This window comes from Flavobacterium sp. GW823-FHT06G12, assembly GCF_058794775.1.
This window is the reverse complement of sequence record NZ_JBXAHE010000002.1, coordinates 617418-675088: the sequence shown is the minus strand read 5'-3', so window position 1 is coordinate 675088 and position 57671 is coordinate 617418. Positions and strand designations below refer to the sequence as shown.

Sequence of the window (57671 nt, the reverse complement as noted above, 5' to 3'; positions counted from 1 at the left end):
TGATTATTCAGGGCTTTGTTCTTTTTGCATATTTAATAAATACGCCATATTAGCAATTACGTGATCATGTTTCTTGACAAACGAATTTTCTTCGTTCCAAACATAACCTGCTAAAACCGCACATATTTTTTCTTTTACTTCTGGATTTTCAGGTTGGTGGAAAAATAAAGTCTGTAAATTTCCCGTATACCATTCCTGAACATAAGTCGTAAAAACAGCAATTCCACGTTTCATGTATTGCGTGAATTCCACTTCCCAATCAACAGGAATTCCTTGCGATTCCTTTAAATATAATTTTGCTGCCAGCATTCCAGATTCGGTTGCAAAAGCAACTCCCGAAGAGAAAACTGGATCTAAGAATTCTGAACTGTTTCCTGTCAAAGCAAAACCATCGCCATACATTCTTTTTACCGCTCTTGAGTAATTTTCTAATTTAACAGGCTCAAATAAAAACTCTGTTCCAGCAAATCTTTTAATATAATAATCCGATTTCTGAATGGCGTTTCTCAAAGCCTCTGCATTGTCTTTATTTTCAGATAGAGAATTGATAAAATCCGTCGGACCAACAACTCCTAAACTTGTATTTCCGTTAGAAAACGGAATCACCCATAGCCAAACTTCGGTTTCCAGAATATCAAAAGAAATTTGAGTTCCCTCTACTCCTTCTTCTCTATTAATATCTTTAACATGCGTAAAAATCGAAGAATGTGGATCTAGTTTTGAAGGCGTATCCAAATCTAAAAGTCTCGGCAAAACGCGTCCGTATCCGCTCGAGTCAATGATAAATTTAGCGTGAATTTCTTTTAGGTTTCCGTCTTTGTCTTTTACGATAGTTTTTGATTTTTTTCCTTCAAAAGAAACTTCCAAAACTTCAGTTTCAAATTCTAAATCAATTCCTTTTCTTATGACTTCTTGAGCCATTGCATTATCAAAATCAGCTCTTGGAACTTGCCAAGTCCAATCCCAGCCTTCGCCAAATTTTACACTAAAATCAAAATTGCAGATTTCTTCTCCTCTGATAAAACGAGCTCCTAATTTCTTTTCAAAGTTCATTGCATCTAGAGCTTCAAACAATTCTGCTTCAGCAAAATGATCCATTACACGCGGAATAAGGCTTTCGCCTACTACAAGTCTTGGAAACTTTGTTTTTTCTACAACTTTAACCTTTACATTGTTTTTATAAAGATAAGATGCCGAAACACATCCAGATGGTCCTGCACCAATCACTAAAACATCAACAAACTCCTTTGTCATATTAGAATTATTATCATTAATTAACCTACATTTGCCATCATCAAAATAACTACATTTATTTTGATAAATAAAATTAAATTAGCACAACCAAAATTGATTTGATGAATACAATAAATGAATATTTAAGTTTAGCAGAATTTGAAGCCATAATATTCGGAAAAAGCAAAGTTGCTATTAGCGATGTGGTTTTAAATCGAGTAAACGAAAGCTTTAATTTCTTAAAAGAATTCTCAGGAAATAAAGTAATATATGGTGTAAATACAGGGTTTGGTCCAATGGCTCAATATAGAATTAAAGAGTCTGATCAAATTCAATTGCAATATAATTTAATTAGAAGTCACTCTTCTGGAACAGGAAAACCTTTAAATGCAGAGTGCGCAAAAGCAGCAATTTTAGCTCGATTAAATACACTTTCTTTAGGAAATTCAGGAGTTCATTCTTCTGTTATTCATTTAATGGCAGAATTAATCAACAGAGATATTACGCCTTTAATTTTTGAACACGGTGGTGTTGGTGCCAGCGGTGACTTAGTACAATTATCACACTTAGCTTTAGTCTTAATTGGCGAAGGTGAAGTTTTTTATAAAGGAGATAGACGCGCAACTGCAGAAGTTTTCGAAATCGAAGGTTTAAAACCGATTCAGGTAGAAATTAGAGAAGGTTTGGCATTAATCAATGGAACTTCTGTAATGACAGGAATTGGAGTTGTAAATGTTCATTATGCAAAAAAATTATTAGACTGGTCGTTAAAAGCTTCTTGTGCAATTAACGAATTGGTTCAAGCTTACGATGATCATTTCTCAGAAGAATTAAACCAAACCAAACGTCATAAAGGACAGCAAGAAGTTGCTGAAAGAATGAGACAAAATCTTTCTGACAGTACTTTGATCCGTAAAAGAGAAGATCATTTATATTCTGGCGAAAACACCGAAGAAATTTTCAAAGAAAAAGTTCAGGAATATTATTCATTAAGATGTGTTCCTCAAATTCTGGGGCCAGTTTTAGAGACTATTAATAATGTAGCTTCTATTTTGGAAGACGAATTTAACTCGGCAAACGACAATCCAATTATAGACGTAAAAAACAAACACGTTTACCACGGCGGAAATTTCCACGGAGATTATATTTCGCTAGAAATGGATAAACTGAAAATCGTTATTACAAAATTAACAATGCTGGCAGAACGTCAATTGAATTATTTATTGAATTCAAAAATCAACGAAATTCTTCCTCCATTTGTAAACTTAGGAACATTAGGTTTTAATTTCGGAATGCAGGGCGTTCAGTTCGTTGCGACTTCAACAACTGCAGAAAACCAAATGTTGTCTAACCCAATGTACGTGCACAGTATTCCAAACAACAATGACAATCAAGACATTGTAAGTATGGGAACCAATGCAGCGGTTATTACATCAAAAGTGATTGAAAACTCATTTGAAGTTTTAGCAATCGAATTAATCACAATTGTTCAGGCAATTGATTATTTGAAACAAAAAGATCAAATTTCGTCTACAACTAAAAAATGGTACGACGATATCAGAAATATAATTCCAGAATTTAAGGAAGATCAAGTAATGTATCCTTTTGTTCAAAAAGTAAAAGATTATCTGATCAACAGTTAAAAATCTTTATTTTACAGTATTAATATTGAATCTTAAAATCATGAAAAAGTCACTTGTTTTTTTATTGCTAAGCTGCATTCAATTTGTTAATAGTCAAGAATTAGCATTAGTTAAGAAAAATTCTAAAATTGGATATCTGTCTAAAGACGGATCTTTTAAAATCGAACCTCAATATAAGTCTGCTAAAAGTTTTTCTGAAGGATTAGCTGCTGTAGAAAATGGCGGAAAATGGGGATTTATCGACTCAAAAGGGAGCTGGGTAATTCCAGCCGATTTTAAAGATGCTAAAGATTTTAACAGCGGAATTGCAGTTGTACAAAAAGACAAAGACTGGGTTTACATTAATACAAAGGGAGAAATCCAAAAAGGACCAACTACTGACAAAGTATTTGATTTTAATGACGGCGTTGCTTTCTTCAGACAAAATAATAAAGTGGGGTTAATCAACAACAAAATGGGTGTTGTTTTAGAACCAAAATACGATCAGATCAAACCTTTTGAAAATGGTTACGCTAGAGTGGAACTGAACAAAAACTGGGGAATTATTGATACTAACGGAAAAGAGTTGGTCGAGCCAGTGTATGCCGAAGTTGGAAATTATTTTAAAGGAACAACTTGGGCAAGAAAAGACAAAACTTTCGGTCTTGTAAGCGGCGGAAAATTTATTCCTGTTGACGGAGCTGAAAAAATCTGGGATTTTGAAACTCAAGATTTGACTTTCGCTAAAAAGAACGGAAAAATCGGTTACATCGATTTAAAAGGAAATTGGGCAATTCTTCCTATTTATGATAAAGGAAAAGCATTCTCAAAAAATCTAGCTCCTGTTCTTGTTGGAAAAAAATGGGGATTCATTAATCCAGAAGGAAAATTTGTTATTGAACCAACTTACAATGATGCAGAAGTTTTCAGCACAAACGGTTTAGCTCCAGTAAAAGAAAGTAACTGGGGATTCATAAATGAATCTGGAAAACTGGTAATTCCAACTCAATATGGTATCACAACAAATGCCATTATTGCGATGTTTACACAACAAGATAAAGGATTTATTGGCGGTGTTGCCCGAGTAAAAAACGAAGGAAAATGGGGATTTCTTAAACCTGACGGAACAGTTTTGGCTAACCAATGGTTTGAAAATGCAGAACTGTTTTCTAAAAGTGCAGAAAAACCTCAGCCTGCAGCTGCTCCTGTAGAGAAACCAAAAGAAGAAACTAAACCGGCAACAAAAAAGCCAACAGCAAAACCAGCACCGAAAAAAAAGAAATAATATTTATCTCCAAATAAATTAGAAATTTGCATCAATGAAACCGCTTTTATAAAAGTGGTTTCATTGATGACGAATAAAAATAAACCCTACATAAATGAAGTGTGTATTAGTAACAGGCGGTTCGAGAGGAATTGGAAGTGCGATTTGTAAAAAACTAGCCGTAGAATCCGATTATCATATTCTGATTAATTATCATTCGAATAAAACAGCTGCCGAAGAAACATTACAAGAAGTACAAAAATTAGGCGCAACAGGCGAAATCTTAGGTTTTGATGTTTCTAATTTTGAAAACGTACAAAATGTTTTAACTGCTTGGCAGGAAGCAAATCCTGAAAAATTGGTTGAGGCAATTGTAAACAATGCCGGAATCACAAAAGACGGTCTTTTTATGTGGATGACACCAGAAGACTGGAATGGCGTTATGAATACAAGCGTAAACGGTTTCTTTAATGTTACACAATTTTTTATTCAAAAAATGTTACGCAATAAATATGGCCGAATCGTAAATATGGTTTCCGTTTCTGGAGTAAAAGGTACTGCAGGACAAACCAATTATTCGGCTGCAAAAGGTGCAATTGTAGCGGCGACTAAAGCTTTGGCTCAGGAAGTTGCCAAAAGAAACATTACTGTAAATGCTGTCGCTCCAGGTTTCATTAGAACCGATATGACAAGTCAACTGGACGAAAAAGAATTACTAAAACTTATTCCGGTTAACCGTTTTGGAGAAGCCGAAGAAGTAGCAGATTTGGTAAGCTTTTTGATTTCTAAAAAAGCAAGCTATATTACAGGAGAAATTATCAACATAAATGGCGGAATATATTCTTAAAGAATACTATGTTTGCGAGATTATTTTAAGATTTTTATACATAGAAAATTGCTCGCAAAGACACCGAGTCTCAAAGTTTAAGCAAAAAGACTTTAAAAAAACTTAGTGCCTTAGTGCCTTTGCGGCAAGATTAAAAAATTACACTTTAAGGATAAAAAATTACTTTTGAAAGACGATGAATAGACGAGTTGTAATTACTGGAATGGGAATTTATTCTTGTATCGGAACTTCTTTAGACGAAGTAAAAAATTCGTTATACGAAGGAAAATCTGGTATTCAGTTTGATTCTGAACGTAAAGAATTTGGTTTCCAGTCGGCCTTAACAGGGATGGTTCCGAAAGCCGATCTTAAAAATTTATTGACGCGAAGACAACGTATGAGCATCGGTGAAGAAACCGAGTATGCTTATATGGCTACTATAGAAGCATTAAAAAATGCCAACATTGATGATGCCTTTTTTGACGAACACGAAGTTGGCATTATGTACGGAAACGACAGCGTTTCTAAAGCCATCATTGACGCAACAGACATTGTACGCGAGAAAAAAGACACTGCCTTAATTGGTTCTGGTGCTATTTTTAAGTCGATGAATTCTACGGTAACGATGAATCTTTCGACGATTTTTAAACTTCGCGGAATCAATCTTACGGTAAGTGCGGCTTGTGCCAGCGGTTCTCACTCAATTGGCTTGGCTTATTTTTTAATCAAAAGCGGTTTTCAAGATATTGTCATTACTGGCGGAGCACAGGAAATCAACAAATATGCGATGAGCAGTTTTGATGGATTAGGTGTTTTTTCTAACCGAGAAGGCGATCCAACAAAAGCTTCAAGACCTTTTGATATGGGTCGCGACGGATTAATTCCGAGTGGTGGTGGCGCAACTTTAATTTTGGAAAGTTACGAATCTGCAATTGCTCGCGGTGCCAATATCATTGCAGAAATTGGCGGTTACGGATTTTCTTCAAACGGAGGGCACATTTCAACTCCAAACGTTGAAGGACCTGCAACAGCTATGAAACGTGCACTTGATGATGCCAAATTAAAAGCTTCAGATATTGAATATATAAATGCTCATGCAACCTCAACACCTGTTGGAGATGCTAATGAAGCCAAAGCTATTTTTGAAGTTTTTGGAGAAAAAAATCCTCCAGTAAGTTCTACAAAATCCATGACAGGCCACGAATGCTGGATGGCGGGAGCAAGCGAAATCATTTATTCTATCTTAATGATGCAGCACGATTTTATCGCGCCAAACATCAATTTGGAAAACCCAGATGAAGATGCGTCAAAATTAAATTTAGTTAAAACTACGTTAAACAAAAAATTTGACATATTTTTGTCCAATTCTTTCGGTTTCGGAGGAACCAACTCTGCGTTGGTGGTTAAAAAGTTTAAATTGAACAATGAATAAAGAAGAGATTATAGCAAAAATTAATGGTTTTTTAGTTGATGAATTTGAAGTTGATAATGACGACATTGAACCAAATGCTAATTTAAAAGATACACTTGGGTTAGACAGTCTGGATTATGTTGACTTAGTCGTTTCAATAGAGGCAAACTTTGGTGTAAAACTAGTTGAAGCAGATTTTGTTGGAATTTCTGATTTTCAAAGTTTTTATGACTTAATCGAAACTAAAATAACAGCCAAATCAGCTTAAATGAGTCAATGGGATGGTAAATCCAAAGGAACTGTTTTAGGTTATAAAATATTCGTTTTTTTAATTCAAAAAGCGGGTGTGAAAGCTGCTTATGTCTTACTTTATTTTGTTGCTTCTTATTATTTTTTATTTCTAAGAAAAAGCAACAAAGCCATTTTCTATTATTTTAAAGAAAGACTTCAATACTCCTATTTCAAATCCAAAAAAATGGTTTTCAAAAGCTATTATACTTTTGGACAGACCATTATTGATAAAGTTTCTATTTCGGCAGGAATGCGAAACAAATTTACCTATGAATTTGATGGAATAGAAACACTAAAAAAATTACTTGCCGAGAAAAAAGGCGGTGTTTTAATTAGCGCTCATGTTGGTAATTTTGAAATTGCAGAACATTTTCTAGGAGACATTGACCTTAATTTCCAAATTAATCTTGTTACAACAGATTTAGAACATTCTGCTATTAAGAATTATCTAGAAAGTGTTTCTCAAAAACCAACCGTAAAATTTATCATCATTAAAGAAGATCTCTCTCATATTTTTGAGATCAATGCCGCTTTGGCCAATAATGAATTAATCTGCTTTACTGGCGACCGTTATTTTGAAGGAACAAAATCACTTTCTGAAAACCTTTTGGGCAAAGAAGCCAATTTTCCTGCGGGTCCGTTTTTAATTGCTTCAAGATTAAAAGTCCCAGTAGTTTTTGTTTACGTAATGAAAGAACCAAACCTTCATTATCATTTGTACGCAAGAGAAGCCGAAGTAAAACATCGTGACGAAAAAGCGCTTTTGAAAGAATATGTAAAAAGCGTAGAAAGCATTTTGAATCGTTACCCTTTACAATGGTTCAATTATTTTGATTTTTGGAACCAGTTAGAAAACAAAAATTCATTGCCAAAATAACACCGAATAAACTCTTTTAACTTCATTTTTTTTGAATAAATCAAAAATTTAGGAATTCTAGGCCATTCGTAGGAATAAGAAAATTCGTTTAAATAAATTTACTTATTTTTGCTGACCACCAAAGCCAAAAAACCTAAATGAAAAATGTTCTCGTAATTTATTATACCCAATCTGGACAGTTGGAATCTATTGCAAAAAATATTGCAAAACCATTCCTAAATTCAGACGAAATAAACCTTACATTTCACGAAATACAATTAGAAAAACCGTTTCCGTTTCCATGGAACAAAGAATCATTTTTTGATGCCTTTCCAGAATCTTTTTTACAGATTCCAACCGCATTAAAACCTGTTCCTGAGGAAATTTTAAATACAAAATTTGACTTGGTATTATTTCATTATCAAGTTTGGTATTTATCACCTTCTATTCCGATCAATTCATTTTTGAAAAGTGATGATGCCAAGAAAATTTTGAACAATACACCTGTTATTACCATTAGCGGTTCCAGAAACATGTGGATTATGGCTCAGGAAAAAATCAAAGTTTTGCTGCGAAAAGCAAATGGCAAATTGGTTGGAAATGTAGCTTTGGTAGATCGTGTTGGAAATCTAATCAGCGTTATTACAATTGTAGAATGGATGTTTTCTGGGGTTAAGAAAAAATATTTAGGTATTTTTCCGCTTCCTGGAGTTTCAGAAAAAGATATTCAAGAATCAAGTCAGTTTGGAGAAATCATGCTTGATTCTTTACAGCAAAATAATTTAGCCCAATTACAGCCAAAATTGGTCGATGCTGGGGCTGTAAAAATAAGTTCATATCTGGTAACGGTTGACAAAACGGCCAATAAAATTTTTAATAAATGGTCAAATATCATTTATAAAAATCAAAAAAACCGAAAACAGCTGCTTAAAGTATTTAATGTTTATTTATTCCTTGCGATATGGTTAATCTCACCAATAGTGTATATATTGCACCTTATTACCTATCCGCTTAAGTTAAAATCTATAAAAAAGGAAACTCAATATTATCAGGGAGTTTAGAAGACGAAATTTAAATTATGTTTGAAGTATATATTACAAAAGCTGCAAAATATTTGCCAAACGAAGCCGTTTCAAATGACGAAATGGAAGCCTACTTAGGCCTTATCAATGATACTGCTTCTAAAGCAAGACGCATTATTTTGCGCAATAATAAAATTACAAGCCGATATTACGCTGTTGACAAAGAAGGAAAAAGCACTCACAGCAATGCCGAATTAACCAAAAATGCCATTTTACCGTTATTCGATGAAAATTTTACGCCTCAAGATGTAGAAGTACTTTCATGCGGGACCTCAACTCCTGACATATTTCTGCCTTCGCATGCTGCGATGGTTCATGGTCTACTAAAAAATAAATCGGTAGAATTAAACTCTTCGACAGGAGTTTGCTGCGCCGGAATGAACTCTCTTAAATTTGGTTTTCTTTCTATAAAATCTGGAAATTCAAAAAACGCAATCTGCACAGGATCAGAAAAAGTTTCTACTTGGCTGAATGCTCAAAAATACAATCACGAGGCCGATAATTTAAAAAGCCTTGAAGAACAGCCAATTATTGCATTCAAAAAAGATTTTCTTCGTTGGATGTTGTCAGATGGTGCTGGTGCTTTCTTATTAGAAAACAAACCAAGAGGACCAATTTCACTAAAAATCGAATGGATGGAAGCTTTTTCGTATGCGTACGAATTAGAAACTTGCATGTATGCGGGAGGTGATAAATTGGAAAATGGAGAAATTAAAGGCTGGAGCGATTATTCTCCAGAACAATGGTTGAATGAATCTGTTTTCTCAATCAAACAAGACGTTAAATTATTAGATGAATTTATCCTGTCAAAAGGTGCCGAAAGCATGAAAGACGCCATGGATAAAAACAATATTAAATCGGAAGATATTACGTATTTCATTCCTCATGTTTCTTCTAACTTTTTTGTTGAAGGATTGAAAAAAGGATTAAATGAAAAAGGTATCGGAATGAGCGATGACAAATGGTTCATGAATCTTTCTCGAGTTGGAAATGTAGGCTCTGCCTCTATTTACTTGGCTCTTGAAGAATTGATGAGTTCAGGAAATTTGAAAAAAGGAGATAAAATTTTATTATCTGTTCCAGAAAGCGGAAGATTCTCTTTCGCGTATGCCTATTTAACTGTTTGTTAATGGAAACAATGCTTTTAGAAAAAGAAATGGTAGAAAATTTACTGCCGCAAAAGTTCCCTTTTGTGATGGTAGACGCTATGCATTCTTATTCTGAAACTTCTTTGGTTTCGGGTTTAGAAATTCAGCGCGAAAATATTTTTGTATCAAACGATATTTTTCTTGAAGCTGGATTAATAGAACATATGGCACAATCTGTGGCATTGCATACAGGATACCAATATTTTTTGAAAAACGAAGTTGCTCCAACAGGCTATATTGGTTCTATTAAAGAAATTGAAATTAAGAAACTTCCAAAACTTAACGATAGTATTCAATCTGAAGTTACAATTCTGCAGGAATTTGCAGGAATCACTCTGGTTGATATTGTTACGACGTTAAATAATGAAGAGATTGCCAGAGGACAAATGAAAACGGTTTTGGCAAAATAAAAGCAATCGATGAAAACTAGTTCTGCTGTTGACATACAAAATTATTTACCACACCGAGCGCCAATGCTTATGGTGGATTTGATTTTGGATATAGATGCCAACTTTGTAGAAACCATATTTTTGATAAAAGAAGACAATATTTTTGTTCAGAACAATGTTTTTAACGAAGCAGGTTTAATCGAAAATACCGCACAGACTTGTTCTGCAATTGTTGGAAAAAAATACTTTTTTGATGACAACGGAATCGAGAATGAAAACGTAAATGTAATTGGATTCATCAGCGCTTTAAAAAGTGTAAAAATTCATGCATTGCCAAAAGTTGGCGATACGATCATAACTAAAGCCGATTTGATTTCAAAATTTGTCGGAGACGATTATACTTTATGCACAATGAGCTGTAAAAGTTTACTCGAAGATCAGATACTCTTAGAATGCGAAATTAATTTGTTTATTCAAAAGACGGTTTCAGTTGGATAATTTTAAAAAAGTCATTTTACATTTAGGAATTCGAATTGGGATTTTATTGTCATTGTTTGGATTATTAGTCTTGTATTGGAGCTTCATTTATGATCCTCACTCACTTTGCGATCAAGACCAACACAGACATACAGATGCAGGTTTAGGAATGTTCGTTTTAGCATTATTCATCACTGTTTTTTTCTATTTTGGATTATTAATAGAAATGTTTTATTTATTCGTGAAGAAAAAACGAATTTTAGCTTTCACAAATCTTGGATTTTTAGTAATTAGTTTATGTATACTTTCAATCTGTATGTTTCTAATAAATTAAATTAGCAAAATGGAAAAAGATCAAGTACCTCAGGATCAAAGTAACTTAACGAAAAACAACGTAAAAGAGCTTTTGTACGCAACTGATGAAAACGGCAATTATACCACAACATTAAGTACGGGCTGGGAACCTAAAACAATAGCGCTTTCAAATTCTATTGATGAAATAAATGAACGAATTGCCGATGCCAAACAACAGGTTTTAAATGGCGAAATAAGTCCGATTGTTTATTTTATGGAAGTCAATAAAATGGATCTTAACATATTATCCAGTTACGTAGGTTTTTGGAAATGGCGCGTAAAAAGACATTTTAAACCTAGTGTTTTTGCCAAACTAAACGATAAAATCCTGAAAAAATATGCTGATACTTTTGGAGTATCAATTGAAGAATTAAAAAACAGCATTACCAAATAAATGGAATTAACTTTCACACATCATCAGTCTGCTCATTGCGAGAATGGAGTAGCGTCAAATCTGCTAAAAAATAGCGGACTAAACATTAGCGAACCGATGGTTTTTGGAATTGGCTCTGGATTGTTTTTTGTATATCTGCCTTTTATAAAAGTGAATCATGCACCAGCAATCAGTTATAGAACTTTGCCTGGACAGATTTTCAATAAAGTGGCCAACCGATTAAATTTAAAAATAAAAAGACAAAAATTTTCTTCTGTAGCAAATGCCAATAAAGCATTAGACGAAAATTTAAAAAACAATATTCCAACAGGATTACAAGTTGGCGTTTACAATTTAAGTTATTTCCCAGACGAATATCGTTTTCATTTCAACGCGCACAATTTAGTCGTTTACGGAAAAACCGAAACCGAGTATTTAGTGAGCGATCCTGTAATGGAAACCGTTACGACTTTAACTTACGAAGACATGAATAAAGTACGTTTTGCCAAAGGAGCTTTTGCACCTCGCGGACAAATGTACTATCCGATTCAGATTCCAAAAGATGTCGATTTAAAAAGCGCCATCATAAAAGGAATCAAAAATACGTGCCGAGATATGCTAGCGCCAATGCCAATTGTTGGTGTTCGCGGCATTAAAATGGTTTCTCGCCAAATTCGTAAATGGCCTGCAAAACATGGCGTTAGAAAAGCCAATCATTACTTGGCGCAAATGGTTCGCATGCAGGAAGAAATTGGAACTGGCGGCGGAGGTTTCCGTTTTATTTATGCGGCATTTTTACAGGAAGCTTCAGTTATTTTGGGTAACGAAGAACTGAAAGTACTTTCTAAAGAAATGACACAAATTGGAGATTCATGGCGTGATTTTGCTGTTGAAGCTTCACGTATTTACAAAAACAGAAGTGCCAAAGAAGATGCCTACAACACTATTGCCGATGAACTTTTGGACATTGCCAATAGAGAAGAAATCTTTTTCAAAAAACTAAAAAAAGCGATCAGCTAAAAACACTATTTTGCAATCTATCATTCAAATAGAATCCCTTTCGAAAAAGTACAAAAATGCAGAAATGTATTCTTTGAACAATGTTTCGCTAAATATAAATGAAGGTCAGATTTTTGGCTTGCTTGGACCAAACGGTGCCGGAAAAACAACCTTAATTTCCATGCTCTGCGGATTGGTAAAACCAACTTCGGGACATTTTACAATTGATGGTTTAGACTATCAGCATCAGGCTTCAAAAATTAAAAAAATCATAGGCGTTGTTCCTCAAGAATATGCTTTGTATCCAACATTGACTGCCAGAGAAAATCTGCTTTATTTTGGAAGCATGTACGGTTTAAAAGGTTCTGATTTAAAAGATAAAGTAATCGAAACGCTAGATCTTTTAGGTTTATTGAAATTTGCCGATAAACAAGTTCAGACTTTCTCGGGCGGAATGAAACGCCGTGTCAACCTGATTGCAGGAATCCTTCATAATCCGAAAATTTTATTTTTGGATGAACCAACTGTTGGTGTCGATGTGCATTCTAAAACTGCCATTATTGATTATTTGAAAGTGTTGAACCAAAACGGAACGACTATTATTTATACTTCTCATCATTTGGCTGAAGCCGAGGATTTCTGTTCTGACATTGCTATTTTAGATCAAGGACAGATTTATGCACAAGCAACTCCGTCGGCATTAATTGAATCTACAAAAGATGCTCGAAATCTCGAAGATGTTTTTATTTCATTAACTGGTAAAGCGTTGAGAGATGATATATAAAATTTGGATGTCGGTAGTAAAAGAATTTCTTTTGCTAAAAAGAGATTTAGGCGGATTGATTATTTTATTTATCATGCCTTTGGTTTTGGTAATTGCCGTAACCTTAATTCAGGACAGCACTTTTAAAGCGGTAACCGATTCTAAACTTCAGATTCTTTTGGTCGATAAAGACCACGGATCCGTTTCTAAAACGGTTTTTGAAAATTTAGAAAAAAGCAAATATTTTACCGTTGTTACCCAAATTGACAATAAACCAATTACCGAAGAAGTTGCCAAAGAAAATGTATACAAAGGAAAATTTCAACTGGCGATTGTAATTCCAGAAAACTTAAGTTCTGATTTGCAAGAAAAAGTAAATCAGAATGTAGAGAAAATTGTCAGCAATTTAGGTTTGACGGACAGTACAACAGCTACCGAACCTCAGCGTGTCATTAAAGAAAAAGAAGTAAAACTGTATTTTGATCCAGCGGTTCAGATGAGTTTCAAAAATGCTGTTATGAGTTCGATCGACAAAATGATTTCACAGATTGAAACCAAATCGATTTACAGCACTTTTCAAAAACAATTAGGCGAAGAAACCATCGATTTTGAACAAAAGAACTTTATTACTTTCAAAGAAATAATTCCGAGAATCAACAACAAAGAAGTTCGTCCAAATTCCGTTCAGCATAACGTTCCGGCTTGGACACTTTTTGCGATATTTTTTATTGTCATTCCATTATCTATCAATATTGTAAAAGAAAAATCGCAAGGAACTTTTGTTCGATTAAGAACCAATCCTGTTTCTAATTTAATTGTTATTATTGGAAAAACCATTACCTACTCGATCATTTGCATGATTCAGTTTTATATGATGGTTGCCGTGGCGGTATTTTTATTTCCATCCATCGGATTGCCTTCTTTAAACATCGAAGGTCATTTCTTGCTGACAAGTGTTGTCGCATTATTTTCAGGTTTTGCAGCCATCGGGTTCGGAATCTTATTAGGAACTGTGGCAAGCACACAAGAACAATCTGCTCCTTTTGGTGCGACAAGTGTGATCATTCTAGCTGCAATTGGCGGTGTTTGGGTTCCTGTTTTTGCAATGCCAAAAATCATGCAATATATCGCAAAATCATCTCCAATGAACTGGGGATTAGAAGCTTTTTACGATGTATTGCTTAGAAACGTTTCTTTCGTCGAAATCATACCAAGAATAAGTTTATTATTTTTGTTTTTCATTATTACCACTTCCATCGCATTATTTTATGATAAAAAGAAAAGAGCAGTTTAAAGAAGCTATAGATCTAACCGTTTCCCACGAAATCAGGATTCGTTTTAACGAAACAGATCCGCTTGGAATTGTTTGGCACGGCAATTATATCACGTATTTCGAAGATGGACGCGAAGCGTTTGGACGTCAGCACGGACTTACGTATCTGGATATTGCCAAAACGGGTTATACAACACCAATTGTAAAATCGACTTGTGAACATAAATTGTCTTTGCGTTACGGAGATGTGGTAACAATTGAAACCACAGTTGTTGACACTCCTGCAGCCAAAATGATTTACCGTTTTAAAATTATTGATGATAAAGGAGAAGTGGCCTGCACAGGCGAAACCACTCAGGTTTTTTTAGATGCAGCAGGAAATTTAATGCTGACCAATCCGCCTTTTTATGAGGAATGGAAACGAAAAGTGGGGTTATTGAAATAGAACACGGATTGCACTAATTTTCACGAATTAAAAATAAAATAATCTGAATCTATTTCCTGCAAGGTTTCCAAAACCTTGTAGGCATCCATAATATCGAATAAAGATGACACAGCAAATCTTATTTGTACTAGTAGTATTAATAGGTGTGTTTTATTATAGAAAACATGGTAATAAAGCGAAGTCCGATATTGAGAAGTTTGAAAAAATAAAGCTGATATGGAATATGAAAAGAAGTTTGATTATTTAAATCGAAATGTTTTCTTTGATCTTGAAAACAAAAATTCAGGATTCGATTCTGAATCTATAAAGTATTTTTTGGAAGAAGATTTTAAAATAGTATTAGATAGAGTTGAGAGTTTAAATCTTGGAATTAGTGGTATCGAACCTTGGTTTGATGAAGAATTTTATGATGTAATTGTTGTAGAAGATTATGGTAATAATCCTTTTGATTCTAATTGGTATAAAAACGCATTCGAAAATTTTAAAAAAGAAAAGAAAAATCTTCTCTATGCAGCTAGTTATGTTGTACCACTTGACTTATTATAGAGAATTGTCATCAACTAACAGCTTAAAATCTGCATAGAATTAAATAAAAAGCTTAAAATAAAACATACCTAATAAGGTTTTAAAAACCTTGCAGGAGAAATCGAAATTTAAAATGTTAAGAGAAATATACATCACAGAAACAAATTGCATCACACCTTTAGGTTTTGATATTGAATCTAATATCAGCGCCATTCTTCGTGGTGATTCTGGAATTCAGCTTCATAACGATGTTTCTTTGATGCCGAATCCGTTTTATGCTTCGATTATTTCTGATAAAAAAATAAACAGTGCATTTTCAAAAATTAGTACTGAGACAAAATATTCTCGTTTAGAGAAAATGATGATTTTGGCTTTGGAGCCGATTATCAAAAAATCAGGAGTTGAGCTAAACTCAAAAACGGCTTTTATACTTTCTACCACAAAAGGAAATGTTACCGCTTTGGCAAATGATTCTGAAGAAAGTTTCAACAACGCATATTTAGATGTTTTAGCCAAAAATATTTCAGATTTCTTCGGATTCCAAACTCAAGCTATTGTAGTTTCAAATGCTTGCGTTTCTGGAATTTTAGCTGTTTCTGTTGCTAAAAGAATGATTCAATCTGAACTTTATGACAACGTATGTGTGGTGGCTGGAGATGAAGTCTCAGAATTTGTTTTGTCTGGTTTTAATGCTTTTCAGGCAATGAGCGAACTGCCTTGCAAACCATATTCTAAAAACAGAACCGGTGTAAGTTTAGGCGAAGCTACAGCAGCGGTTTTAGTTTCGGCGGAAGCCAAAAACGCTAAAATAAAAGTTATCGGAGACAGTTCGATAAACGATGCGAATCATATTTCGGGACCTTCTAGAACAGGTGAAGGTTTGTTTAGAAGTATTCAAAATGCTTTGAAAGAAGCAAAAATTGAAGCGAAAAAATTAGATTATATTTCAGCACACGGAACTGCAACTCCTTACAACGACGAAATGGAAGCGATTGCTCTAACTCGTTTAGATTTACAAAATGTTCCCGTAAATAGTTTAAAAGGATTTTACGGTCATACACTTGGCGCTTCGGGATTATTGGAAACCGTAATTGCAATAGAATCTGCCAATCAAAATAAACTTTTTGAATCGAAAGGTTTTGATGAAATTGGAGTTAGTGAAGCTATCAATGTGATTGAAAAAAACCAAGAAAAGAAAATCGATTATTTTCTGAAAACAGCTTCTGGTTTCGGAGGTTGTAATACGGCTGTGGTTTTTGAAAAGGTAAAATGAGAAATTTAAAAAACTTAAATATTGAGAAAAGTATAGTCAAAAATAAGCTGGTTTATTCTGAAAGCTGGTCTGATATATTTGACACCATACTTCTTTTTATACTTTTTAGTTTTTTATTTATTTGTCCTTTTTTAGTTTACTTCGATCCATATCGAGATTATTCAAAAACGGGAACCGAATACTATCTTCTGTTTTTTATAAGTCTCTTTTCTGCTTATGCAATTTATCGGAAAGCAACTGAAAAGCATCTTACGAAAATTATAAGCAAATATGATGCTGAAAGAAATAGAGCAATTATTAATGAATATTGTAATAAATCAGGATGTAAAAGAGCTATAAATTCAAAAGAATTAATAATTTATAATAAATATCCAGATGCTCTGGGATTTAATTCTGTATATCTGTCAAGCAGAATATTTATTTTAGACAAGAATAACATCTATATGACAGTGATTAAAAAAGGTCGTAGAACAAATTTCCCTGTTCTTTTTTCTCAATTATTTTTAAAGGCAAACATAAAAAAATTATGTTCTTAAAAACAAAATGACTCAAAACAAAACCTACATACAATCCTACATCACTATCCAAAACAACGAAATTGTTTTGAACGGAACTTCTGTATTCAAAATTGAACCAACCGATTTTGCTGATTTCTCCAAACAAGCCTATCGTAATTTTGAAATGCAATATCCAAAGTTTTTCAAAATGGATGCTTTGAGCAAACTGGCTTTTTTAGGATCAGAATTGCTTTTGAGTCCGATAACTTCAACGGAAAAAGAAAATAATATCGCTTTGGTTTTGGCCAATAAATCGTCGAGTTTGGATACCGATGTAAAATATCAGGAATCTATTTCAGACAAAGAAAACTATTATCCAAGTCCGGCGGTCTTTGTTTATACGCTGCCAAATATTTGTTTGGGCGAAATAAGTATCCGTCATCAGCTGAAAAGTGAAAATTCTTTCTTTATATTTGACACCTTTAACACCGAATTTATGTCCAATTATTCGAATATTCTTCTGAATCAGAATAAAGCAGATGTAGTTTTGTGCGGTTGGGTAGAATATTTTAACGACAATTATAAAGCTTTTTTATGTACAATTAGTACAGAAGAAAATGCAAAATATACAAACGAGACTATCAATACATTATACAATAAATAATCATGGAAGCATTAAAAGAAGAATTAAAAAATAAAATCATAACAACTTTAAACCTTGAAGATATTGCAGTAGAAGATATTGCTGATAACGATCCTTTGTTTGGAGATGGTTTAGGTTTAGACTCGATTGATGCACTTGAATTGATCGTGATTTTAGATAAAGATTACGGAATTAAATTAGTAGATCCGAAAGAAGGAAAATCTATTTTCCAGTCTATCGAAACTATGGCTGCTTATATCAGCGCGAACAGAACGAAGTAAGACTTCTTAGACTGACTTAGAATTTTAGACTTCTTAGACAATGCTTTTCAAAAATCTAAAAAGTCTAAAATTCTAAGCCAGTCTAAAAAAATCTAAGAAGTCTAAAATTCTAACAATCTAAGAAGTCCAAAAATGAAAGGTGTTGCAATAACGGGAATGGGAATTATCTCTGCGATTGGTAATTCGGTTGAGGAAAACTACATTTCCTTGATTGAAAACAAAATCGGTGTTTCTCGTATTCAAAATATTTCGACTGTTCATGCAGATGTTATCAAAGTTGGCGAAATCAAAAAAACCAACGAAGATCTTGTTGATGAACTGAAATTAAATGAGGATAATAATTTCTCCAGAACCGCTATGATTGGCACTTTGGCAGCAAAACAAGCTGTTGAAAATGCTGGCATTACCGATATAAATGAATTTAGAACGGGACTTATTTCGGCTACAAGCGTTGGCGGAATGGACATGACGGAAAGACATTATTACGATTATTTCGAAAAACCAGAATTGACCAAGTACATTACTTGCCACGATGGCGGAGATGTTGCCGAAAAAATTGCTGAAGAATTAGGTTTAAAAGGAATGGTAACAACGATAAGTACTGCTTGTTCATCTGCAGCCAATTCGATTATGTTGGGTGCAAGATTGATCAAAACGGGAAAATTAGATCGCGTAATTGTGGGCGGAGCCGATGCTTTGGCAAAATTCACCATCAACGGATTTAAGACTTTGATGATTTTATCTGACGATTACAACAAACCTTTTGACAATACCAGAAAAGGATTAAATCTTGGAGAAGCTGCCGCTTTTTTAGTTTTAGAATCGGATGAAATTGTAGCAAAGCAAAACAAAAATGTATTGGCAAGAGTTTCAGGTTACGGAAATGCCAACGATGCTTTTCATCAAACTGCTTCTTCAGAAAATGGAGACGGCGCTTATTTGGCCATGAAAAAAGCGTTTGAAGTTTCGGGTTTAAAACCTTCTGAAATTGATTACATCAATGTTCATGGGACAGCAACGCCAAATAACGATTTATCTGAGGGAAGAGCTTTGCTTCGAATTTATGAAAATGAAAAAGTTCCAGATTTCAGTTCTACAAAACCTTTTACGGGACATACTTTAGCGGCTGCAGCTGCGATTGAAGCCGTATATAGTGTTTTGGCAATTCAGAATAATGTGGTTTATCCAAATTTGAATTTTGAAGTTCCGATGGAAGAATTTGATTTGAAACCGCAGACAACTTTAAAAAATAAAACTATCGAGCACGTTTTATCCAACTCTTTTGGTTTTGGAGGAAACTGTTCAACCCTTATATTTTCAAAAAGCTAATGACGAAGACATATATAAATGGAGTAGGCTGTATTTCGACTCAAAAAACATTTGATACTGTTTTTTTGGAAGAAGCTGTTGTAAATCATGAAGAAAATGTACTGGCAATTGTTCCGCCAGTATACAAAGAATATATTTCGCCTGCTGCCAGCCGTAGAATGGCAAAAGGTGTAAAAAACGGAATCGTAGCTTCGGCTTTGGCTATGAAAGATGCCAATATTGAAAAAGTTGATGCGATTATCACAGGAACTGGTTTAGGCTGTATTGAAGATTCTGAAAAATTCCTAAAAAGCATTTTAGATAATAACGAAGAGTTTTTAACTCCTACTTCTTTCATTCAGTCTACACACAATACCGTTGGAGCGCAGATTGCACTTTTGCAGCAATGTAAAGGTTATAATTTTACGTATGTTAATGGCGCTGTTTCTTTTGAATCGGCTCTTATTGATGCTAAAATGCAGATTGAAGAGGCTGAAGCCAATTCAATTTTAGTGGGCGGTGTTGACGAAAATGGTGATTATACTACTTCGCTTTTTAAACTCAACGGTCGCATTAAAGCAGACAATTCTGCTCCGTACGATGTTCTAAATTCTTCAACAAGTGGAGCGGTTTATGGCGAAGGTGCTAGTTTTTTTGTTTTAGAAAACGAAAGAAAAGAAAACACTTATGCCGAACTTCTGGATGTTTCTATTATAAATACTTTGGAAGAAAATGAAGTTGAAGCAGCAATTGTTTCATTCTTAAAATCAAATAATTTAGAAATTTCAGATGTTGACGCGCTTGTTTTAGGTTTTGACGGAAATGCAGATTTTGAGAATTATTATAGAAATCTTGCAGAAAATTCGTTTGCTCAAACTCCTGTTTTATATTACAAACATTTGAGCGGTGAATACGATACAGCTTCGGCTTTTGCTTTTTGGATGGCTGCTAAAATTTTGAAAACTCAGGAAATTCCCGAAATCGTAAAAGTAAATGCTATCGAAAAATCAGATTACAAAACGATTTTATTATACAACCAATTAAACGGAAAAAACCATAGTTTTACGCTGCTGTCAAAATGATAACGCACAAAAACATATCGCTGTTTTTTATCTTTTTATTGCTTTTATTGTTTCTTCTGAATCTTTATAATGCAATTCATTTTCTGTGGTTTGTTGTTGTAATTCTTATTTGGATCGGAATAAATGCTTTTGGTTCTGCGCGCATTTCTTCCAATTATCATGTAAAAGCATTTTGCAGTAATCCGTTAGAAACAGAAAAAAAAATCGCGCTTACTTTTGATGATGGCCCAAGCATTTACACTTTAGAAGTTTTAGAACTTTTAAAAAAATACAATGCCAAAGCCACCTTTTTCTGTATTGGTAAAAACATTGAAACGCATCCCGAAATTCTCCAAAAAGTGATTGATGAAGGGCACTTGGTTGGAAATCATTCCTATTCTCATTCTAAATTTTTTGATTTTTATAATGCTAAAAAAATAACCGAAGAACTTCAGAAAACAGACGCGCTTCTGGAAAAATTCACTTCAAAAAAAATCAACTTCTTTCGTCCGCCTTATGGAGTTACAACTCCTTCGATAAGAAGAGCTTTAAAAGTAACAGGACATAAAACAATTGGCTGGAATATTCGTTCGCTTGACGGAGGAACCCAAAATCAGGAATTAATTTTCAATCGGTTAATTAAGCATATATCTCCCGGCGGAATTGTACTTTTGCATGATACAGGCAAGCATTCTGTTTTGGTCTTGGAACAGTTTTTGCAATTTTTACAGCAAAATAATTATGAAGTGATTTCGATCGAAGAACTTTTGAATCTTAAAGCTTATGCAAACTAAAATATATCTCTTTTTATTTTTAATTATCGGCGGTTTCAATCTATCGGCGCAGGAACAAAAAATGACCGATGTCGAAATTGCTTCTTTTAAACAAGATGTAAATGTTGTGGCTAAAAAAATCAAGACTTTGAGTACCGATTTTGTTCAGTACAAGCATTTAGATTTTTTATCGAAAGACATTGAAACTTCAGGAAAAATGGTTTTTAAAGAACCTGCTTTACTTCAATGGCAATATAAAAAACCATACAACTACAGCATCACTTTCAAGAACGGAAAAATCCTGATTAACGACGAAGGAAAGAAAAGTGCTGTTGATATTGGAAACAGTAAAATCTTTGCCAGAATTAATAAATTGATCGTGGGTAGCGTAAGCGGAAATATGTTTGATGATAAAGAATTTACGATTTCGTATTTTAAATTGAAAGGTCAGAATCTGGCTAAATTTGTTCCGAAAGATGCGACGCTTAAAAAATACATTAAACAAATCGAACTGACTTTTGACAAAGAAGAAGCAACAGTTGTTCAGGTAAAATTGTTAGAATCATCTGAAGATTATACCCGAATTGTACTTAAAAATAAAGTGATCAATGCAAAAATCGACGATTCAGTTTTTACTAATTAATTGCTTTCTGGCAATTGTTTTAATTTCTTGTGGCTCGGTCACAAAAAATTATACGCCTAAAAAATTAGACAAAACGTCTTATACGGTTCCGTATTTTTCAGACTCAAAAACCGACTATGTTTATAAAACCAACATCAGTGTTTACGGTAACGAACTGTCTGGAATCTTCATCGCCAAGAAAATAAACGACACCACGCACCGAATAGTTTTTACAACGGAATTCGGAAATAAATTAATGGATTTCGAAATCTCAGATACCGATTTTAAAGTCAATTCTATTGTATCAGAATTAGATCGAAAAATTTTGATCAATACTTTAAAAGAAGATTTCAGATTGCTTTTAAAGAAAGAATATTCGATTCAAGAGCAATTCGAAAATGAATCGGCTGACATATATAAATCGGCAGATGGCAAGCGTGACAATTATATTTTCATCTCCCAAAAAGATCAGAAATTAGAAAAGATCGTTCATGCTTCTCAAACAAAAGAAAAATTTACACTGCTTTTCAGTTCAGAAAACAATATTTTTGCCGAAAAGATTCAGATAATTCATCAGAATATTAAATTGAAAATTGAGCTGAATTATTTCAAATCAGAATAAAAAATTAAACTAATCCTAAACTTAAACCAAACCCAAAATGAGAAAATTTGTTTTAATTGCATTTATTTTATTAATCGGAATGCAAACAGAAGCGCAAGTAAAAGTTAGTCCAGGACTAAGAGGTGGTTTGAATGTATCAACATTAACGAATATTGATGACAATAGTTCTAAAACAGATTTCTATGTTGGTGGATTGGTAAATATTAAATTCAATAAATTTTTCTCGGTTCAGCCAGAGATAAATTATTCAAGACAAGGTGATGAAGGAAGATATTTTGAAAACGGCCGTTATTATTCTGAAAAGTATGAGTTGAATTATATAACACTGGGAGCGGTTGCAAAATTTAACTTTGGAGGTGGAGGTTTTCATCTATTGGCAGGCCCTTCTTTAGATTTAAAAGTTAGTGATAATTATGTAAATACAAATCCCGAAGATTTTGATCTTTCATTTGTTGGAGGTGTTGGTTATACTTTGCCAAATGGTCTAACTTTTGAAGCTCGACTTAAACAAGGATTAATTGATATTTATGGTTATAACGGATATGATTATGACAATAATGGATATTACTATAATGATGTAATCTTAAATCAAGTTTTCCAAATCGGAATTAGTTATACATTTAAAACAAAATAAAAATGAATAAAAAAATATTCTTCTTTATTGCTGTTTTTTTCTTGGTTTTAAATATACAAGCACAAGTAACAGTTAAGCCAGGTTTAAGAGCTGGATTTAGTTTTTCGACGATTTCTGAAATGCACGCCGATTATAAAACTGATTTTTATGCTGGAGGTTTTACTGAAATTAAGATAACCAAAGTTTACGCCCTTCAACCAGAGATTAATTACAGCAGACAAGGTTCTAATAATGTAGCTCGAAATTATTTTGATGAAAATACACAGACCAATAAAGTAGAACATTTAGATCTTGATATAAACTATTTGTCTCTTTCTGTTATGAATAAATTTACTTTACCAGTAGGAATTCAATTTCAAGCAGGACCGACATTAGATATTTTATTGAATGATAATCTTGCCGTTAGAAAAGCACAAAATGATCTTGGTTTGGTTTTAGGAGTTGCTTATGCCCTGCCTTCTGGTTTAACATTTGAAGCACGATTTAAAAAAGGATTGCTTGATATTTTAAGCAGTGATTATTATCAAAATGATTCTAATAACTATTATTTATTTGGCGATTATAACACAAATATTAATTTTCAGTTAGGGGTTTCCTATTCATTTGGAAAATAAAAAATATGATTTTACAAGATTTTTATAAAATACTATCAGAAGAAAAAGTATCTGATTCGAAATATACGATTACAATTTTAGTCAATGAAAAACACGAGGTTTTTAAAGGACATTTCCCTGGAAATCCTATTATGCCTGGTGTTTGTATGATTCAGATTATCAAAGAACTTACAGAATCGATTACCAAAAGTTCATTGATGATCCAGTCTTTAGCAAATGTAAAATTCATGGCGTTAATTAATCCGGAAGTTACTCCACAATTACGCTTGGAATTGGATGTTACCACAACGGAAGACGATTTAGTAAAAGTGAAAAACACGACTTACTTTAACGACACAACTGCTCTTAAATTGAGCACGGTGTACAAAAAAATATAATTATGAAACTGTTACTGACATTACTTTTATGGGTGAATTTTGCTGGAACGCCAGATTTGGCTTCGATCCGAAAAATGTATTCTGATGTAGCAAAATCAGAAAGCAATGCCAAAGAGTTTGTAGCCAAACTTGCAGGTGTTTCAAGCAATGATGATAAAATTTTGGTGGCTTATAAAGCGGCTTCTATTTTATTGGACTCTAAATTTGAAAAAAAATTAAGCCAGAAAATGGATCGTTTCAAAGAAGGTGCAAAATTACTTGAGGCAACAATAAAAAGTGATCCAAGTAATATTGAAATGCGAATGATCCGATTGAGTGTTCAGGAAGATGTTCCTAGCATTACAGGCTACAAGAAAAACATTAAAGAAGATAAAAAATTCATAACGACGTATTATGCTTCGCAAAGCGCATCTTTGAAAGATTATCTTAAAGACTTTGTTTTACAATCTAAGAGTTTCTCAGAAAAAGAGAAGCAATTTGTAAAGTAAGCTCAAAAAACTCCCCATGAAATCACAGCAAGAATTACTCAGTTCGACTAACTTTTGCGTTATTGTGCCCACTTACAATAACCAAAAAACACTTAAAAAAGTACTGGATTCTATTTTAGATTTCACCACAAATATCATTGTTGTTAATGACGGTTCAACCGATTCTACGAGCGAAATTCTAAAATCATATTCGCAACTGACTCAAATTCATCATCCTAAAAATTTAGGAAAAGGACGAGCACTGAGAAATGGATTTAGAAAAGCATTGGAATTGGATTTTGAATATGCCATTACAATCGATTCTGACGGTCAGCATTTTGCCGCAGATATTCCTGTTTTTTTGGAAGCAATTCAAGAAGAGCCAAATGTTCTCTTGATTGGAAGCCGAAATATGACTCAGGAAAATGTTCCTAAGAAAAGTAGTTTTGGAAACAAGTTTTCTAATTTCTGGTTCAAGTTTGAAACTGGAATTAAGCTAGACGACACACAATCTGGATTCAGATTGTATCCGCTTCGATTGCTTCCAAAACGTTTTTATACCAATAAATTTGAGTTTGAAATCGAAGTTATCGTGCGTGCTGCGTGGAAAGGAATTGTGGTAAAAAATATTCCGATTCAGGTTTTATACGATCCTGCCGAAAGAGTTTCGCATTTTCGTCCGTTTCAAGATTTTACCCGAATCAGTATTTTAAATACGGTTTTGGTCACCAATGCTTTGCTGTATATAAAGCCGAGAGATTTTTTTAGAAGAGCAAAAAAAAAAGGTTTTAAAAAATTCTTTTTAGAAGATATTTTAGAAAGCAACGATTCTAATTTTAAAAAATCGGCCGCAATTGCTCTAGGTATTTTTATCGGACTTTCACCTTTTTGGGGATTTCAAACTATATTGCTTTTTACCTTTGCTGCTTTGTTCAGACTCAACAAAGTCATTGCTTATCTTACTTCAAATGTAAGTTTTCCGCCTTTTATTCCGTTTATTATTTATGCTTCACTTCAAGTTGGAAGTATTTTCGTTTCTAGCGATGCGCCACTGGTTTTGGACAGTTCAATTACTCTCGATGATATTCAAAAAAATGCTACGCAATATATCGTAGGAAGTCTTATTTTAGCAACCGTTTCAGCGCTATCAGTTGGTCTTATAAGTTATTTGCTTTTAACGGCTTTTAGTTCTAAAAAACAAATCGAAAATTAAATTAAGTTTGCCACAGATTAAAAGGATTAAAATGATTTTTTTTCGCCACGAATTTCACAAATTTCCGCGAATTAATTTGTGAAATTTGCGACAAACCGACACTGATTAGAATCTTTCTAATCCTTTTAATCTGTGGCAAAAAATAAAACAAATTTATGCCCTTTTTCAAATAAGAATTCGTGAAAATTCGTGAAATTCGTGGCGAAAAAATTTTAAACATAAATCATGCATCAATACTTCTACGCCATTCATTTATTTGTAAACCGAAGAAAATCTCTTTCGGTTGTGTTGGCTGTTTTGATGCTTCTAGTTTTTGGATTTTTCGCTTCAAGATTGAAGTTTGAAGAAGATATTACCAAACTTATTCCAACCAACGACAAAACCGATGTTACCGCCAAAGTCTTAAAACAATTAAACTTTGCCGATAAAACCACCGTAATTTTTAGCTTGGATAAAAATGGTTCTGCCGAAGATTTGAAAGAAATGGCAACTATATTTTCAGACAGCGTTTCTAAATCCTGTAAACCGTACATAACCGGAATTCAAGGAAAAATTGATGAAGAAAACATTCAGGAAACTATCGATTTTGTTTACAATAATCTGCCACTTTTTCTAGATGATAACGATTATTTGGCTATTGAGAAGAAGCTTCAAAAAGACAGTATTGCAGCAACCGTTCAAGGAAATTACAAATCGATTATTTCTCCTTCGGGATTTATTACCAAAGATTTTATTCTGCAAGATCCGTTTGGGATTTCTTTTATTGCTCTAAAAAAATTACAGCAATTAAATATTGGCGACGATTTTACTCTGGAAAATAGTTTTGTAATGACAAAGGATAAAAAGAAATTGTTGCTTTTTATCACCTCAAATATTCCATCGAGCGAAACAGAAAAGAATACCATTTTTGCAGAAAAACTGAAATCGATTCAGGAAAATCTCAATACACAATTTAAAGGAAAAACCTTGATCAGTTATTTTGGTTCTGCTTTAATTGCAGTCGCCAATGCCAATCAGATTAAAGGAGATATTATTTTGACAACATCAATAGCGATGTTTACTTTAATGCTCATTCTGATTTTATTTTATAGAAAAGTCTTAATTCCGCTGATTATTTTTCTACCAACGGTTTTTGGCGGTTTGTTTGCGGTTGCCTTTTTATACTTTGTGAGAGAACAAATCTCAGCAATTTCATTAGGAATTGGTTCTATTTTATTGGGAATTACAATTGATTATTCTATTCACATTCTCACGCATTATAAGCATAATAGCGATGTAAAAACGTTGTACAAAGACATTACGATGCCGGTCATCATGAGCAGTTCTACAACCGCAGTTGCTTTTTTATGTCTGCTTTTTGTAAAATCGGATGCCTTAAACGATCTCGGAATTTTTGCTGCTGTTATCGTTATGGCAACTGGAGTTTTCTCCCTTTTGATTGTTCCTCATTTATATAAACCAACAGAAAATCCGGCAGAACATAAAAAGAATGTGATCGACAAAATGGCTCATTTTTCTTTTCACAACAATAAAATCTTAATCGGACTTTGCGTTATCATTACCATTATCTGCTGTTTTACTTATAATGATGTTGGTTTTAATAACGATTTATCGCAACTGAATTTTATTCCGAAAGAAATCAAAGCCGCCGAAAAACAGTTGGAAGAAAGCACGAGCTTAACTTCCAAAACGATTTATGTCGCTTCTTACGGAAAAACCATGGAAGAAGCTTTACAGCATAACAGTAAACTTTTTGATGATTTATCAAAAGAAAAACAGCAGAACAAAATTCTAAATTTCAGTTCAGTTGGCGGAATTGTTCTTTCGCAACAAGCCCAAATAGAAAAAATTAAGAAATGGAATTCGTTCTGGACTTCACAGAAAAAAGAATTCATAAAATCAGAATTAATTGCCGAAGGTTCTAAGCTTGGCTTTAAACCAACAACATACAATCTGTTTTTTGATCATTTAGATTTTGATTTCAAACCTGTTTCTGCATCTGAATTTTTAAAAATTAAAGCGCTCCAGTTACAAGAGTTTATAACCGAAAAAAATGGTTTTTATACCATTTCAACTTTAGTAAAAGTATCGCCAGAGCAACGAGATGTTTTTGTAAAATCGGCTTCGGCAAAAGAAAACATCATTGCGATTGATCGCCAGCAGATGAACGAAACGTTTTTCAGCACTTTAAAAACCGATTTTAATTCGCTTGTAAATTATTCTTTTGTTGCTGTAATTTTAATTCTATTTTTCTTTTTCCGAAGAATCGAATTAGTAATTATAAGCTGCATTCCTATTGCATTAACTGGAATTGTGACTGCAGGAATTATGGGCATTTTTGGCATTCAAATGAATATTTTCAGTATGATTGTCTGCACGTTGATTTTTGGTCACGGAGTCGATTTTAGTATTTTCATGACTAGTGCCTTGCAAAAAGAATATACCAATGGTGTTAACGAAATTGCCATTTACAGAACCTCAATTATTCTGGCGGTTATTACGACAATTTTAGGAATTGGTGCGATGATTTTTGCTAAACACCCTGCACTTACTTCCATTTCACTGGTTTCCTTAATTGGGGTTTTTGCAGCGCTGATTATTACGTTTATCTTCTATCCGATTTTATTCAAACTGTTTTTATCGAATCGTCCCAAAAAAGGAAATCCTCCTTTTCAATTGCGAACTTTTATACATGGTGTAATTTCATTTGCTTATTATGGTTTGGGCGGCATCGTAATGTCGATTTTCAGTTTCACCATAATGCCGATTTTGCCTTTCAGCAAAAAATCAAAAATGAAAGCTTTCCGATATGTGATTTCAAAATTCATGAAATCGGTATTGTATTCGAATCCGTTTATTCGCAAAAAAGTCGTTAATAATTTCAATGAAACTTTCGAGAAACCGGCCGTAATTATTGCCAATCATTCTTCATTTCTAGATATTCTTTCAATCGGAATGTTAAGCCCGAAAATCATTTTCTTGGTAAGCGACTGGGTGTACAATTCTCCTATTTTTGGCGGTGTTGTTAGAAAAGCAGGTTTTTACCCCGTTTCTGAAGGTCTTGAAGGCGGCGTTGAACATTTACGAAAAAAAATAGAACAAGGTTATTCTCTAATGGTTTTTCCAGAAGGAACACGTTCCGAAAGCAATGTGATTAAACGATTCCACAAAGGTGCTTTTTTTCTTGCCGAAGAATTTAAACTGGATATTATTCCCGTTGTTATTCACGGTGCTTCAGAACTAATTCCAAAAGGTGATTTTGTTATTCACCATGGAAAACTAACGGTTACGATTTTAGAAAGAATTGCTCCAGATGATCTTTCGTTTGGAAATAATTATGCCGAAAGAACCAAACAAATCAGTTCGTTCTTTAAAGCAGAATATCGTAAAATTAGACAAGAACTTGAAGGTCCAGATTATTTCAAAACAATGTTAATCAACAGTTATGATTACAAAGAAATTGAAATTGGGCAAAGCGTAAAAAAGGATTTGAAACAGAATCTCGAAACGTATTACAGCTTAAACAAACACGTTCAGCCAAAAGCAAAAATTCTTCATTTAGGAAACGATTATGGACAATTGGATGTTTTATTGGCTTTGCAAGAACCACAGCGAAAAATATTTTCTTTTATAAATGATGAAGAAAAATTGTTGGTAGCCAAAACGAATTATTTAGTTAAAAAGAGAAAAATAATATATCTCGACAAATTAGAATCGGCATTTGAAAATCATTACGATATACTTTTAATTTCTGATGAAAGCTATCACGATGAAATTGAAAAACAGATTCTAAACGTTTCTTTTATAATTTTAGTCAATTGTTCTCGTTTAAAAAATCAGTTTGAGAATTTTGAAATTCTTTCTGAAGAAAATGCTTTACTAGTTTTAAAGAAAAAAGGATGAAAAAACAATACGATGTAGTTATAATTGGCAGCGGTTTAGGCGGATTGGTTTCTGCTGTTATTCTGGCAAAAGAAGGCTACAGCGTTTGTGTACTTGAAAAAAACAATCAATATGGCGGAAATCTTCAGACTTTCGTTAGAGATAAAACTATTTTTGATACGGGAATTCATTATATCGGAGGTTTAGGAGAAGGCCAAAATCTTCATCAGTATTTCAAATATATTGGAATAATGGATCATTTGAATCTGAAAAAACTGGACGAAAATGGTTTTGATATTATTTCTTTTGATGATGATAAAACCGAATATCCGCATGCACAGGGTTTTGAAAATTTCATTCAGCAACTGACAAAATACTTTCCTGAAGAAAAAGAAAATCTCGAACAATACTGCCAGAAAATAAAAGAAGTCTGCAAAACATTTCCGCTTTACAATCTAGAATCGCAAGGAAAATATGATGATGAAATTTTAGCGCTTAACGCGAAAAAAACCATCGATTCTTTTACTGGAAATGAAAAACTAAAGGCTGTTCTGGCGGGATCCAATTTTCTCTACGCCGGAATTCCAGATAAATCGCCTTTTTACGTTCATGCACTTGTCGTCAATTCGTATATCGAAAGTTCTTGGCGTTGTGTAAATGGCGGAAGTCAGATTACCAAACAATTGCTGAAACAGCTTAAAAAATATGGCGGCGAGTTTTTCAAACATAAAGAAGTCACCAAAATCGAAGTCGAAAACCAAAAGGTAAATTCTGTACAAATGAAAGACGGAACCGAAGTTTCTGGATCGTATTTTATTTCGAACATCGAACCAAAAACGACTTTGAAAATGGCGGGTCAGGAAAACTTTAGAAGACCGTTTTTTAATAGAATTCAAAATTTAGAAAACGTACTTTCTGCTTTCAGTTTGTATATCGTTTTTAAACCTAAAACTTTTAAATACATCAATCACAATTACTATCATTTTAAAAGTACAAATGATGTTTGGACCGCTTATGAATATGATGAAAATTCATGGCCAAAAACATTTATGGCTTCTATGAATCCGTTGAAAAAAGATGAAGAATGGGCAGACGGAATGACGTTTTTGACTTATATGAAATATGATGATGTCAAAGCTTGGGAAAACACTTTCAATACCACTTTTGAAGAAAATGATCGAGGAGAAAGTTATGAGAATTTCAAAGCTAAAAAGGCATCAAAATTTTTAGAAGAAATAGAGAAAAAATTTCCTGGGATAAAAGATTGCATCAAATCGGTTCATACTTCTACTCCGCTTTCTTATCGCGATTACATTGGCGGAGACGGCGGAAATATGTACGGATATGTTAAAGATTCTAATAATCCGATGAAAACTTTAATTCCGACCAAAACTAAGATAGAAAATCTTTATCTTACAGGCCAAAGTATTAACATGCATGGTGTCTTGGGAGTTACGGTTGGAGCGGTTATAACTTGCTCAGAAATTGTAGGAAAGGAATATCTGCTCGAAAAAATTAAAAAAGCATCTGAATAAATCATTATGAAAAACCGAATCTTATATATCTTCTTCCTCGGTTTTTTTAGTTTGCTGACTTCCTGCGGTACTTCAAAATCAAAAAAACACCGACCTGATCTTACCGGTTTAAATGATACAAAACCTGTTGTCACCAAATTATCTGATAGTATTTTTATTTCTGGAAAAAACTCCCTTTTAAAAAACAAACAAGGTCTTTGGGAATTATATGTAGAAGGCGATCCGCTCGAAATTGGACTTTCAACTGGTGCTTTGACAGATTCACTTTTACACAAACAGCAACGCATTTTTTTCTCTAAAATAACCGATTTAATTCCGTCAAAATTCCAGCAGAAAATGCTTCGTCAGTTTTTAAAATGGTACAATCGAAAATTGTATCTGAATGTTCCTGACGAATATCAAACGGAGATTTACGGTGTTTCTCAATATACTTCGAACGACTTTGATAATATCGCACCGCAATATCAGCGCGGTTTGTACTTACATGCTGCACATGATATTGGACACGCTTTACAGGATTTGGCTTTAGTGGGCTGTTCTTCTTTTGCGGCTTGGAACGAAAAATCAGAAGATGGAAATTTAATTCTGGCTCGAAATTTTGATTTTTATGTCAATGACGCTTTCGCGGAAAATAAAATCGCAGCCTTCATTAAACCAAAAGAAGGATATCCGTTTATGATGGTAACTTGGCCAGGAATGATCGGTGCTGTTTCTGGAATGAATTACGAAGGATTGACTGTAACGATAAATGCATCAAAATCTAAAATTCCACTTAGCGCTAAAACTCCGATTTCTATTTTAACTCGCGAAATTTTACAGCATGCCAAAAATCTAGATGAAGCTATTGTTATTGCAAAAAAAAGAAAAGTCTTTGTTTCTGAATCAATTATGGTTGGAAGCGCCAATGATAACAAAGCTATTTTAATTGAAGTTTCTCCAGATAAAATGGACGTTTATGATGTTCCAAACAGCGATCAATTAATTTGTTCCAATCATTTTCAAGGAGAAGCTTTCAAAGAAGATAAACGAAATCTGGAACAAATTGCCAACAGTCATTCTGAATATCGTTACGAAAGAATGCAGGAATTACTGTCTGAAAACCCAAAAGTAAATCCTGAGATTGCATCAGAAATTCTTCGAGATAAAGAAGGCTTAAAAAATATTTCTTTAGGATATGGAAATGAAAAAGCACTCAATCAATTGTTGGCGCATCACGGAATTATCTTTAAACCAAAAGAAAAATTAGTCTGGGTTTCGGCAAATCCGTTTCAATTGGGCGAATTTGTTTGTTATGATTTGACTTCAATTTTTAGCGAAAATAGAAATGAAACAAAATCGTTTCAAAAAGAAAATCTGAATATTGCCAAAGATCCTTTCTTGGAAACAGTTGCCTTTCAGAATTTTAAAAAGTTCAAAATTGAAGATCATAAAATAGATTCTATTTTAGAAAAAAAAGAAACTGTTTCTATAGAGTCTCTCCAGAATTATCAAGCATTAAACCCTAATTATTGGGTTGTATATTATAAGACAGGATTGTACTTTTACCAAAAAAAGGAATTTCTACAAGCAAAGCTGAATTTTGAAAAAGCTTTGAGTCACGAGATCACTACAGTTCCTGATAAAGAAAAAATTGAAAAATATTTAAAAAAAGTCAAAAGAAAATTACAATGATTCCAGCAATAGAAAAAGATTCTTTAGAAGAAATTAAAATTTTTCAAGAAAAAAAATTAGCCGAACTTTTAGCATACATCAGCGAAAATTCTCCTTTTTACAAAAGACTTTTTGCAGGACAAAATATTGACATTTCGAAAGTTAAAACACTGGAAGATTTACAGCATTTACCTGTTACCACCAAAGAAGATTTACAGCAATATAATGATGATTTCTTGTGCGTTCCACAACATAAAATTATTGATTACGCTTCGACCTCAGGAACTTTAGGAGATCCCGTTACTTTTGGTTTAACCGATTCTGACTTAGATCGTTTGGCTTATAATGAAGCAATTTCATTTGCCTGCGCCGGAATTGCAGAAGGAGATGTTGTTCAATTGATGACGACAATTGACCGAAAATTTATGGCTGGTTTGGCTTATTTTTTAGGTCTTAGAAAATTGAAAGTGGGCGTAATTCGAGTTGGTGCAGGAATTCCAGAAATGCAGTGGGATTCTATTTTAAAGTACAATCCGAGTTATTTGATTACGGTTCCTTCTTTCCTTTTGAAATTAATTGAATATGCCGAAATTCACGGAATCGATTATAATAATTCGAGCATAAAAGGTGCTATTTGTATTGGGGAATCTTTGAGAGAACAGGATTTTTCAATGAATATTTTATCCAAAAAAATCACTGATAAATGGAATATTAAGTTGTTTTCGACTTATGCTTCTACCGAAATGAGCACTGCTTTTACAGAATGTGAACACGGAAAAGGCGGACACCATCATCCAGAATTGATCATTGTAGAAGTTTTAGACGAAAATAATCAGCCTGTAAAAAATGGTGAAACTGGAGAACTTACTTTTACTACTTTAGGAATTGAAGCCATGCCGCTATTGCGTTTTAAAACTGGAGATATGGTTCAGTTTCATGATGAACCTTGCGCTTGTGGCAGAAATACTTTACGTGTTGGTCCAGTTGTTGGACGCAAAAAACAAATGATTAAATATAAAGGGACAACGCTTTATCCGCCAGCGATGAACGATGTTTTGAGCAGTTTTGATAATATCGAAAATCATTTGATCGAAATCTCTACCAACGATTTGGGAACAGATGAAATCTTGATTAAAATTGCTGTGAAAAACCAAACTCCAGAATTTTTGCAAGAAATAAAAGATCACTTTAGAGCAAAATTGAGAGTGACTCCAAAAATAGAATTTGCTTCAAAAGAAGTTTTGAATCCATTGGTTTTTAATCCAATGAGCCGAAAACCAATTCGTTTTTTTGATTACAGAAACATATAAAAATTTTCCACCATGTTAAGTGATATAAGTTCATTTAAAAAGATTGAGCATAACAATACTCTAATTAAATGAACTTATATCACTTATATGGTTTAATTTCAGCTTCTTAAATGTTTTGCTGTGAATTAAACTAAATGTTGTAATTTTGCAAAAAATTACGAAGATGGTCAAGATTGGCAACATAGAATTACCCGAATTTCCTTTATTACTCGCACCGATGGAAGATGTTAGTGATCCGCCGTTTCGCAGATTATGCAAAACGCATGGTGCTGACATGATGTATTCTGAATTTATTTCATCGGAAGGATTAATTCGTGACGCTATAAAAAGCCGCATGAAGCTGGATATTTTTGATTACGAACGTCCTGTTGGAATTCAGATTTTTGGTGGTGATGAAGAAGCGATGGAAATGTCATCTAAAATCGTTTCTACTGTAAAACCAGATTTAGTGGATATCAATTTTGGATGTCCAGTAAAAAAAGTGGTTTGTCGTGGTGCTGGAGCAGGAGTTTTAAAAGATGTTGATTTGATGGTACGTTTAACGAAAGCGGTTATCAAAGGAACTGATTTGCCTGTTACGGTAAAAACACGTTTAGGCTGGGATGATAATTCAATTAATATTGATGAAGTTGCTGAAAGACTTCAGGATATTGGTGTTCAAGCTTTAACTATTCATGCTAGAACCCGAGCTCAAATGTACAAAGGCCATTCTGACTGGTCACATATTGCACGTGTAAAAAACAACCCAAGAATTACAATGCCAATTTTCGGAAATGGCGATATCGACAGTCCAGAAAAAGCATTAAAATATAAAAACGAGTACGGAATTGACGGTATCATGATTGGCCGTGCGGCGATTGGTTATCCGTGGATTTTCAACGAAATCAAACACTATTTCAAGACAGGCGAACACTTACCTGCTCCAACGGTTATTGATCGTGTTGAAGCGGCTAGAAATCATTTAATGTGGTCTATGGAATGGAAAGGCGAGCGCTTAGGAATTGTTGAAATGCGACGTCATTATACCAATTATTTTAAAGGAATTCATTCGTTTAAAGAATTCAAACAAAAACTGGTTACAACTGATGCTCCTGAAGATTTATTCGCTATTATGAAAGAGATTGAAGAGGTTTATGCTGGATATGAGTTTGTTTAAAATCTCATAACAAAAGTCTAATCTTTGTCGAGCTTCTTTGTGGAGATTTCTCCTTCGTCGAAATGACAAAAAATACGCAAAGATTAACTTTGACAAAAAATATTGATACAAAAAAAGACCTTCAAAATTTGAAGGTCTTTTTTGTTTATTAAACTTGAACTCGTTTCCACTTTCCCCTTTTATAGAAAAATATCCCTGCTAAAGTGATTGCGGTTTCAGCAACAGGAATAGCAATAAAAACTCCTGTTGGTCCCATATTAAAATGCTTGGCTAAAACAAAAGCAAGCGGAATTTGAAATAGCCAAAATCCGAAAAAGTTAATTCCTGTTGGTGTCCAAGTATCTCCTGCTCCATTGAAAGTATTGATTAAAACCATTCCGATTCCGTAGAAAATAAATCCGATGCTCATAATCTGCAATGCTTCAATTGCAATAGTTTTTACTTGTTCGTCATTTGTGAAAAACGAAATAATATATTGCCCGAAAACCAAAGTAATAATCATAATCGTAGCCATGAAAATTACATTGTATCGTGCTGTTGTATAAACCGATTTTTCGGCGCGCTCAATTTGTTTTGCTCCTAAGTTTTGTCCGACCAAAGTTGCAGCGGCATTACTTAATCCCCAAGCTGGAAGTATGAAAAACATCATAATTCTTAAAGCGGTTTGATAACCTGCAGAACCGTGATCGCCTCCAGTTGTCGCGACTAATTGTGCTAAGAAAATCCAACTGCAAGATGCTATTACAAATTGCAGAATTCCTGGTGCTGCAATTTTTACTAAAGCTCGTATCTGTTTAAAATCGGGAGCGAAATACGATACTTTGATTTTTAAAATTCCATTTCCAAAAAATAAATGATAAACCTGATACAAAACTCCAATACTTCTTCCGATAGTAGTTGCTAAAGCTGCGCCAACTAGTCCGAAAGCAGGAATTGGTCCGAAACCATTAATTAGAACTGGACATAAAATAATATTACAAATATTTGCAATCCAAAGGCTTTTCATTGCAATGGCGGCATTTCCAGCTCCGCGGAAAATTCCGTTAATTAGAAATAAAAGCATGATACACAAGCTAGAACCAATCATAATCTGAGTAAAACGGAAACCATGTTCGGCCGATTCTACAGAAGAACCCATTAAAATTAAAATATCTTTTGCGTATATAATTCCTAAAATGCTCATTATACTATTAATTGCAAATGCAATGATAATGGCTTGCATTCCCGCTTTAGCTGCAGCGACAGGATCTTTTTCGCCAATACGTCGTGCGACTACTGCTGTCGCGGCCATACTCATTCCGATGGCAAGCGAATATATTACTGTTAACACAGATTCGGTTAATCCAACGGTCTGTATGGCAAAACTGCTATGTTCTAAATGTCCTACGAAATATAAATCAACTAGAGCAAAAACCGATTCCATCATCATTTCCAAAACCATCGGAATGGCCAATAGAATTACGGCTTTTTTTATACTTCCAGAAGTATAATCAAAAGATTCGTCGCCTTTTAAGGCTTGTTTTAAAGTGGTAAAAATTTTGGAAATAAAACTTTCCTTTATAGATGTTTCTGTCATGATATTTTAGGATAAATGATAAAATTGGTTCAGATGTATAAATCTGAACTAAAAAAGTAAAAACGTAAGTATCCTAATTATTCTAAAAATAAAATAGGATTAGGCAGAAACAATCATATGCTGTAGTTTTTAAGGCCGTAAATATACTTAATATTTCTTAAGTAGTTATTAGTCAAGTAGTTTTTTACTCACTCGACTGCTTGCAATTAGTGAAGCAACAAAACCAAGAGAAATAATCGTTGTCATTACAATTAGAACATTTTCTACTGTAAAGACAACTGGGTAAGCCAAAGTTGGTGTAATCATAATAAGATCAAACTTCTGCTGCAATATTACGAGGATTATCCCTAAAGCAAGTCCTATTAAACCACCAAAAACACTTAATAAGGTTCCTTGAAGCAAAAATATTTTTCGAAGCCCATTGATGTCTGTTCCTAAATTGAAAAGGGTTTTAAGATTTCCTTTCTTTTCTAAAATCATCATAATTAAGGCTCCAATCAAATTAAAAAGCGCCACAATGATAACTAATGTAAAAATAAGATAAACGGCAATGTTTTCGGTATTTAGCATTCTATACAAAGACTCATTCAGTTGTGCTCTATTTTTTAAAGTAACTTTATTTTTAAAAATAGAATTAAGCTGTTTTTTTATTGCGTCTTCATCTGCGTTTTCTTTTAATTTAAATTCAATTCCAGAAATCTGATTGGGTTTGTACATTAACAATTCCTGTACTAAACTTAAATCTGCGAATACATATTTTGAATCTAAGTCTTCACTGATAGAATAAATTCCAACAGGTAAAACATCTGTTTTTGTGAAAGCTTCTTCGGGGTTTTCGATTGCTCCTTTTCCTGGTTTTGGTGCAAAAATCTGAAGCGGATTTTCAAAATCAAGAATTCCCATTGAAAAATTTTGAGCTAATCCATAACCAATTACAACCTGAAAACTATCTGGTTTAAGCCATTGGCCATTAAAGAGTTTTTTCTTAATATCATTGACAACGGGGTAAATGCTGTCAACTCCTTTTAAGTAAGTAACTTGCTGTTTGTCTTTAAATAGAAACAAAACACGTTCTTCTATTATTTTGGTGTAAGAAGCAACACCATTGATTTTCTTAATCTGATTTTCCTGATCTGGTGCAAATAAAAAAGATTTTCCGTAGGTACTTGTCAATTTTAAATCCGGATCAATTTCGTTTGTAAACGAAAGACTGAAAACCTTTAATCCGCTAAAAACAGATAAAACCACAAACAAAGCCATTGTACCAACAATGATTCCCATGCTGGCAATTCGGTTGATAATATTTATAGCATTGTTTTTACTGCTGCTAAAAATATAACGTTTGGCTATGTATAAAGGGAAATTCAAATTACGACTTTCTTCTTTTCTCTAAAAGATCACGATTTTCAATTGGGTTTTCTTTTCCAGCAAGTGCATTGTCGATTTTCTCTATATAATCTAAAGAGTCATCAATAAAGAATACCAAATTCGGAACGCGACGTAATTGTAAACGTACACGTTGCGACAAATCATGTTTGATTAAAGTTGTATTGGTTTTGATTGCTTCTAAAGTTTCTTTGGCTTTTTCTTGCGGAAAAATGCTTAGATAAACTGTTGCCACAGACAAATCTGTAGTTACACTCACTTTGGATACAGAAATTACCAAGTTTGTAATTCCGTTTTTTCTCACTTCACCTTGCAAAATGTCAACCAGATCTTTCTGAATAACACCGCCTATTTTTTTCTGTCTATTTGTTTCCATACTGCAAAAATACTACTTTTTAAATTCAATACTCACAATTTACACTCAACTAAAAGAATGAATTTAGTATTGTTTTCGCATAAAACTAAATTTAAATAAAATTCCTTATTCTCTTTTATCATTTTCTTATAAAAAATCTAACTTGAGTTCATGTCTCAAAACTGATATATATCATTATTTTCTTCAGAAATAATTTACATATTTGGTATAAATCTAACACTATCAAATTATGAAAAAGAGAGAACCACTAAGTCATATAATGACTAAAAGCGTTATTACAGTAAATCAAAATGACGATTTAAAAAAGGTTGTTGAAAAACTAAAGGCCAACTCAATTCGTCATATTCCGGTTGTAAACGGTAAAGAAGTTGTCGGAATCATTAGTCGTACGGATATTAATCGTTTAACTTTTGGAGCATTATTTGATGGACAAGATGGAGCTGATGAAGCTATTTTAGAAATGCTAACTATTTCGCAGGTTATGACTTCTAAACCCAAAACTGTTTCATCTGATACTATAATAAGAGATTTAGCCGAAATTTTTGTGAAAGAAGAATTTCATGCTCTTCCAGTTGTAGACAATGGAGAATTGAAAGGAATTGTTACTACAACAGATGTTTTGAAATATTTCTTAGAACAATACGATTAAAAATTCAATCTAATAAATTTTACTAAAAGGCGACAGAAGTTATTTTTGTCGCCTTTTATTTTGCAATTTTTCATTTTTCTCCTAAAAACAAATTATCGGTTATTTTACATTTTAACAATGATATAAGCAAAAAAACACATCTATTTTTAAATATTAAATAATTTTATTATTGATAAAATATTAACTTTTTTTTGATAAAAATAAAACCAATACTAGATAAGTTAAAAACCACTAAATCAGTCATTCAAAAGAAAAAATAGCTTTAAAATTTTAAAACAAAAGTTATTTCATTCATAATTAACAGGATAGAGCAGGATACAAAGAGTTTCGGTTATAAATAAGTTTAAACAACTTTACTAACCGAAAACTTTTACTTATGAAAAACAAAATTAGACATTTGATAATTTTGGTCTTTTCCATTTTTGTGCACTTGACCAGTTTTGCACAAACCAAAATGGTTACAGGAATAATAACTGATTCAGGCGGAATTCCCATTCCAGGAGCGAATATTGTCGTAAAGGGATCGCAAACGAATACTACCTCTGACTTTGATGGAAAATATTCAATAAGCGTCAATACCGGAAACGTCTTAATTTTTAGTTCTACTGGTTCTAAAACAATTGAAAAAACAGTTGAACAATCTTCTATCATCAACATTACTTTAACTGACGAAGTTTCTGAACTTAAGGAGGTAGTTGTTGTGGGTTACGGAACGATGAAAAAAAGCGATTTAACCGGTTCGATCGCACAAATTAAGGGTGATGTTCTAAATACCGTTACAAGTTCAAATCCGTTAGAGGCTGTTCAAGGAAGAGCAGCTGGTGTAGCAGTTCTTAACAATGATTCTTCTCCAGGTTCTTCTCCGAAAATAAGAATTCGCGGAAACGGATCTGTGAGTGCTGGTAATGATCCTTTAATTGTTGTTGATGGTTTTCCGTTGGTAAACAGCAATTTAAATGACATTAGTTCTAACGACATCGAATCTATGGAAATTCTTAAAGATGCTTCTTCGGCTGCTATTTACGGATCAAGAGGTGCAAATGGTGTTATCCTTATTACAACAAAAAGAGGAAAACAAGGACAAAACAATTTAGAAATTGTTGGTACACAAGGAATCTCCACTCCTACTCGACTGCCTAAAACTTTAAATAGAGATAGTTTTATCAGTTTTATAAACAACGCTTATACGTATTCTACAGGAAAGCCGGTTTATTCTGCTACAAATCCTGCTCCAAACATCAATACAGATTGGCAAGACGAAATAATTCAGAATATGGCGCTTATGCAAAACTATTCTTTGTCTTTTAGCGGTGGAAAAGAAAATACAACTTACCTTCTTTCTGGAAACATCTTTTCGCAAGACGGAATTGTAGAAGCTTCTGGTTTTAAAAAATTGACTGTTAGAACTAACTTAAATCACGAATACAAACCTTGGCTTACCGTTGGAACACATTTACAGGTTGGCCGCTCCCAGAGAGATATTCGAGATAATCCAACTGGAGATATCTTTCGATACGGATGGCCAACCATACCTGTAAAAAATCCAGATGGAAGCTGGTATTATGCTACAGAAGATCCTGCCGTAAGTTCTTATTTTGAAGGAACTTGGAATCCTGTTTCGGAGGCATCAGAAATGACAAACGAAATTTCTACAGATCGTATTCTTGGAGATGTGTATGCGCATTTTAAACTTGCAAAAAATTTAACCTTTAAAACCAATTATGGTGTCGATATTTCTAATGAAAAACAATATGAATACTACACTTCTAAATCTACAGCTGGAATTGGGTCTGGAAGCACAGGAACTGGTGGACAATATTATAGAAGACAAAGTTCTCAACTTACTGATAATATTTTAAGCTATTCTAACATCTGGAAAGATAAACACAGTCTTACTGCAACAGCAGTTTATTCATGGCAAGAATATGTTTATGAAGATTTGGGCGTTAAAGGATCTGGTTTTCAAAATGATGCTACAGGAGCAAATGATATTACGTACGCCGACAGAGGAAGTATAACCAATTCTTCTAACAAATATTCGAGCAAATTAATTTCTTGGACAGCAAGGACTTCATATGCTTATAATGAAAAATATCTTATTACATTAACAGGACGTTATGATGGATCATCTCGTTTTGGAACCAACAATAAATGGGGATTTTTCCCTTCTTTGGGATTGGGCTGGAATGTTGATAAAGAAAACTTTCTTAAAAACAGTAATGTCATTTCTGCTTTAAAGCTTAGAGCGAGTTATGGTGTTACCGGTAATCAGGAAATTGGAAATTATCAATCTCTTTCTAAACTTGTTAAAGCAAATTATGTTTACGAGAATAATCCAATTTTAGGATTTGTAGAGACAATTGGAAATCCAGATCTAAAATGGGAGCGTAACATTCAGTACAATGCCGGTATCGATTTAAGTTTATGGAAAAGATTTGATTTGAATTTAGATTTTTATCAGAGACAAACTTCAGATCTTTTATACAACGTTCCTATTCCTACAACTTCTGGTTATTCTAGTATGCTTCAGAATATTGGCGAAGTCAAAAACGTTGGTATTGAAGTCACTGCAAGAGTAAAAGTAATAGATTCTGATTTTAAATGGGAGATAGGCGGTAATATTTCTAAAAACAAAAATGAAATTGTGAGCCTTTATGGAGATGTAAGCCGCATAAATGTTGGGAGTTCTTCTGCGGGAATTGCTAAATATCTAATTGTAGGACAGCCTGTAAATAGTGTTTGGGCGAGAGAATCTGCTGGTATTATTAAAACTCAGGAACAATTAACAGCTTATCAGCAAATACGTCCTACTGCGCAACTTGGAGAAGAAATGTATGTGGACAAAAACAACGATAAAATCATCAACAATGATGATTATGTAAATATCGGAACAACTTCGCCCGATTTCTTTTACGGGATATCAACTAATCTAAGTTATAAAAACCTGACATTAGATATTTACGGACAAGGTGCAACAGGTCTGGCTTCTGATGAGGATAATAACTATATGATTTATGGAGAAAATCAAATTCAGAACAGAAATTATATTCCTACTCAGTATGCTTATGACAGAATGTGGAGCCCAGAAAACCCTTCTGGAAATTTCCCTAGAGCTGGTGCAAAAGATGTATATCTATCAAATAGAACAAATGGTGACTGGAATTATTTTGTAGTTAAAAATATAAAACTAGCCTACAATTTATCTAAGGTAATCAAAAACGCTGATTGGGTAAAACAATTAAACGTGTATGTGAATGCGCAAAACTTTATCAATATTGCAAATCACAGAGGATATAATCCTGAAAGCGGAAATGTAACATCTCCATACGTAAAAACAATGCTTATTGGATTTACTGCTAAATTTTAATTCTAAAAATCAATACTCATGAAAATTCTAAAATATATCTTTTCAGGTTGTGCAATACTATTTTTTTCACAGTGCACTGATTTAGCAGAAGAACCTTATACTTTCCTGTCTCCAAGCAATTATTATAAAAATGCTGACGAATTGAATACTGCATTGGTTGGTGTTTATGATGGCTATCAAAATGGATTTAATGGTTATTACAAATATATCATGTACTTGGAAGTCTTAACTGAATTTGGTTCTCCCGCGTACGCTAAAGATGATGCACAACTCTGGAATGTTTGGTCAGACATGAACAATGCTGATAAAATGGTAATTACAAATTGGGACGATGCCTACAACATTATAAATAGAGCAAATCTAGTTATTGGCAGAGGTGCAGATGTTGAAATGGACGAAACTCTAAAAAAGCGATATTTTGCAGAGGCTCGTTTTATAAGAGCCGCAACATACTACAATCTAGTACGCATGTACGGAGGTGTTTCGATTCCTGAAACTTTTACAGAAGGATTAAAAAACCTTGCAATTCCACGAAAAACAACAGAGGAAACTTATGCCTACATTATTTCCGATCTAGAATATGCCGAAGAAAATTTGCCTCTAAAATCTAATTATCCAAGCGATAATATTTGGAGAGCTTCAAAAGGAGCTGCACAAGCTTTGCTTGGAGATTTATATCTTACTCGAGGCAGTATGACTGGAGACAGAACTTTTTTTCAAAAGTCTAAAGATTACACTGCAAAAGTTATTCAATCGGGTCAATATGATTTGCAGCCCGACTTTAAAGATCTATGGTTTTGGTGGAACATCAACAATAAAAATGGAATTGAATCTGTGTTTGAATTACAGTTTGGAGGTGTCGAAAATGAATACAACAACAACCACGTAATGTTTGGTGTAAACATAACCGAAACAACATTGGGTTGCTATATGTATCATCGATTTGGTCCTTCAATACAGCATTATCTTTCATATGGTGATAATGATGCTAGAAAAGAAGGCAGTTTTTTAACGAAGGTAAATGTTACTGAAAAAGGAAATCCAAGTCATATTTTACAAACCATCGAATTTGTTCCAGCCGACAAAGGTTTCTTTCCTGGGTCTAAAGGATGGAAAACAGCTTCGCCAGGAAATCTGAAATTTTATGACCGAACCGAAAGTTCGGCCACACTAAAAAAACCTCAAGCAAATTCTTATGCTATTCGTTATGCCGATGTATTGCTAGATTATGCTGAAGCAGAAAATGAAATTAACGGTCCTGCTGCAGCTTATGCATACGTAAATAGAGTGCGAAATAGAGCTAAGCTTCCAGATCTAACTCCAGGTTTAAGTAAAGAACAATTTGCTGATGCCATTTACAAAGAAAGAGGATGGGAATTTGTTGGAGAAGGGTTATTATTTTTTGACGAATTAAGAACCAATCGAATTGGAAAAAACGTTGCCGATCATGTTAAATATGGAAATGATAACGGAATTAATATGTACGTAAACAATCCTTTGCAATTTGTTCCTTCCAAAAATTTCTTATTCAAAATTCCACGATATGATTTAGATTCTAATCCTGCTCTAGTTCAAAATCCTGATAACGTAAGTAATTAAAAACAAAAAATCCTTTCTATCTTTAGCGATAGAAAGGATTTTTTTTAGGTTTAAATCTAGAATAAGATTATCTGCTTTGCAGCCATCCTTCTGGATTATTATTTGATGTATTTTGTAGAATCAAGAATTTGATGATTGTTTTTCCTGTATCACCACTTGTTCTAACTTTTCCAATATTTTGTTTAATCGTCACTTTATCACCCTGACTAACAGAAACTGAACTTAAATTTTGATATACCGTGAAAAAGTCTCCGTGCTGAATTACAACTGCTTTATTCACTGGCGATAAAACGATAACCTTAGAAACTTCTCCCGCAAATACTGCTCTCGCGTTTGCACCGTCTTCTGTTGTAATCTCAACTCCAGAATTATGAACTGTAATTGAAGGGTGCAATGGGTGTGGCTGATCTCCATAGCCAAGAGAAATAAATCCTTTCTCTACAGGCCAAGGCAATCTTCCTCTGTTTGCTTTAAAATCTGCTGCCAGAACTTTATCTTCAGGAGTCATGACAATTTTAGAAGAAGAAACTGGAGCCGTTTTTGTTTCGGTCGAACCTGGATTTGCTTTTGCTCTTTCTGCAGCTGCTTTTCTGTTTGCTTCCGCAATAGCTTCACGAATTAAACGGTCAATTTGTTTATCAATACGCTTAGATTCATTTTGTTTTGATCGAATATCAGCAGCAATTTTATTTTTATCTTTTTTAAGGGCATTAACTAATTTTTGCTGTTCTTTTTTCTCTACTTCAAGCGTAATTTTTTCTTTTTGATTCTCGGCTATAATCTTCTTTTTTACCTGTCTTTGTCCATCAAGTTTTGCGTTAAAATCAACTAACTGAGCTGTTTTTGACTGAATTTCAAGACCTTGATTTTTTCTAAAAGTAGTATATTGTTTTAAATATTGTGCCCTTTTGTAAGCTTGCAAGAAACTTTCAGATGATAAAATAAACATCGCACGGCTTTGTTCAGATCGGCTTTTGTATGATTTTAAAATCATTTCTGCATAATCCTCCTTTAGAACTTTTAGTTCTTTTTTAAGTTTATTTACCTGAACCTGATTAATATACATGTCATTACTAATCAGTTTTTCTTGTTTTGCCGTAGTATTAATTAATTTCTCTTTTAGCTTAATTTTATTCGCCTGAATTAAATATTCATTTACAGCAGATTTCTCTTGTTTTCGAACAGACTGAAGCATCTTTTCGTTATCTCTGATTTCCTGCTGAATTTGAGCTTTACGCTGCTCCAGTTTTTCTTGCTGAGAATCTTGCGCCCATACAAATGTAGTGGCACAAACTAAAACTAGACTTAGGAGAAATTTTGGCATGTTTATCTTTTTATTTTTGCAAATTTACTTAATTGTAACTTTTTTATAACCGCTTGGTACACTATACGGAAAAGAAAGTTCTTCATTAAATGAAATATTGTTGTAATTCAAGTTAATGCTTGTCTTGCCTTTTGGCTGAACTGCATTGATTTCTATACTTGTAGGCAATGTTCCCTGATCAAAATTTTTAGCTTCTGAATAGGCAATTTGCAATGTTCTGTTTTCTGATGTCTGAGAAATCTCTTCTTTCTGAATTAAATATTTTTCCCCATCTAAGAAAAAGGTTTTCTTTATGTTGGCATCTTTATCTTCATCTAATCTGAATAGATTTTCTACAATAGTTTGCGTATATTTTCCTTTTCTTAAATCATCAAAAGCTTCTCCAATCAATAGATTTTGAACTTTGGTATAATCTAAATCTGTTCCAAGCCATTTGCTCAAACTTGTAAAATCTCCTTCATAATAAGTACTATTAATTTTTTCATAATAACTTACTGCCGAAGGTGTTATCAAAGCTTTTGCCATTGTAATTCCTAAGAAACGAACGCTTATTAGAATCTGTTTGTCTTTTTCAATTCTGATTTCTGCCGTAACATTTTGGCTTTGTTTTTCATCAGCATATCTTGCGCTCGCTTTTATGTATAAAGTAGAAAAATCTAACTTATTGTCATAATGTTTTTCGATTACTTTTTTGTCTTCTTTTGGCGCAATTGTCTGGCTCGTATTTCCTTGCACTGCTACTGCTTTCGTTTTACAAGAAATTACAGCAATAGATAATGCTAGTATTGATATATATTTTTTCATTTGAATTCTCTTTTATTTTTTCTTCTTTAATACTTCATTTGCTTTCAAAAAGTATTCCTCTTTTTTCTTTGCATCTCCCAATCCATTGTATGCCTCTCCTAACTGAATATTAAAATTTGATTCTAATTTTACGTCATCAACCACATAATCAAGACCCATTTCTAAGACGGTTTTTGCATTTTTAAACTGTTTCAACTGATTGCTTCCTAAACCTGCATAGTAATAAAACTGTGGTTGACTTGGGTAAACTTCGATCAGCATCATAGCTCTTTTGGTCATTGGTTCATACTGTTTAACTTGAGAATATGCCTCCAATAATAACATATTGGTCTCAAGGTCAGTATCTGAATGACTCTTTAAATCTTTTTCATAATATTTAATGGCGTTCTCAAATTGTCCTTTACTATGATAAAACTTTCCAATTTCTTTGGCAACATCAACATCTTTATCGTTGTCAAAATAAGAAATGGCTTTTTCTAAATCGGCAGAATACTGTGGATTTTTATTTACATAAATCAAAAATTCATTCAAAGTTCTGTGTTTGATTTTTGAATCGATTTTTGAGCTTGCTAAAATCATATTCATCGATTTTATAGCTTTATCTGCTTGATTGGCATCTAAATATCCTTTAAATGAACTCACTTGACCCCATTCAGAATTAGGAAGTTCTTTTGCCAATTGTTTTGCTACTTCTAGCGATTTTTCATTTTCATTATTTTTCGAATACAAAAAAATCAGATTTACATAATTTGATTCTTCTTTCGGATTTTTTTTAATCTGTTCCAAAAGATTGTCAATTTCAGCATTTTGATATTTTCCTTGAGATAAAATCTGTGTTTTATAAATTTCACGTTCAGCAGATTTTCCGAACTTATCATTCATTTCATTTATCGCGGTCAATGCCTTGTCATACTGATTGGTAATCATATATAACGAAATCAAATCATCTTTATATTCTTCGTCAAAAACAATTATTTTTTGAATAATTTCAATTGCCAAAGGATAATTTTTTGTCTCGTAACTTACATCATAAATTCCAAGCCAAAACCATTTGTTTTTAGGATCAAGCTGTGTTGCTTTTTCAAAAGCATCTTGTGCATTCTGATATTGTTTAAGCGACAAATAGTTTTTTCCTAATTCAAAATAAGCAACTGCATCATTGGGTTTAAGTTTTATACATTTTTCCAATGATACAATGGCTTTATCATAATTTTCAATTCCTTTTTGTTTTAATGATTCATAAAATGAGTCCTGATATTCGTCTGTTGCCATAGCAATATCTTCGGGTTCTGTCTGGGCAAAAACCGAAAATGATGTGCTGAATAAAGCAAAAAATAAAACCGTAAAAACTCTTTTTTTGATCATTTGTAAAAACTACATTTTAAACAAAACGAAACCTTGCTAATTTATTTTATTCTAAAACAGCATAATCTCCAATACTAATACTTGTAAATTTACCATCGTAACTCACATGGTTTCCGATCATTGCATTATCAAGATTAGCATTTTTAATTTGAGAATATGTTTGTATCAAACTGTCTTTAATTGTGCTGTCTGTTACGTGACATCCTTTTCCAAGAGAAACATTTGGACCAATTGTAGTATTCTTCAAAACTACATTTTCGCCAATATAACATGGAGGGATAATTGTTGAATTTTCTAATGTAACACCATAATCAACCAAATGCTCGCCATCATTATGAAGGAAACCTAACATTCTTGTATTAGTTTCAACTGTAACATCTTTGTTACCGCAATCCATCCATTCGTCAACACTTCCTGTTTTGAAAACTTTTCCGTTTGCCATCATAGCTTTGATACCATCATTAATCTGGTATTCTCCACCATTCTGAATATTATTGTCCAAAACATTTTGAAGTTCGTTTCTTAAAATTCCAACTTCTTTAAAATAATAAATTCCGATAACGGCTAAATCGCTAACAAATTCTTTCGGTTTTTCAACCAACTCTATAATTTCATTATTCTGGTTTAGTTTTACCACACCAAAAGCTTCAGGCTGTTCTACTTGTTTCACCCAGATTACAGCGTCTGCTTCTGGATCTAATTCAAAATCTGCTCTAATTAAAGTGTCTGCATAAGCAATTACCGCTGGTCCAGAAAGAGATTCTTTAGCACACATAATAGCATGTCCGGTTCCTAGAGGCTGATCTTGGCGATAGATTGAAGCTTTAGCTCCTAATCCTTTAGCTAAATCTTCTAAACTTGTTACAACATCTTCTCCAAAAAAAGCTTCATCTCCTAAGATAAAAGCAACTTCTTCAATTGGTTCTTTTAATATTTTGGCAATATCTTCAACTAAACGGTGTACAATCGATTTTCCTGCAACTGGAATTAACGGTTTTGGAACCGTCAATGTATGAGGCCTCAATCTTGATCCGCGGCCTGCCATTGGCACAATTATCTTCATTTTTTATTTGATTTTATGGGAAGATTTAAAAAAAATCTTCATTGGGTTTGGTCTTTCTTTTTTATTATTTCACTCCAGTGCTTCCAAAGCCTCCTTCACCTCTTGATGTTTCAGTAAGTGTTTCAACTTCAATCCACTCAGCTCTTTCGTGTTTTGCAATAATCAACTGCGCAATTCGTTCTCCGTTTTCTATTACAAAATCGTCATTAGATAAATTTACTAAAATTACTCCTATTTCTCCTCTGTAATCTGCATCAATAGTTCCTGGCGAATTTAAAACGGTTACCCCTTTTTTTGCTGCCAGACCGCTTCTAGGCCTTACCTGCGCTTCGTAACCAATTGGCAATTCTATAAAAAGTCCTGTTTTTACAATAGTTCTTTCTAAAGGTTTTAACGTAATTGGTTCTATAATATTGGCACGCAAATCCATTCCTGCAGATGCAATTGTTTCGTAATTTGGTAAATCGTGCTGCGATTTATTGATAATTTGAATTTTCATTTTTGAATATAATTTTCTTAAAACGTCTTATTTTCTTTTCATTATTCCTTTTATAGTATCTTTTTCAAAATGGTAAACCATATACATAAAGATTAAAAGAAGTGGAATTCCAACATAATATTTTTCTCTAAATCCGTAAAATGAGATTACTGAAAATACTATTGAAACACCTAAATAAGCACCAATCTTGTTCATATCATAAGGAATCGGATAATATTTATTTCCTAAAACATAAGAAATAAGCATCATACTTCCGTAAGCCGAAATGGTTGCAATTGCAGAACCATAATAGCTGTATTTTGGAATTAAAAGATAATTTAAAATCAAAGTTACAATTGCTCCTACAATAGAAATATAAGCCCCAATTTTTGTTTTATCAGTCAGTTTATACCAAACCGACAAGTTGTTATAAATTCCCAAAAAGAAATTTGCCAAAATAATTAAAGGCACAACTTTCATCGCTTCCCAATACGATTTATTATCTAATAATAAATACTTTAAAAGATCTGCAAAAACAATTACACCCAATAAAATCAATGATCCTAAAATCACAAAATATTTGGTTATAACAGCGTAAGTCTGTGGTGCATTTTCATTTTTAGCATGACTAAAAAAGAATGGCTCAATTCCTAATCTAAAAGCTGTTGCAAAAAGAACCATAAATAATCCTAATTTGTAACAAGCAGAATAAGCTCCAACTTCAGATTTTGCAAGGTTTTCAGGAAGTAAATATCCTAATAGGATTTTATCAAAATGCTCATTTACTGCAAAAGCCAAACCTGCCACCAAAATCGGAAGTCCGTATTTCATCATTTTCTTCCAAAGCACTGGATCGAATTTTCGTCCAAGCGAAAGATAATTTGGAGAAAGCACAATAAAAGTTGCCAAACTTGCTAAAAGGTTTGCAATGAAAATGTAAGCAATCTGGAAGTTTTGTACATATAAATTATCCCAAATAGAGTTCGGATTTGCTTCTGCCAATTTTGGAAGATACATCAGGAAAAATATATTCAGTAATAAGTTTATAACAACATTTCCAATTTTGATTGCCGCATAAACCATAGGTCTCTGATTAGCTCTAAGTTTAGAAAACGGAATTAAAACCAAAGCATCTAAAACTAAAATCCATACCGAATAAGTAATATACTGAACATCGACTTCGGCTAAATTTGCCAATGTATTTCTAAAAATCAAGCCTGCAAAAAGAAATAGAATAGAGGTCCAAAAAATAGAAATAGTAGAAGTAGCAATTACATTTTTCTTATCATCTTCTGCACTGTAAAACCTAAAAAATGCAGTTTCCATTCCGTAAGAAAGAACCACATTAAAGAAAACCATCCAAGACAATACAATCGAAACTTCACCATACTCAGCTGTAGGCAAAATCCCTGTATATAATCTCACTAATAAAAAACTTAGCATTCTTGGTAAAACTGTCGCCAGTCCGTAAATTGCTGTTTGCTTGAATAGATTTTTATATAATCCCAAAATATAATTCTAATAATGTTTATAAGACAAAAATAACCATTTCTTTTGTTTAATGGTGCTTTTGTTGATGCAATAAAGAAAACTTATGATTGTTTTTAGACAGTCATTTTCTTTTCATCTAAAATTTTGACAAAATGAAATCCTTTCGGAGCATAACCCTGATTATAATAAAACCGATGGGCTCCAAAATTTCCTGTAAATGCATCCAAAACTATACTGCTGCAATTCAATTCTATTGCCTTCTTCTCTATATAATCGGTTAACATTTTTCCTATCCCTCTAGATCTAAACTCAGGATTAACAACAAAATTGTCGATTTCTAGATATTTTCCTGTCCAAAGTTTTGTCGCAGACCAACAACCAGTAAGTCCAAGACAAGTATCATTTTCAAATACCGCAATCTGTATATAATTATGCGGAACCATTTCAGAGAGAAATAATTGATATTTTTCAAGTGAAATATTCGGATATAAAAATCGAATCGTATTTATCTGAGCAACCATATCTTCAGCGGTAGTAAGCTCTCGTATTTGTAAAGTCATTGTATAAAAAAGAAATAGAATTCAAAAGTACTTAAAATAAAAACTAAGAAATAGACGTTTAATATTTGAAAAATAAATTAAACTCAATAAAAAAAGAAAAATACAAATTATACTCACACTTAAAACCTTTATATCTAGATAATTATAATGTGTTTTTTATCAAAACATGTGAAATATATAAAATTTAATTAAAAATTATGTAACATTTTTTTTACAGTCTTTATTTAAATTTGTTTCAAAGGGAATGAGAAAGCTAGATACAACCCTTATAAAAAAAGAAGCACTGGGACTGATAAAGCTTGTTTGTTCCCATAAAAGACAAAGCATAAGGGATTGATTCAGCTGCAGTAACCCTAAAAAAACAGAGCACTGGGACTAATAAAGCTTGTTTGTTCCCATAAAAGACAAAGCACAGGGATTGATTCTGCTGAAATGTAACCCTTAAAAAAACAGAGCATTGGGATTAATAAAGCTAGTTTGTTCCCATGAAAGACAAAGCACGCAGAGTTATCTGTCTATTTTTATAAAATGGTAGTGATTCTCAACTTAATTGTAATTTGAGAATCACCATTTTATAAAATTATTTTTAAAAAAGAATAAAACTTCCAATAAAAAGAAAAGCCAGCTAACGCTGGCTTTTCTTTTATATATTACGGAATAAATTATCCATTTAAAGCTTCTGCTCCACCAACGATTTCCAAAATCTCACTTGTAATCGCAGCCTGACGAGCTTTGTTATAAGTTAATTTCAATTGGTTTCTCAATTCAGTAGCATTATCTGTTGCTTTATGCATCGCAGTCATACGTGCTCCATGCTCAGAAGCAAATGAATCACGGATACCTTTGTATAATTGTGTTTTTAAAGACTTAGGAATTAAAGCCAATACAATCTCTTCTTTTCCTGGTTCAAAAATATAATCTCCAGAAGTAGCAGCTACATCAGTATTAATAGGTGCTAACGGTAAAAACTGTTCTACTTGAACAATCTGAGTCGCAGCATTTTTAAACTGATTGTAAACCAATTCAATTCTATCGTATTCTCCAGTTAAAAACTTTTGAGTTAAATTATCAGCAATTCCAGCAACATTTTCAAATGTTAAATGATCAAAAATTGCATTATGATGACCGTGGATTTTATGCGTTTTAGCTAAAGCATCTCCACCTTTTTTACCAATGGCAAAAACGTCAACTTGCTTTCCAGCATAAAACTCTGTACGGTTTTTAATCTCTTTAATAATATTTGAATTGAAAGCACCACATAAACCTCTGTTTGAAGTTACAGCAACTAACAATACTTTTTTTACTTCACGTTGTATAGTGTAATCTCCTCCTATTTCACCTTCTAGTGTAGCAGAAAGATCTTGCAATAACTCCGTTAATTTCTCGGCATAAGGACGCATTGCAGTGATTGCATCTTGTGCTTTCTTCAGCTTTGCAGCAGAAACCATTTTCATAGCCGATGTAATTTGCATCGTCGATGAAACGGAAGTAATTCTATTACGGATTTCCTTTAAATTTGCCATCTATTAATTAGAAAATGTGACAATTTTGAAATTAGATAATTAGAATAATGATTACATTTTCTAATTATCTAATTTACCAATTATCTTATTAGTTATATTTTGCTGAAACTTCTTTTGCTGCTTTTTCGATAACGTCAGTAATAGCGTCATCTAATTTTCCAGCTTTCAAAGCATTAAGTGTATCTTTATGTTTGCTGTTTAAGTAAGCTAAGAAATCTGCTTCGAATTCTTTTACTTTATTAACAGGAACATTTCTTAACAAGTTTTTAGAACCAGCGTAGATAATTGCTACTTGGTTTTCAACTGTATAAGGATCATTTAAACCTTGTTTCAAGATCTCAACGTTTCTTTTTCCTTTTTCAATTACGTTTAAAGTAACAGAATCTAAGTCAGAACCGAATTTAGCAAAAGCTTCTAATTCACGGAATTGAGCTTGATCTAATTTTAAAGTTCCAGAAACTTTTTTCATTGATTTAATCTGTGCATTACCTCCAACACGAGATACAGAGATACCTACGTTAATTGCAGGACGAACCCCAGAGTTGAACAAATCTCCATCAAGGAAAATCTGACCATCTGTAATAGAAATTACGTTTGTTGGGATATATGCAGAAACGTCACCAGCTTGAGTTTCGATAATTGGTAATGCAGTTAATGAACCACCACCTTTTACGATAGATTTGATAGAATCTGGTAAATCGTTCATGTTTTTAGCGATACCATCATCAGCGATTACTTTACAAGCACGCTCTAATAAACGAGAGTGTAAGTAGAAAACGTCTCCAGGGTAAGCCTCACGTCCCGGTGGTCTTCTTAATAAAAGAGAAACCTCACGGTAAGCAACAGCTTGTTTAGATAAATCATCATAAACAATAAGAGCTGGACGACCAGAATCTCTAAAGTACTCTCCAATAGCAGCACCAGCGAATGGAGCGTAAACTTGCATTGGAGCTGGATCAGAAGCATTAGCAGCAACGATAACTGTATAAGCCATTGCTCCTTTTTCTTCTAACATTTTAGCGATTCCTGCTACAGTTGAAGCTTTTTGTCCAATTGCAACATATATACAGAATACAGGTTTTCCTGCATCGTAAAATTCTTTTTGATTTAAGATTGTATCGATACAAACAGTAGATTTTCCTGTTTGACGGTCACCGATTACAAGCTCACGCTGTCCACGTCCAACTGGGATCATAGCATCAACTGCTTTTACTCCTGTTTGTAATGGTTCAGTTACTGGCTGACGGAAGATAACTCCAGGTGCTTTTCTTTCTAAAGGCATTTCATATAAGTCTCCACCGATTGGTCCTTTTCCATCAATTGGAAAACCAAGAGTGTTAACTACACGCCCTACCATTTGCTCACCTACTTTAAGAGAAGCAATACGTTGAGTTCTTTTTGCAGTAGATCCCTCTTTAAGTCCTGTTGATGGTCCTAATAATACAACCCCAACATTATCCTCTTCAAGATTCAATACGATACCTTCCATACCGTTATCAAATTCTACTAACTCTCCATATTGTACATTAGATAGCCCGTAAACACGAGCAATACCGTCTCCAACTTGAAGTACTGTTCCTACTTCTTCTAGCGTAGCACCAGATTCAAAACCTTCTACTTGCTTTCTTAATATTGCTGAAATTTCAGCAGGTTTTATTTCCGCCATAATTATTATTTTTACCTACTTTTACTTTTATTTAAAATTAGAATATAAATCAACTAGATTTTTTAAGCCCTCCAAATTGCTGTAGTCAATTTTTTCTAAATCACTACTAGCAACAGAATCTCCTACATATTCTTTTAACTTACTTAAAAATTTATCTTCTTTACCTTTTTTTACTAAAATCTGAAATCCTTTTTCTTGCTTCGGTACTTTAATCACATAAGTGTTTGATGGTATATCCTGATAGATACTCATCTTATCTGTAACTTGTACTTCTTTAAAATACTTCCAAGATGCTGAAGCTAAAGACACTCCTGCTAAAGCTCCTAAATCAAGAGCTGTATTGTCTTTTGGCGCAACATTTTCAATTTTTACCAAAAGAGCTCTGTATTTTGTTTCTGTATTGTCATCATTATAGACACCAAACATCACGTTTTCTTTTGCTTTGAAATTGAATGTTCTTAAATTTCCTTTTTCATTTGGACCAAAAACCGTTACCAGTTTTCCATCACCACCGCTATCTAAATCTACCATACCATTGCTAGATTTTGGAACAGCGATTCTTTCAAAATCAATAGTTACTTTTCCTTCTGTTTTTTCACCTTTTGGATCAATAGCATATCCTTTTTTATCAAAAATATTAGCTGAATTTTTCTTAGCTTCCTCATATTTAGCCATCTTGTCAGCATTTTGAGCACTTAAAAGTACTTCAGCCTCACTTAAGGTCATAAATTTTTGACCATTTAAATACGAGTTATCTACAACTTCTTTAACTAATCTTTCAGTATCAGCGGCGCTACTTCTGCTTGTATATTCGAAAGATGGTGCATAAGTAAATGTTTTATTTGACTCAGTCAAAGCTACTACCATTTTTCCTCCTCTGTCAACAGCTTTAACCAAAGATCTTCCGCTTAATGACAAAATATCAACATTCAAAACTGGATAAGGAGATGAATCTTGTTTCCAAGAAACAACATATTTTGCTACCACTTTAGACATAAACTCTTTACGCTCTGCATCACTATATTTTGACGTAAAAGCATCTTCAGGAACTTCACCAGAAAAAACCAATTTTTCAGCTGTATGAATTTGGTAATTTAAAGTGGCTAATTGTTTCGCATCAACTTTACCTGCTTCTTTTACTTTTTCTATTTCTGCAGAAATACTCGGGCGTTCTTCAGCAAAAAAAGCATCAAGATTTTCAATACCTTTTGCAGTGAAAATTGTATACTTTTTAGCAAGAAGCTCTGCTATTGCTTTTTTATAATTTAATGTAAAAGACAATAACTCAAAGTTTACCTCTGTTTTTTTAGACCCGTCTAAATTCGTAACCACTAACCAGCTTTTAGAATTTTGAGCATCAATTTTATGTGTTTTCAAATTGGCAACAATCCCTGTCGAACCATCTAATGATGTGTATGTAAATTGTGTACCTGTTTTATCTTTATCAACCTTAGCAATTGCAGTACCGTCAAATAAAATTTTGTTATCATCTTCTTTGATCTTTTGACCAAACGATAGAAATGATATACAGAAAACAAATAAAATTAAAAAATTCCTCATAGGTTAGATTTAGTTTTGGGTTAACTCTCTTTTTAATACTTGTAATCTGTTAGCAACTGAAGCGTTGTACTGATTATCTCCTATTCTTAAAATAAATCCACCAATAATTGAAGGATCTACCACATTTTCAATTGTAATTTTTTTATCTGATAAAGTTGCAACTTTTGCTAAAACTTTAGCTTCTAAAGCAGCGTCCATTGGGATTGCTGTTGTAACTTTCGCTACTTCAACACCATTACTTTCATCAAATAATTTATTGTATTCTAATGCAATTGCATGTAGAATTTCAAATCTTTTGTTTTCGAATAATAAACGGAACAATCCTTTTGTCACTCCATTTACATCTGCAAAAACTTCTAAAAGAGCACCTTCTTTAACTTCAACTGTTGTTGTTGGGTTTTGAATAAATGTACTCAACTCTTCATTAGTCTCAATTACCTTAGCAATTGATTTCATATCGTTATTGACAGCTTCGGCAACACCTTTAGAGTTTGCTAAGTCTAGAATTGCTTTTGCATAACGAATTGCTGCTCTTGTACTTGCCATAATCTTAGTTTAACTTTACGTCACCTAACATTTTCTCAACCAATTTAGTTTGAGATTCTTTGTTAGATAATTCTTCTTTCAATAATTTCTCAGCAATACTTAATGATAGAGAAGAAACTTGAGATTTCAATTCTGCCATTGCAGCATTTTTTTCACTTTCGATAGCAGCTTTAGCTTGTTCGATCATTTTTTGACCAGCTTCTTGCGCTTCGTTTTTAGAATCAGCAATCATTTTCTCTTTCATTTCGCGAGCTTCTTTCAACATCGCGTCACGTTCTGCACGAGCTTCATTCAAAATTCTTTGATTGTCAGCTTGTAAATTTTCCATTTCTCTCTTTGCGTTTTCAGCAGAAAGCAATGCATTTTTAATACCTTCTTCTCTTGCAGTAATAGATTCCATAATTGGTCTCCAAGCAAATTTTACTAAAAGTAAAATCAAAACTACCAAGATTAAAGCTTGCCAGAAGAATAATCCGAATGAAAAATCGTTAATTAACTTATCCATTTTATATAACTATATTAAATATTTAATTTCTTTTTTAAAAGTAACAACATCTTTAACCAACCGTTAAAGATGCTGTTATTTCTCTCTTTATTATTTTCCTAAGATTAAAGCAGCGAATGCTAAACCTTCTAATAAAGCCGCGATAATAATCATCGCAGTTTGAATTTTACCAGCAGCTTCTGGCTGACGAGCAATAGCGTCCATAGCAGATCCACCGATTTTACCTAAACCTAAACCTGCACCGATTACTACTAAACCAGCACCTACTAAAGTTGGAATTGTTCCCATAACTATTTATATATATAAAATTAAACTTCTAAAATTAAATAATCGCAGTTTCATCTTCGTGGTGGTGAGCATGATCATGATCTTGAACTGCCATACCAATAAACAATGATGATAACATTGTAAAGATGAACGCTTGTAAAAACGCAACTAAAATTTCAATAACAGAGATAAACAATGTCAATCCTAATGAGATTGGCAAATCTGCTGCTAAATTTTTTCCAACAAAAATCATTGCGATCAAACTCATAATTACTACGTGACCTGCAGTAATATTTGCGTACAAACGAATTAATAAT

The 57671-nt window shown here is 33.2% G+C and carries 57 protein-coding genes (1 of these 57 only partly in view); 39 read left to right on the top strand and 18 right to left on the bottom strand.

All coding sequences use genetic code 11. The annotated features are described in order from the left end of the window. Positions 1-3: 3 nt before the first annotated feature. Entirely contained in the window at positions 4-1254 is a 1251-nt protein-coding gene (locus AC1Q5Z_RS09870; protein WP_492444576.1) for an NAD(P)/FAD-dependent oxidoreductase, read from the bottom strand. Positions 1255-1355: 101 nt separating this feature from the next. Between AC1Q5Z_RS09870 and flxA the strand changes: the two genes are divergently transcribed. The 36 genes from flxA to dusB all read left to right on the top strand — a co-directional run bounded on the left by flxA (position 1356) and on the right by dusB (position 35249). Next, on the top strand, positions 1356-2876 hold the full coding sequence (gene flxA / locus AC1Q5Z_RS09865) for a flexirubin biosynthesis tyrosine ammonia-lyase FlxA (protein WP_198854992.1): 1521 nt from the start codon (positions 1356-1358) through the stop codon (positions 2874-2876). A 40-nt stretch (positions 2877-2916) separates the two neighbouring features. Next, the gene (locus tag AC1Q5Z_RS09860; protein ID WP_492444574.1) at positions 2917-4140 is read left to right on the top strand and encodes a WG repeat-containing protein; all 1224 of its coding nucleotides are present in this window, start codon (positions 2917-2919) and stop codon (positions 4138-4140) included. Between the two features lie 94 nt (positions 4141-4234). Then, a complete protein-coding gene (flxB, locus tag AC1Q5Z_RS09855) occupies positions 4235-4966 on the top strand; it encodes a flexirubin biosynthesis SDR family reductase FlxB (RefSeq protein WP_111378968.1) in 732 nt (243 codons plus the stop codon). 175 nt (positions 4967-5141) lie between these two features. Continuing rightward, positions 5142-6377: a beta-ketoacyl-[acyl-carrier-protein] synthase family protein gene (locus AC1Q5Z_RS09850; protein WP_492444572.1), complete on the top strand. Its 1236-nt coding sequence runs from the start codon at positions 5142-5144 to the stop codon at positions 6375-6377. After that, positions 6370-6624: an acyl carrier protein gene (locus AC1Q5Z_RS09845; RefSeq protein WP_492444570.1), complete on the top strand. Its 255-nt coding sequence runs from the start codon at positions 6370-6372 to the stop codon at positions 6622-6624. Before AC1Q5Z_RS09850 ends, AC1Q5Z_RS09845 begins: the two co-directional genes overlap by 8 nt. Beyond that, positions 6625-7524: a lysophospholipid acyltransferase family protein gene (locus AC1Q5Z_RS09840; RefSeq protein WP_343540616.1), complete on the top strand. Its 900-nt coding sequence runs from the start codon at positions 6625-6627 to the stop codon at positions 7522-7524. A 137-nt stretch (positions 7525-7661) separates the two neighbouring features. Beyond that, entirely contained in the window at positions 7662-8564 is a 903-nt protein-coding gene (locus tag AC1Q5Z_RS09835; RefSeq protein WP_198854996.1) for an NADPH-dependent FMN reductase family protein, read from the top strand. 17 nt (positions 8565-8581) lie between these two features. Then, positions 8582-9715, top strand: a complete 1134-nt coding sequence (gene darB / locus AC1Q5Z_RS09830) for a dialkylresorcinol biosynthesis protein DarB (RefSeq protein WP_343588998.1) — start codon at positions 8582-8584, stop codon at positions 9713-9715. Further along, positions 9715-10143, top strand: a complete 429-nt coding sequence (locus AC1Q5Z_RS09825) for a hotdog family protein (protein WP_492444568.1) — start codon at positions 9715-9717, stop codon at positions 10141-10143. Before darB ends, AC1Q5Z_RS09825 begins: the two co-directional genes overlap by 1 nt. A 9-nt stretch (positions 10144-10152) precedes the next feature. Further along, a complete protein-coding gene (locus AC1Q5Z_RS09820; RefSeq protein ID WP_343588996.1) occupies positions 10153-10620 on the top strand; it encodes a hotdog family protein in 468 nt (155 codons plus the stop codon). After that, the gene (locus AC1Q5Z_RS09815) at positions 10613-10933 is read left to right on the top strand and encodes a hypothetical protein (protein ID WP_492444566.1); all 321 of its coding nucleotides are present in this window, start codon (positions 10613-10615) and stop codon (positions 10931-10933) included. Before AC1Q5Z_RS09820 ends, AC1Q5Z_RS09815 begins: the two co-directional genes overlap by 8 nt. Positions 10934-10942: 9 nt before the next feature. Beyond that, positions 10943-11347, top strand: a complete 405-nt coding sequence (DarG, locus tag AC1Q5Z_RS09810; protein ID WP_343588994.1) for a flexirubin biosynthesis protein DarG — start codon at positions 10943-10945, stop codon at positions 11345-11347. Beyond that, a complete protein-coding gene (gene darH / locus AC1Q5Z_RS09805; protein WP_343588993.1) occupies positions 11348-12346 on the top strand; it encodes a BtrH-related acyltransferase DarH in 999 nt (332 codons plus the stop codon). Positions 12347-12410: 64 nt separating this feature from the next. Further along, a complete protein-coding gene (locus AC1Q5Z_RS09800; protein WP_492444563.1) occupies positions 12411-13109 on the top strand; it encodes an ABC transporter ATP-binding protein in 699 nt (232 codons plus the stop codon). Then, on the top strand, positions 13099-14382 hold the full coding sequence (locus tag AC1Q5Z_RS09795) for an ABC transporter permease (RefSeq protein WP_492444561.1): 1284 nt from the start codon (positions 13099-13101) through the stop codon (positions 14380-14382). Before AC1Q5Z_RS09800 ends, AC1Q5Z_RS09795 begins: the two co-directional genes overlap by 11 nt. After that, positions 14357-14806, top strand: a complete 450-nt coding sequence (locus AC1Q5Z_RS09790; protein ID WP_343588990.1) for an acyl-CoA thioesterase — start codon at positions 14357-14359, stop codon at positions 14804-14806. Before AC1Q5Z_RS09795 ends, AC1Q5Z_RS09790 begins: the two co-directional genes overlap by 26 nt. Positions 14807-15022: 216 nt before the next feature. Next, complete coding sequence (locus AC1Q5Z_RS09785; protein WP_198855003.1) at positions 15023-15352, top strand: hypothetical protein; 330 nt, start codon at positions 15023-15025, stop codon at positions 15350-15352. Between the two features lie 112 nt (positions 15353-15464). Beyond that, complete coding sequence (locus AC1Q5Z_RS09780; RefSeq protein ID WP_492444559.1) at positions 15465-16604, top strand: beta-ketoacyl-[acyl-carrier-protein] synthase family protein; 1140 nt, start codon at positions 15465-15467, stop codon at positions 16602-16604. Then, on the top strand, positions 16601-17140 hold the full coding sequence (locus tag AC1Q5Z_RS09775) for a hypothetical protein (protein ID WP_492444558.1): 540 nt from the start codon (positions 16601-16603) through the stop codon (positions 17138-17140). The genes AC1Q5Z_RS09780 and AC1Q5Z_RS09775 overlap by 4 nt, the downstream gene beginning before the upstream one ends. Before the next feature lie 7 nt (positions 17141-17147). Then, the gene (locus AC1Q5Z_RS09770) at positions 17148-17765 is read left to right on the top strand and encodes a 3-oxoacyl-ACP synthase (RefSeq protein ID WP_492444556.1); all 618 of its coding nucleotides are present in this window, start codon (positions 17148-17150) and stop codon (positions 17763-17765) included. Between the two features lie 2 nt (positions 17766-17767). Next, positions 17768-18025: a phosphopantetheine-binding protein gene (locus AC1Q5Z_RS09765; RefSeq protein ID WP_111378796.1), complete on the top strand. Its 258-nt coding sequence runs from the start codon at positions 17768-17770 to the stop codon at positions 18023-18025. A 132-nt stretch (positions 18026-18157) separates the two neighbouring features. Continuing rightward, on the top strand, positions 18158-19354 hold the full coding sequence (locus tag AC1Q5Z_RS09760) for a beta-ketoacyl-[acyl-carrier-protein] synthase family protein (protein ID WP_492444554.1): 1197 nt from the start codon (positions 18158-18160) through the stop codon (positions 19352-19354). Continuing rightward, positions 19354-20415, top strand: coding sequence for a beta-ketoacyl synthase N-terminal-like domain-containing protein (locus AC1Q5Z_RS09755; protein ID WP_492444552.1), 1062 nt, complete (start codon positions 19354-19356; stop codon positions 20413-20415). The genes AC1Q5Z_RS09760 and AC1Q5Z_RS09755 overlap by 1 nt, the downstream gene beginning before the upstream one ends. After that, complete coding sequence (locus tag AC1Q5Z_RS09750) at positions 20412-21188, top strand: polysaccharide deacetylase family protein (protein ID WP_492444550.1); 777 nt, start codon at positions 20412-20414, stop codon at positions 21186-21188. The genes AC1Q5Z_RS09755 and AC1Q5Z_RS09750 overlap by 4 nt, the downstream gene beginning before the upstream one ends. Beyond that, positions 21178-21810, top strand: a complete 633-nt coding sequence (lolA2, locus tag AC1Q5Z_RS09745; protein WP_492444548.1) for a flexirubin biosynthesis/transport protein LolA2 — start codon at positions 21178-21180, stop codon at positions 21808-21810. The genes AC1Q5Z_RS09750 and lolA2 overlap by 11 nt, the downstream gene beginning before the upstream one ends. Next, positions 21776-22411: a flexirubin biosynthesis protein LolB2 gene (lolB2, locus tag AC1Q5Z_RS09740; protein WP_492444546.1), complete on the top strand. Its 636-nt coding sequence runs from the start codon at positions 21776-21778 to the stop codon at positions 22409-22411. Before lolA2 ends, lolB2 begins: the two co-directional genes overlap by 35 nt. Before the next feature lie 37 nt (positions 22412-22448). Next, complete coding sequence (locus tag AC1Q5Z_RS09735; RefSeq protein WP_492444544.1) at positions 22449-23045, top strand: porin family protein; 597 nt, start codon at positions 22449-22451, stop codon at positions 23043-23045. Between the two features lie 2 nt (positions 23046-23047). Next, a complete protein-coding gene (locus AC1Q5Z_RS09730; protein ID WP_198855011.1) occupies positions 23048-23659 on the top strand; it encodes an outer membrane beta-barrel protein in 612 nt (203 codons plus the stop codon). 5 nt (positions 23660-23664) lie between these two features. Further along, positions 23665-24036, top strand: a complete 372-nt coding sequence (locus AC1Q5Z_RS09725; protein ID WP_286965608.1) for an ApeI family dehydratase — start codon at positions 23665-23667, stop codon at positions 24034-24036. A gap of 2 nt (positions 24037-24038) precedes the next feature. Continuing rightward, positions 24039-24524, top strand: coding sequence for a hypothetical protein (locus tag AC1Q5Z_RS09720; protein ID WP_492444542.1), 486 nt, complete (start codon positions 24039-24041; stop codon positions 24522-24524). Between the two features lie 16 nt (positions 24525-24540). Then, the gene (locus AC1Q5Z_RS09715; RefSeq protein WP_492444540.1) at positions 24541-25716 is read left to right on the top strand and encodes a DUF2062 domain-containing protein; all 1176 of its coding nucleotides are present in this window, start codon (positions 24541-24543) and stop codon (positions 25714-25716) included. A 225-nt stretch (positions 25717-25941) separates the two neighbouring features. Continuing rightward, positions 25942-29619 (top strand): 1-acyl-sn-glycerol-3-phosphate acyltransferase, encoded by a 3678-nt coding sequence (locus AC1Q5Z_RS09710; protein ID WP_492444538.1) that lies wholly within the window; start codon positions 25942-25944, stop codon positions 29617-29619. Next, on the top strand, positions 29616-31133 hold the full coding sequence (locus tag AC1Q5Z_RS09705) for a phytoene desaturase family protein (protein ID WP_343588977.1): 1518 nt from the start codon (positions 29616-29618) through the stop codon (positions 31131-31133). Before AC1Q5Z_RS09710 ends, AC1Q5Z_RS09705 begins: the two co-directional genes overlap by 4 nt. 6 nt (positions 31134-31139) lie before the next feature. Next, positions 31140-32804 carry a C45 family autoproteolytic acyltransferase/hydrolase gene (locus AC1Q5Z_RS09700; RefSeq protein WP_492444537.1) on the top strand — a complete coding sequence of 555 codons (1665 nt, stop codon included), beginning with the start codon at positions 31140-31142 and terminating at the stop codon, positions 32802-32804. Next, the gene (gene flxY, locus AC1Q5Z_RS09695; protein ID WP_492444535.1) at positions 32801-34093 is read left to right on the top strand and encodes a flexirubin biosynthesis putative acyl-CoA ligase FlxY; all 1293 of its coding nucleotides are present in this window, start codon (positions 32801-32803) and stop codon (positions 34091-34093) included. The genes AC1Q5Z_RS09700 and flxY overlap by 4 nt, the downstream gene beginning before the upstream one ends. A 163-nt stretch (positions 34094-34256) precedes the next feature. Then, entirely contained in the window at positions 34257-35249 is a 993-nt protein-coding gene (dusB, locus tag AC1Q5Z_RS09690) for a tRNA dihydrouridine synthase DusB (RefSeq protein WP_281634404.1), read from the top strand. A 148-nt stretch (positions 35250-35397) separates the two neighbouring features. On the opposite strand, the gene AC1Q5Z_RS09685 is transcribed toward dusB, so the two are convergent. From AC1Q5Z_RS09685 to rbfA, 3 genes are all read right to left on the bottom strand, one after another. Beyond that, a complete protein-coding gene (locus AC1Q5Z_RS09685; RefSeq protein ID WP_492444533.1) occupies positions 35398-36825 on the bottom strand; it encodes an MATE family efflux transporter in 1428 nt (475 codons plus the stop codon). A gap of 168 nt (positions 36826-36993) precedes the next feature. Beyond that, the gene (locus tag AC1Q5Z_RS09680) at positions 36994-38193 is read right to left on the bottom strand and encodes an ABC transporter permease (protein WP_198855019.1); all 1200 of its coding nucleotides are present in this window, start codon (positions 38191-38193) and stop codon (positions 36994-36996) included. Position 38194: 1 nt separating this feature from the next. Continuing rightward, positions 38195-38587, bottom strand: coding sequence for a 30S ribosome-binding factor RbfA (gene rbfA, locus AC1Q5Z_RS09675; protein WP_095930618.1), 393 nt, complete (start codon positions 38585-38587; stop codon positions 38195-38197). A 229-nt stretch (positions 38588-38816) separates the two neighbouring features. Between rbfA and AC1Q5Z_RS09670 the strand changes: the two genes are divergently transcribed. The 3 genes from AC1Q5Z_RS09670 (at position 38817) to AC1Q5Z_RS09660 (ending at position 44202) form a co-directional block, all read left to right on the top strand. Further along, positions 38817-39236, top strand: a complete 420-nt coding sequence (locus tag AC1Q5Z_RS09670; protein WP_198855020.1) for a CBS domain-containing protein — start codon at positions 38817-38819, stop codon at positions 39234-39236. Between the two features lie 376 nt (positions 39237-39612). Further along, positions 39613-42603, top strand: coding sequence for a SusC/RagA family TonB-linked outer membrane protein (locus AC1Q5Z_RS09665; protein WP_492444530.1), 2991 nt, complete (start codon positions 39613-39615; stop codon positions 42601-42603). Positions 42604-42621: 18 nt separating this feature from the next. After that, positions 42622-44202 carry a RagB/SusD family nutrient uptake outer membrane protein gene (locus tag AC1Q5Z_RS09660; RefSeq protein WP_492444528.1) on the top strand — a complete coding sequence of 527 codons (1581 nt, stop codon included), beginning with the start codon at positions 42622-42624 and terminating at the stop codon, positions 44200-44202. A 67-nt stretch (positions 44203-44269) separates the two neighbouring features. On the opposite strand, the gene AC1Q5Z_RS09655 is transcribed toward AC1Q5Z_RS09660, so the two are convergent. From AC1Q5Z_RS09655 to atpB, 14 genes are all read right to left on the bottom strand, one after another. Continuing rightward, positions 44270-45526, bottom strand: coding sequence for a murein hydrolase activator EnvC family protein (locus AC1Q5Z_RS09655; RefSeq protein WP_198855023.1), 1257 nt, complete (start codon positions 45524-45526; stop codon positions 44270-44272). A gap of 24 nt (positions 45527-45550) precedes the next feature. Continuing rightward, positions 45551-46330, bottom strand: a complete 780-nt coding sequence (gene lolB1 / locus AC1Q5Z_RS09650; protein ID WP_492444526.1) for a lipoprotein insertase outer membrane protein LolB1 — start codon at positions 46328-46330, stop codon at positions 45551-45553. Positions 46331-46342: 12 nt separating this feature from the next. Continuing rightward, positions 46343-47695: a tetratricopeptide repeat protein gene (locus AC1Q5Z_RS09645; protein ID WP_343588971.1), complete on the bottom strand. Its 1353-nt coding sequence runs from the start codon at positions 47693-47695 to the stop codon at positions 46343-46345. 46 nt (positions 47696-47741) lie between these two features. Further along, the gene (locus AC1Q5Z_RS09640; protein WP_198855026.1) at positions 47742-48758 is read right to left on the bottom strand and encodes a sugar phosphate nucleotidyltransferase; all 1017 of its coding nucleotides are present in this window, start codon (positions 48756-48758) and stop codon (positions 47742-47744) included. A gap of 64 nt (positions 48759-48822) precedes the next feature. Further along, entirely contained in the window at positions 48823-49257 is a 435-nt protein-coding gene (gene dut / locus AC1Q5Z_RS09635; RefSeq protein WP_198855027.1) for a dUTP diphosphatase, read from the bottom strand. Between the two features lie 27 nt (positions 49258-49284). Beyond that, a complete protein-coding gene (locus AC1Q5Z_RS09630) occupies positions 49285-50745 on the bottom strand; it encodes a lipopolysaccharide biosynthesis protein (protein ID WP_278019975.1) in 1461 nt (486 codons plus the stop codon). 95 nt (positions 50746-50840) lie between these two features. Continuing rightward, a complete protein-coding gene (locus AC1Q5Z_RS09625) occupies positions 50841-51287 on the bottom strand; it encodes a GNAT family N-acetyltransferase (protein ID WP_198855029.1) in 447 nt (148 codons plus the stop codon). Positions 51288-51949: 662 nt separating this feature from the next. After that, a complete protein-coding gene (gene atpG / locus AC1Q5Z_RS09620) occupies positions 51950-52810 on the bottom strand; it encodes an ATP synthase F1 subunit gamma (RefSeq protein WP_492444522.1) in 861 nt (286 codons plus the stop codon). Between the two features lie 88 nt (positions 52811-52898). Then, positions 52899-54476: a F0F1 ATP synthase subunit alpha gene (gene atpA, locus AC1Q5Z_RS09615; protein WP_111368389.1), complete on the bottom strand. Its 1578-nt coding sequence runs from the start codon at positions 54474-54476 to the stop codon at positions 52899-52901. A gap of 27 nt (positions 54477-54503) precedes the next feature. Beyond that, on the bottom strand, positions 54504-56036 hold the full coding sequence (locus tag AC1Q5Z_RS09610) for a hypothetical protein (RefSeq protein ID WP_198855031.1): 1533 nt from the start codon (positions 56034-56036) through the stop codon (positions 54504-54506). A gap of 9 nt (positions 56037-56045) precedes the next feature. After that, positions 56046-56582, bottom strand: coding sequence for an ATP synthase F1 subunit delta (gene atpH / locus AC1Q5Z_RS09605; protein WP_286968049.1), 537 nt, complete (start codon positions 56580-56582; stop codon positions 56046-56048). Positions 56583-56586: 4 nt separating this feature from the next. Then, complete coding sequence (locus AC1Q5Z_RS09600) at positions 56587-57087, bottom strand: F0F1 ATP synthase subunit B (protein ID WP_198855033.1); 501 nt, start codon at positions 57085-57087, stop codon at positions 56587-56589. 90 nt (positions 57088-57177) lie between these two features. Next, the gene (gene atpE / locus AC1Q5Z_RS09595) at positions 57178-57375 is read right to left on the bottom strand and encodes an ATP synthase F0 subunit C (protein WP_008465835.1); all 198 of its coding nucleotides are present in this window, start codon (positions 57373-57375) and stop codon (positions 57178-57180) included. Positions 57376-57409: 34 nt separating this feature from the next. Continuing rightward, on the bottom strand, positions 57410-57671 hold the end of the coding sequence (gene atpB / locus AC1Q5Z_RS09590) for a F0F1 ATP synthase subunit A (protein ID WP_198855034.1). 914 nt of this gene lie beyond the right edge of the window; 262 of the gene's 1176 nt are visible here — the last part of the coding sequence; its start codon lies off the right edge, out of view; the stop codon is at positions 57410-57412.

Bases quoted from the DNA above. Each gene is read 5' to 3' on its own strand.
- AC1Q5Z_RS09870 (WP_492444576.1), bottom strand. From the start codon at position 1,254: ATGACAAAGGAGTTTGTTGATGTTTTAGTGATTGGTGCAGGACCATCT.
- flxA (WP_198854992.1), top strand. From the start codon at position 1,356: ATGAATACAATAAATGAATATTTAAGTTTAGCAGAATTTGAAGCCATA.
- AC1Q5Z_RS09860 (WP_492444574.1), top strand. From the start codon at position 2,917: ATGAAAAAGTCACTTGTTTTTTTATTGCTAAGCTGCATTCAATTTGTT.
- flxB (WP_111378968.1), top strand. From the start codon at position 4,235: ATGAAGTGTGTATTAGTAACAGGCGGTTCGAGAGGAATTGGAAGTGCG.
- AC1Q5Z_RS09850 (WP_492444572.1), top strand. From the start codon at position 5,142: ATGAATAGACGAGTTGTAATTACTGGAATGGGAATTTATTCTTGTATC.
- AC1Q5Z_RS09845 (WP_492444570.1), top strand. From the start codon at position 6,370: ATGAATAAAGAAGAGATTATAGCAAAAATTAATGGTTTTTTAGTTGAT.
- AC1Q5Z_RS09840 (WP_343540616.1), top strand. From the start codon at position 6,625: ATGAGTCAATGGGATGGTAAATCCAAAGGAACTGTTTTAGGTTATAAA.
- AC1Q5Z_RS09835 (WP_198854996.1), top strand. From the start codon at position 7,662: ATGAAAAATGTTCTCGTAATTTATTATACCCAATCTGGACAGTTGGAA.
- darB (WP_343588998.1), top strand. From the start codon at position 8,582: ATGTTTGAAGTATATATTACAAAAGCTGCAAAATATTTGCCAAACGAA.
- AC1Q5Z_RS09825 (WP_492444568.1), top strand. From the start codon at position 9,715: ATGGAAACAATGCTTTTAGAAAAAGAAATGGTAGAAAATTTACTGCCG.
- AC1Q5Z_RS09820 (WP_343588996.1), top strand. From the start codon at position 10,153: ATGAAAACTAGTTCTGCTGTTGACATACAAAATTATTTACCACACCGA.
- DarG (WP_343588994.1), top strand. From the start codon at position 10,943: ATGGAAAAAGATCAAGTACCTCAGGATCAAAGTAACTTAACGAAAAAC.
- darH (WP_343588993.1), top strand. From the start codon at position 11,348: ATGGAATTAACTTTCACACATCATCAGTCTGCTCATTGCGAGAATGGA.
- AC1Q5Z_RS09800 (WP_492444563.1), top strand. From the start codon at position 12,411: ATGTATTCTTTGAACAATGTTTCGCTAAATATAAATGAAGGTCAGATT.
- AC1Q5Z_RS09795 (WP_492444561.1), top strand. From the start codon at position 13,099: ATGATATATAAAATTTGGATGTCGGTAGTAAAAGAATTTCTTTTGCTA.
- AC1Q5Z_RS09790 (WP_343588990.1), top strand. From the start codon at position 14,357: ATGATAAAAAGAAAAGAGCAGTTTAAAGAAGCTATAGATCTAACCGTT.
- AC1Q5Z_RS09785 (WP_198855003.1), top strand. From the start codon at position 15,023: ATGGAATATGAAAAGAAGTTTGATTATTTAAATCGAAATGTTTTCTTT.
- AC1Q5Z_RS09780 (WP_492444559.1), top strand. From the start codon at position 15,465: ATGTTAAGAGAAATATACATCACAGAAACAAATTGCATCACACCTTTA.
- AC1Q5Z_RS09775 (WP_492444558.1), top strand. From the start codon at position 16,601: ATGAGAAATTTAAAAAACTTAAATATTGAGAAAAGTATAGTCAAAAAT.
- AC1Q5Z_RS09770 (WP_492444556.1), top strand. From the start codon at position 17,148: ATGACTCAAAACAAAACCTACATACAATCCTACATCACTATCCAAAAC.
- AC1Q5Z_RS09765 (WP_111378796.1), top strand. From the start codon at position 17,768: ATGGAAGCATTAAAAGAAGAATTAAAAAATAAAATCATAACAACTTTA.
- AC1Q5Z_RS09760 (WP_492444554.1), top strand. From the start codon at position 18,158: ATGAAAGGTGTTGCAATAACGGGAATGGGAATTATCTCTGCGATTGGT.
- AC1Q5Z_RS09755 (WP_492444552.1), top strand. From the start codon at position 19,354: ATGACGAAGACATATATAAATGGAGTAGGCTGTATTTCGACTCAAAAA.
- AC1Q5Z_RS09750 (WP_492444550.1), top strand. From the start codon at position 20,412: ATGATAACGCACAAAAACATATCGCTGTTTTTTATCTTTTTATTGCTT.
- lolA2 (WP_492444548.1), top strand. From the start codon at position 21,178: ATGCAAACTAAAATATATCTCTTTTTATTTTTAATTATCGGCGGTTTC.
- lolB2 (WP_492444546.1), top strand. From the start codon at position 21,776: ATGCAAAAATCGACGATTCAGTTTTTACTAATTAATTGCTTTCTGGCA.
- AC1Q5Z_RS09735 (WP_492444544.1), top strand. From the start codon at position 22,449: ATGAGAAAATTTGTTTTAATTGCATTTATTTTATTAATCGGAATGCAA.
- AC1Q5Z_RS09730 (WP_198855011.1), top strand. From the start codon at position 23,048: ATGAATAAAAAAATATTCTTCTTTATTGCTGTTTTTTTCTTGGTTTTA.
- AC1Q5Z_RS09725 (WP_286965608.1), top strand. From the start codon at position 23,665: ATGATTTTACAAGATTTTTATAAAATACTATCAGAAGAAAAAGTATCT.
- AC1Q5Z_RS09720 (WP_492444542.1), top strand. From the start codon at position 24,039: ATGAAACTGTTACTGACATTACTTTTATGGGTGAATTTTGCTGGAACG.
- AC1Q5Z_RS09715 (WP_492444540.1), top strand. From the start codon at position 24,541: ATGAAATCACAGCAAGAATTACTCAGTTCGACTAACTTTTGCGTTATT.
- AC1Q5Z_RS09710 (WP_492444538.1), top strand. From the start codon at position 25,942: ATGCATCAATACTTCTACGCCATTCATTTATTTGTAAACCGAAGAAAA.
- AC1Q5Z_RS09705 (WP_343588977.1), top strand. From the start codon at position 29,616: ATGAAAAAACAATACGATGTAGTTATAATTGGCAGCGGTTTAGGCGGA.
- AC1Q5Z_RS09700 (WP_492444537.1), top strand. From the start codon at position 31,140: ATGAAAAACCGAATCTTATATATCTTCTTCCTCGGTTTTTTTAGTTTG.
- flxY (WP_492444535.1), top strand. From the start codon at position 32,801: ATGATTCCAGCAATAGAAAAAGATTCTTTAGAAGAAATTAAAATTTTT.
- dusB (WP_281634404.1), top strand. From the start codon at position 34,257: ATGGTCAAGATTGGCAACATAGAATTACCCGAATTTCCTTTATTACTC.
- AC1Q5Z_RS09685 (WP_492444533.1), bottom strand. From the start codon at position 36,825: ATGACAGAAACATCTATAAAGGAAAGTTTTATTTCCAAAATTTTTACC.
- rbfA (WP_095930618.1), bottom strand. From the start codon at position 38,587: ATGGAAACAAATAGACAGAAAAAAATAGGCGGTGTTATTCAGAAAGAT.
- AC1Q5Z_RS09670 (WP_198855020.1), top strand. From the start codon at position 38,817: ATGAAAAAGAGAGAACCACTAAGTCATATAATGACTAAAAGCGTTATT.
- AC1Q5Z_RS09665 (WP_492444530.1), top strand. From the start codon at position 39,613: ATGAAAAACAAAATTAGACATTTGATAATTTTGGTCTTTTCCATTTTT.
- AC1Q5Z_RS09660 (WP_492444528.1), top strand. From the start codon at position 42,622: ATGAAAATTCTAAAATATATCTTTTCAGGTTGTGCAATACTATTTTTT.
- AC1Q5Z_RS09655 (WP_198855023.1), bottom strand. From the start codon at position 45,526: ATGCCAAAATTTCTCCTAAGTCTAGTTTTAGTTTGTGCCACTACATTT.
- lolB1 (WP_492444526.1), bottom strand. From the start codon at position 46,330: ATGAAAAAATATATATCAATACTAGCATTATCTATTGCTGTAATTTCT.
- AC1Q5Z_RS09645 (WP_343588971.1), bottom strand. From the start codon at position 47,695: ATGATCAAAAAAAGAGTTTTTACGGTTTTATTTTTTGCTTTATTCAGC.
- AC1Q5Z_RS09640 (WP_198855026.1), bottom strand. From the start codon at position 48,758: ATGAAGATAATTGTGCCAATGGCAGGCCGCGGATCAAGATTGAGGCCT.
- dut (WP_198855027.1), bottom strand. From the start codon at position 49,257: ATGAAAATTCAAATTATCAATAAATCGCAGCACGATTTACCAAATTAC.
- AC1Q5Z_RS09625 (WP_198855029.1), bottom strand. From the start codon at position 51,287: ATGACTTTACAAATACGAGAGCTTACTACCGCTGAAGATATGGTTGCT.
- atpG (WP_492444522.1), bottom strand. From the start codon at position 52,810: ATGGCAAATTTAAAGGAAATCCGTAATAGAATTACTTCCGTTTCATCG.
- atpA (WP_111368389.1), bottom strand. From the start codon at position 54,476: ATGGCGGAAATAAAACCTGCTGAAATTTCAGCAATATTAAGAAAGCAA.
- AC1Q5Z_RS09610 (WP_198855031.1), bottom strand. From the start codon at position 56,036: ATGAGGAATTTTTTAATTTTATTTGTTTTCTGTATATCATTTCTATCG.
- atpH (WP_286968049.1), bottom strand. From the start codon at position 56,582: ATGGCAAGTACAAGAGCAGCAATTCGTTATGCAAAAGCAATTCTAGAC.
- AC1Q5Z_RS09600 (WP_198855033.1), bottom strand. From the start codon at position 57,087: ATGGATAAGTTAATTAACGATTTTTCATTCGGATTATTCTTCTGGCAA.
- atpE (WP_008465835.1), bottom strand. From the start codon at position 57,375: ATGGGAACAATTCCAACTTTAGTAGGTGCTGGTTTAGTAGTAATCGGT.